The sequence below is a fragment of the Streptomyces sp. NPDC058401 genome (genome assembly GCF_042722885.1).
Lineage (GTDB): Bacteria > Actinomycetota > Actinomycetes > Streptomycetales > Streptomycetaceae > Streptomyces.
Window position 1 is genome coordinate 1 of the sequence record NZ_JBHXKA010000057.1, and the last position, 52,193, is coordinate 52,193.

Annotated in this window: 51 protein-coding genes, 1 tRNA gene and 1 pseudogene; 23 read left to right on the plus strand and 30 right to left on the minus strand. The window is 72.9% G+C overall.

Features of this window, described 5'->3' with window-relative positions:
- Positions 1-122: 122 nt before the first annotated feature.
- A complete protein-coding gene (locus ACFWNV_RS21455; RefSeq protein WP_383949297.1) occupies positions 123-2,342 on the minus strand; it encodes an NADP-dependent isocitrate dehydrogenase in 2,220 nt (739 codons plus the stop codon).
- A 224-nt stretch (positions 2,343-2,566) separates the two neighbouring features.
- A complete protein-coding gene (locus ACFWNV_RS21460; protein WP_383949300.1) occupies positions 2,567-2,920 on the minus strand; it encodes a DUF805 domain-containing protein in 354 nt (117 codons plus the stop codon).
- A gap of 272 nt (positions 2,921-3,192) precedes the next feature.
- Here ACFWNV_RS21460 and ACFWNV_RS21465 point away from each other — a divergent pair, with 272 nt between their 5' ends.
- Entirely contained in the window at positions 3,193-4,218 is a 1,026-nt protein-coding gene (locus ACFWNV_RS21465; protein ID WP_383949303.1) for an NAD-dependent epimerase/dehydratase family protein, read from the plus strand.
- A gap of 169 nt (positions 4,219-4,387) precedes the next feature.
- Here the strand turns inward: ACFWNV_RS21465 and ACFWNV_RS21470 are convergent, their stop codons facing one another.
- On the minus strand, positions 4,388-5,548 hold the full coding sequence (locus ACFWNV_RS21470; RefSeq protein ID WP_383949306.1) for a sensor histidine kinase: 1,161 nt from the start codon (positions 5,546-5,548) through the stop codon (positions 4,388-4,390).
- A complete protein-coding gene (locus ACFWNV_RS21475; protein ID WP_383949308.1) occupies positions 5,545-6,369 on the minus strand; it encodes a response regulator in 825 nt (274 codons plus the stop codon). Before ACFWNV_RS21475 ends, ACFWNV_RS21470 begins: the two co-directional genes overlap by 4 nt.
- 124 nt (positions 6,370-6,493) lie before the next feature.
- Here ACFWNV_RS21475 and ACFWNV_RS21480 point away from each other — a divergent pair, with 124 nt between their 5' ends.
- The 3 genes from ACFWNV_RS21480 to ACFWNV_RS21490 are packed head-to-tail and all read left to right on the plus strand — an operon-like array spanning position 6,494 to position 8,579.
- Complete coding sequence (locus ACFWNV_RS21480) at positions 6,494-7,246, plus strand: glycosyltransferase family 2 protein (protein ID WP_383949311.1); 753 nt, start codon at positions 6,494-6,496, stop codon at positions 7,244-7,246.
- Positions 7,243-7,878, plus strand: coding sequence for a DUF2064 domain-containing protein (locus ACFWNV_RS21485; RefSeq protein WP_383949314.1), 636 nt, complete (start codon positions 7,243-7,245; stop codon positions 7,876-7,878). The genes ACFWNV_RS21480 and ACFWNV_RS21485 overlap by 4 nt, the downstream gene beginning before the upstream one ends.
- A complete protein-coding gene (locus ACFWNV_RS21490) occupies positions 7,875-8,579 on the plus strand; it encodes a class I SAM-dependent methyltransferase (protein WP_383949316.1) in 705 nt (234 codons plus the stop codon). The genes ACFWNV_RS21485 and ACFWNV_RS21490 overlap by 4 nt, the downstream gene beginning before the upstream one ends.
- A 39-nt stretch (positions 8,580-8,618) precedes the next feature.
- Here the strand turns inward: ACFWNV_RS21490 and ACFWNV_RS21495 are convergent, their stop codons facing one another.
- Positions 8,619-9,734 carry a serine hydrolase domain-containing protein gene (locus tag ACFWNV_RS21495; RefSeq protein WP_383949319.1) on the minus strand — a complete coding sequence of 372 codons (1,116 nt, stop codon included), beginning with the start codon at positions 9,732-9,734 and terminating at the stop codon, positions 8,619-8,621.
- Positions 9,735-9,820: 86 nt separating this feature from the next.
- Here ACFWNV_RS21495 and ACFWNV_RS21500 point away from each other — a divergent pair, with 86 nt between their 5' ends.
- Positions 9,821-10,693 carry a GyrI-like domain-containing protein gene (locus ACFWNV_RS21500; protein ID WP_383949322.1) on the plus strand — a complete coding sequence of 291 codons (873 nt, stop codon included), beginning with the start codon at positions 9,821-9,823 and terminating at the stop codon, positions 10,691-10,693.
- Here the strand turns inward: ACFWNV_RS21500 and ACFWNV_RS21505 are convergent.
- Entirely contained in the window at positions 10,690-11,106 is a 417-nt protein-coding gene (locus tag ACFWNV_RS21505; protein WP_383949325.1) for a hypothetical protein, read from the minus strand. The genes ACFWNV_RS21500 and ACFWNV_RS21505 overlap by 4 nt on opposite strands.
- Entirely contained in the window at positions 11,103-12,338 is a 1,236-nt protein-coding gene (locus ACFWNV_RS21510; RefSeq protein WP_383949328.1) for a molybdopterin-dependent oxidoreductase, read from the minus strand. The genes ACFWNV_RS21505 and ACFWNV_RS21510 overlap by 4 nt, the downstream gene beginning before the upstream one ends.
- Positions 12,339-12,452: 114 nt before the next feature.
- Between ACFWNV_RS21510 and ACFWNV_RS21515 the strand changes: the two genes are divergently transcribed.
- Positions 12,453-13,880: a glycosyltransferase 87 family protein gene (locus ACFWNV_RS21515; protein WP_383949330.1), complete on the plus strand. Its 1,428-nt coding sequence runs from the start codon at positions 12,453-12,455 to the stop codon at positions 13,878-13,880.
- Here ACFWNV_RS21515 and ACFWNV_RS21520 read toward each other — a convergent pair.
- Positions 13,853-14,698 (minus strand): chitosanase, encoded by an 846-nt coding sequence (locus tag ACFWNV_RS21520; RefSeq protein WP_383949333.1) that lies wholly within the window; start codon positions 14,696-14,698, stop codon positions 13,853-13,855. The genes ACFWNV_RS21515 and ACFWNV_RS21520 overlap by 28 nt on opposite strands.
- A 271-nt stretch (positions 14,699-14,969) precedes the next feature.
- Between ACFWNV_RS21520 and ACFWNV_RS21525 the strand changes: the two genes are divergently transcribed.
- Positions 14,970-15,956: a class I SAM-dependent methyltransferase gene (locus ACFWNV_RS21525; protein WP_383949336.1), complete on the plus strand. Its 987-nt coding sequence runs from the start codon at positions 14,970-14,972 to the stop codon at positions 15,954-15,956.
- A gap of 66 nt (positions 15,957-16,022) precedes the next feature.
- Here ACFWNV_RS21525 and corA read toward each other — a convergent pair whose 3' ends face one another.
- The 3 genes from corA to ACFWNV_RS21540 form a co-directional block, all read right to left on the minus strand.
- Positions 16,023-17,111, minus strand: coding sequence for a magnesium/cobalt transporter CorA (gene corA / locus ACFWNV_RS21530; protein WP_383949423.1), 1,089 nt, complete (start codon positions 17,109-17,111; stop codon positions 16,023-16,025).
- A gap of 77 nt (positions 17,112-17,188) precedes the next feature.
- Complete coding sequence (locus ACFWNV_RS21535; RefSeq protein WP_383949339.1) at positions 17,189-17,581, minus strand: molybdopterin-binding protein; 393 nt, start codon at positions 17,579-17,581, stop codon at positions 17,189-17,191.
- Between the two features lie 121 nt (positions 17,582-17,702).
- Entirely contained in the window at positions 17,703-18,599 is an 897-nt protein-coding gene (locus tag ACFWNV_RS21540; RefSeq protein ID WP_383949341.1) for a LysR family transcriptional regulator ArgP, read from the minus strand.
- A 70-nt stretch (positions 18,600-18,669) separates the two neighbouring features.
- On the opposite strand from ACFWNV_RS21540, the gene ACFWNV_RS21545 reads away from it, so the two are divergent.
- Together ACFWNV_RS21545 and ACFWNV_RS21550 are read left to right on the plus strand one after the other, a co-directional pair.
- A complete protein-coding gene (locus tag ACFWNV_RS21545) occupies positions 18,670-19,305 on the plus strand; it encodes a LysE/ArgO family amino acid transporter (RefSeq protein ID WP_383949344.1) in 636 nt (211 codons plus the stop codon).
- A 191-nt stretch (positions 19,306-19,496) separates the two neighbouring features.
- Positions 19,497-20,603 carry an NUDIX domain-containing protein gene (locus ACFWNV_RS21550; RefSeq protein WP_383949347.1) on the plus strand — a complete coding sequence of 369 codons (1,107 nt, stop codon included), beginning with the start codon at positions 19,497-19,499 and terminating at the stop codon, positions 20,601-20,603.
- On the opposite strand, the gene ACFWNV_RS21555 is transcribed toward ACFWNV_RS21550, so the two are convergent.
- Positions 20,600-22,090 (minus strand): exonuclease domain-containing protein, encoded by a 1,491-nt coding sequence (locus ACFWNV_RS21555; RefSeq protein WP_383949350.1) that lies wholly within the window; start codon positions 22,088-22,090, stop codon positions 20,600-20,602. The two genes, ACFWNV_RS21550 and ACFWNV_RS21555, sit on opposite strands and share 4 nt — an antisense overlap.
- Before the next feature lie 387 nt (positions 22,091-22,477).
- Here ACFWNV_RS21555 and ACFWNV_RS21560 point away from each other — a divergent pair, with 387 nt between their 5' ends.
- Together ACFWNV_RS21560 and ACFWNV_RS21565 are read left to right on the plus strand one after the other, a co-directional pair.
- The gene (locus ACFWNV_RS21560) at positions 22,478-24,373 is read left to right on the plus strand and encodes an ATP-binding cassette domain-containing protein (protein ID WP_383949426.1); all 1,896 of its coding nucleotides are present in this window, start codon (positions 22,478-22,480) and stop codon (positions 24,371-24,373) included.
- Complete coding sequence (locus ACFWNV_RS21565; RefSeq protein WP_383949353.1) at positions 24,370-25,038, plus strand: class I SAM-dependent methyltransferase; 669 nt, start codon at positions 24,370-24,372, stop codon at positions 25,036-25,038. Before ACFWNV_RS21560 ends, ACFWNV_RS21565 begins: the two co-directional genes overlap by 4 nt.
- Positions 25,039-25,061: 23 nt before the next feature.
- On the opposite strand, the gene ACFWNV_RS21570 is transcribed toward ACFWNV_RS21565, so the two are convergent.
- The 3 genes from ACFWNV_RS21570 to ACFWNV_RS21580 form a co-directional block, all read right to left on the minus strand.
- Positions 25,062-25,454, minus strand: coding sequence for a VOC family protein (locus tag ACFWNV_RS21570; RefSeq protein WP_383949356.1), 393 nt, complete (start codon positions 25,452-25,454; stop codon positions 25,062-25,064).
- Positions 25,451-25,753 (minus strand): ArsR/SmtB family transcription factor, encoded by a 303-nt coding sequence (locus tag ACFWNV_RS21575; protein WP_383949359.1) that lies wholly within the window; start codon positions 25,751-25,753, stop codon positions 25,451-25,453. The genes ACFWNV_RS21570 and ACFWNV_RS21575 overlap by 4 nt, the downstream gene beginning before the upstream one ends.
- A gap of 141 nt (positions 25,754-25,894) precedes the next feature.
- Positions 25,895-27,271: an FAD-binding oxidoreductase gene (locus ACFWNV_RS21580; protein WP_383949362.1), complete on the minus strand. Its 1,377-nt coding sequence runs from the start codon at positions 27,269-27,271 to the stop codon at positions 25,895-25,897.
- A gap of 408 nt (positions 27,272-27,679) precedes the next feature.
- On the opposite strand from ACFWNV_RS21580, the gene ACFWNV_RS21585 reads away from it, so the two are divergent.
- The 3 genes from ACFWNV_RS21585 to ACFWNV_RS21595 all read left to right on the plus strand — a co-directional run bounded on the left by ACFWNV_RS21585 (position 27,680) and on the right by ACFWNV_RS21595 (position 29,987).
- The gene (locus tag ACFWNV_RS21585; protein WP_383949365.1) at positions 27,680-28,354 is read left to right on the plus strand and encodes a pyridoxal 5'-phosphate synthase; all 675 of its coding nucleotides are present in this window, start codon (positions 27,680-27,682) and stop codon (positions 28,352-28,354) included.
- A gap of 89 nt (positions 28,355-28,443) precedes the next feature.
- The gene (locus ACFWNV_RS21590) at positions 28,444-29,220 is read left to right on the plus strand and encodes a class I SAM-dependent methyltransferase (protein WP_383949368.1); all 777 of its coding nucleotides are present in this window, start codon (positions 28,444-28,446) and stop codon (positions 29,218-29,220) included.
- An 80-nt stretch (positions 29,221-29,300) separates the two neighbouring features.
- Entirely contained in the window at positions 29,301-29,987 is a 687-nt protein-coding gene (locus tag ACFWNV_RS21595) for a M24 family metallopeptidase (RefSeq protein WP_383949429.1), read from the plus strand.
- Positions 29,988-30,115: 128 nt separating this feature from the next.
- Here the strand turns inward: ACFWNV_RS21595 and ACFWNV_RS21600 are convergent, their stop codons facing one another.
- The gene (locus ACFWNV_RS21600) at positions 30,116-31,246 is read right to left on the minus strand and encodes an NADH:flavin oxidoreductase (RefSeq protein WP_383949371.1); all 1,131 of its coding nucleotides are present in this window, start codon (positions 31,244-31,246) and stop codon (positions 30,116-30,118) included.
- Positions 31,247-31,408: 162 nt separating this feature from the next.
- Here ACFWNV_RS21600 and ACFWNV_RS21605 point away from each other — a divergent pair, with 162 nt between their 5' ends.
- Positions 31,409-31,837 carry a MarR family winged helix-turn-helix transcriptional regulator gene (locus ACFWNV_RS21605; RefSeq protein ID WP_383949432.1) on the plus strand — a complete coding sequence of 143 codons (429 nt, stop codon included), beginning with the start codon at positions 31,409-31,411 and terminating at the stop codon, positions 31,835-31,837.
- Here ACFWNV_RS21605 and ACFWNV_RS21610 read toward each other — a convergent pair.
- Together ACFWNV_RS21610 and ACFWNV_RS21615 are read right to left on the minus strand one after the other, a co-directional pair.
- On the minus strand, positions 31,834-32,514 hold the full coding sequence (locus ACFWNV_RS21610) for a molybdopterin-dependent oxidoreductase (RefSeq protein WP_383949435.1): 681 nt from the start codon (positions 32,512-32,514) through the stop codon (positions 31,834-31,836). The genes ACFWNV_RS21605 and ACFWNV_RS21610 overlap by 4 nt on opposite strands.
- A 56-nt stretch (positions 32,515-32,570) precedes the next feature.
- Complete coding sequence (locus tag ACFWNV_RS21615) at positions 32,571-32,987, minus strand: molybdopterin-binding protein (protein WP_383949374.1); 417 nt, start codon at positions 32,985-32,987, stop codon at positions 32,571-32,573.
- Positions 32,988-33,271: 284 nt separating this feature from the next.
- Between ACFWNV_RS21615 and ACFWNV_RS21620 the strand changes: the two genes are divergently transcribed.
- Positions 33,272-34,999 carry an ABC transporter permease gene (locus ACFWNV_RS21620; RefSeq protein WP_383949377.1) on the plus strand — a complete coding sequence of 576 codons (1,728 nt, stop codon included), beginning with the start codon at positions 33,272-33,274 and terminating at the stop codon, positions 34,997-34,999.
- 15 nt (positions 35,000-35,014) lie between these two features.
- Positions 35,015-35,182 (plus strand): annotated as a pseudogene (locus ACFWNV_RS21625) (TOBE domain-containing protein); the annotation flags it as partial.
- Positions 35,183-35,507: 325 nt separating this feature from the next.
- Here the strand turns inward: ACFWNV_RS21625 and ACFWNV_RS21630 are convergent.
- Positions 35,508-35,581, minus strand: a tRNA-Pro gene (locus ACFWNV_RS21630).
- A gap of 190 nt (positions 35,582-35,771) precedes the next feature.
- Between ACFWNV_RS21630 and ACFWNV_RS21635 the strand changes: the two genes are divergently transcribed.
- On the plus strand, positions 35,772-36,476 hold the full coding sequence (locus ACFWNV_RS21635; RefSeq protein ID WP_383949380.1) for a transketolase: 705 nt from the start codon (positions 35,772-35,774) through the stop codon (positions 36,474-36,476).
- A 63-nt stretch (positions 36,477-36,539) separates the two neighbouring features.
- Positions 36,540-37,439, plus strand: coding sequence for a transketolase family protein (locus ACFWNV_RS21640; protein ID WP_383949382.1), 900 nt, complete (start codon positions 36,540-36,542; stop codon positions 37,437-37,439).
- Here the strand turns inward: ACFWNV_RS21640 and ACFWNV_RS21645 are convergent.
- The 8 genes from ACFWNV_RS21645 to ACFWNV_RS21680 all read right to left on the minus strand — a co-directional run bounded on the left by ACFWNV_RS21645 (position 37,426) and on the right by ACFWNV_RS21680 (position 44,385).
- On the minus strand, positions 37,426-37,857 hold the full coding sequence (locus tag ACFWNV_RS21645; RefSeq protein WP_383949385.1) for an MmcQ/YjbR family DNA-binding protein: 432 nt from the start codon (positions 37,855-37,857) through the stop codon (positions 37,426-37,428). The genes ACFWNV_RS21640 and ACFWNV_RS21645 overlap by 14 nt on opposite strands.
- An 88-nt stretch (positions 37,858-37,945) precedes the next feature.
- Positions 37,946-38,497: a GAF domain-containing protein gene (locus ACFWNV_RS21650; protein ID WP_383949388.1), complete on the minus strand. Its 552-nt coding sequence runs from the start codon at positions 38,495-38,497 to the stop codon at positions 37,946-37,948.
- 105 nt (positions 38,498-38,602) lie between these two features.
- Complete coding sequence (locus ACFWNV_RS21655; RefSeq protein ID WP_383949391.1) at positions 38,603-39,187, minus strand: ATP/GTP-binding protein; 585 nt, start codon at positions 39,185-39,187, stop codon at positions 38,603-38,605.
- Positions 39,165-39,584 carry a DUF742 domain-containing protein gene (locus tag ACFWNV_RS21660; RefSeq protein WP_383949394.1) on the minus strand — a complete coding sequence of 140 codons (420 nt, stop codon included), beginning with the start codon at positions 39,582-39,584 and terminating at the stop codon, positions 39,165-39,167. Before ACFWNV_RS21660 ends, ACFWNV_RS21655 begins: the two co-directional genes overlap by 23 nt.
- Positions 39,581-40,012 (minus strand): roadblock/LC7 domain-containing protein, encoded by a 432-nt coding sequence (locus tag ACFWNV_RS21665; RefSeq protein WP_274550476.1) that lies wholly within the window; start codon positions 40,010-40,012, stop codon positions 39,581-39,583. Before ACFWNV_RS21665 ends, ACFWNV_RS21660 begins: the two co-directional genes overlap by 4 nt.
- A 38-nt stretch (positions 40,013-40,050) precedes the next feature.
- Positions 40,051-41,676: a sensor histidine kinase gene (locus ACFWNV_RS21670; protein WP_383949398.1), complete on the minus strand. Its 1,626-nt coding sequence runs from the start codon at positions 41,674-41,676 to the stop codon at positions 40,051-40,053.
- A gap of 442 nt (positions 41,677-42,118) precedes the next feature.
- Positions 42,119-43,318, minus strand: coding sequence for an MBL fold metallo-hydrolase (locus tag ACFWNV_RS21675; RefSeq protein WP_383949400.1), 1,200 nt, complete (start codon positions 43,316-43,318; stop codon positions 42,119-42,121).
- Positions 43,319-43,500: 182 nt separating this feature from the next.
- Entirely contained in the window at positions 43,501-44,385 is an 885-nt protein-coding gene (locus ACFWNV_RS21680; RefSeq protein WP_383949403.1) for an SGNH/GDSL hydrolase family protein, read from the minus strand.
- Between the two features lie 129 nt (positions 44,386-44,514).
- On the opposite strand from ACFWNV_RS21680, the gene ACFWNV_RS21685 reads away from it, so the two are divergent.
- Complete coding sequence (locus ACFWNV_RS21685; protein ID WP_383949406.1) at positions 44,515-46,578, plus strand: SpoIIE family protein phosphatase; 2,064 nt, start codon at positions 44,515-44,517, stop codon at positions 46,576-46,578.
- Positions 46,579-46,748: 170 nt separating this feature from the next.
- The gene (locus tag ACFWNV_RS21690; RefSeq protein WP_383949408.1) at positions 46,749-47,198 is read left to right on the plus strand and encodes a DUF2199 domain-containing protein; all 450 of its coding nucleotides are present in this window, start codon (positions 46,749-46,751) and stop codon (positions 47,196-47,198) included.
- A 321-nt stretch (positions 47,199-47,519) separates the two neighbouring features.
- Here the strand turns inward: ACFWNV_RS21690 and ACFWNV_RS21695 are convergent, their stop codons facing one another.
- Together ACFWNV_RS21695 and abc-f are read right to left on the minus strand one after the other, a co-directional pair.
- Complete coding sequence (locus ACFWNV_RS21695; RefSeq protein ID WP_383949411.1) at positions 47,520-47,780, minus strand: hypothetical protein; 261 nt, start codon at positions 47,778-47,780, stop codon at positions 47,520-47,522.
- A gap of 106 nt (positions 47,781-47,886) precedes the next feature.
- Complete coding sequence (gene abc-f / locus ACFWNV_RS21700) at positions 47,887-49,533, minus strand: ribosomal protection-like ABC-F family protein (protein ID WP_383949414.1); 1,647 nt, start codon at positions 49,531-49,533, stop codon at positions 47,887-47,889.
- 420 nt (positions 49,534-49,953) lie between these two features.
- On the opposite strand from abc-f, the gene ACFWNV_RS21705 reads away from it, so the two are divergent.
- Positions 49,954-50,988 (plus strand): hypothetical protein, encoded by a 1,035-nt coding sequence (locus ACFWNV_RS21705; RefSeq protein ID WP_383949416.1) that lies wholly within the window; start codon positions 49,954-49,956, stop codon positions 50,986-50,988.
- Between the two features lie 31 nt (positions 50,989-51,019).
- On the opposite strand, the gene ACFWNV_RS21710 is transcribed toward ACFWNV_RS21705, so the two are convergent.
- A complete protein-coding gene (locus ACFWNV_RS21710) occupies positions 51,020-51,355 on the minus strand; it encodes a hypothetical protein (protein WP_383949418.1) in 336 nt (111 codons plus the stop codon).
- A 185-nt stretch (positions 51,356-51,540) separates the two neighbouring features.
- On the opposite strand from ACFWNV_RS21710, the gene ACFWNV_RS21715 reads away from it, so the two are divergent.
- The gene (locus ACFWNV_RS21715; RefSeq protein WP_383949420.1) at positions 51,541-52,146 is read left to right on the plus strand and encodes a hypothetical protein; all 606 of its coding nucleotides are present in this window, start codon (positions 51,541-51,543) and stop codon (positions 52,144-52,146) included.
- Positions 52,147-52,193 lie beyond the last annotated feature (47 nt).

The window sequence follows — 52,193 nt, forward strand, 5'->3', positions numbered from 1 at the left end:
GCCGCCCCCGACCCGCTGGCCTTCTCGCCGCACCCGGTGCAACGGCACTCCCCGGCCCGGCGGACGGGACCTCCCCCCCCGGCGACTGCCGACCGGGGCGGACCCGTCTGTAGCGGTGGGCCTCAGCCCAGGAGCGCGAGCGCCTCGTTCAGCGTCGCGGACGGCCGCATGATCGCCGAGGCCTTGGCGGCGTCGGGCTGGTAGTAGCCGCCGATCTCCACCGGGGCGCCCTGCACGGCGATGAGCTCGCCGACGATCTTCTCCTCGGACTCGGCCAGCGACTTGGCCAGCGGGTCGAAGGCCGCGGCCAGCTTCGGGTCATCGGTCTGGCGCGACAGCTCCTGCGCCCAGTACAGGGCCAGGTAGAAGTGGCTGCCGCGGTTGTCGATGCCGCCCAGCTTGCGGCTCGGCGACTTGTCCTCGTTGAGGAAGGTGCCGGTCGCCCGGTCCAGGGTGTCGGCCAGCACCTGGGCGCGGGCGTTGCCGGTGGTGGTGGCGAGGTGCTCGAAGGAGACGGCCAGCGCGAGGAACTCACCGAGGGAGTCCCAGCGCAGGTAGTTCTCCTTGACGAGCTGCTGGACGTGCTTCGGGGCGGAGCCGCCGGCGCCGGTCTCGAAGAGGCCGCCGCCGTTCATGAGCGGGACGACCGACAGCATCTTGGCGCTGGTGCCCAGCTCCAGGATCGGGAACAGGTCGGTCAGGTAGTCGCGCAGCACGTTGCCGGTCACCGAGATGGTGTCCTCGCCGCGGCGGATGCGCTCCAGGGAGTACGCGGTGGCCTCGACCGGGGACAGGATCTTGATGGTCAGACCGTCGGTGTCGTGGTCGGCGAGGTACGTCTTGACCTTGGTGATCAGCTGCGCGTCGTGCGCGCGGCCCTCGTCGAGCCAGAAGACGGCCGGGACGCCGGTGGCGCGGGCGCGGGTGACGGCGAGCTTGACCCAGTCCTGGATCGGCGCGTCCTTGGTCTGGCAGGCGCGGAAGATGTCGCCGGCGGCGACCTCCTGCTCGATGACCGTGGCGCCCGAGGCGTCGACGAGGCGGACGGTGCCGGCGGCGGCCAGCTCGAAGGTCTTGTCGTGGCTGCCGTACTCCTCGGCCTTCTGGGCCATGAGGCCGACGTTCGGCACCGAGCCCATCGTGGACGGGTCGTACGCGCCGTGCGTGCGGCAGTCGTCGATGACGACCTGGTAGACACCGGCGTAGCTGCTGTCCGGGAGGACGGCGAGCGTGTCGGCCTCGGCGCCGTCCGGGCCCCACATGTGGCCGGAGGTGCGGATCATGGCCGGCATCGAGGCGTCGACGATGACGTCGGACGGGACGTGCAGGTTGGTGATGCCCTTGTCGGAGTCCACCATCGCGAGGGCCGGGCCCTCGGCGATCTCGGCGTCGAAGGAGGCCTTGATCGCGTCGGCGTCGGGCAGCGCGCCGAGGCCGTTCAGGATGGTGCCGAGGCCGTCGTTCGGGGACAGGCCGGCGGCCGCCAGGGTCTCGCCGTAGCGGGCGAAGGTCTTCGGGAAGAAGGCGCGGACCACGTGGCCGAAGATGATCGGGTCGGAGACCTTCATCATCGTGGCCTTGAGGTGCACGGAGAACAGGACGTCCTCGGCCTTGGCGCGCTCGATCTGGTCGTTGAGGAAGGTGCGCAGCGCGTCGACGTGCAGGACGGACGCGTCCACGACCTCGCCGGCGAGCACCGGTACGGAGTCGCGCAGCACCGTGACGGCGCCGTCGGCGTCGACGTGCTCGATGCGCAGCGTGCCGGCCTCGGCGATCACGGCGGACTTTTCGGTGGAGCGGAAGTCGTTCTCGCCCATGGTGGCGACGTTCGTCTTCGACCCGGTGGTCCAGGCGCCCATGCGGTGCGGGTGCGCCTTGGCGTAGTTCTTGACCGAGGCGGGGGCGCGGCGGTCGGAGTTGCCCTCGCGCAGGACCGGGTTGACGGCGCTGCCCTTGATCTTGTCGTAACGGGCGCGGTTCTCGCGCTCCTCGTCGCTCTTCGGGTCGTCCGGGTAGTCCGGAAGCGCGTAGCCCTGGCCCTGGAGCTCGGCGACCGCGGCCTTGAGCTGCGGGATCGACGCCGAGACGTTGGGCAGCTTGATGATGTTGGCCTCGGGCGTCTTCGCCAGTTCGCCGAGCTCGGCGAGGGCGTCCGCGATCCGCTGGCCCTCTTCCAGGTACTCGGGGAAGCTGGCGATGATCCGACCTGCCAGGGAGATGTCACGGGTCTCGACATTCACACCGGCCGTCGACGCGTACGCCTGGATCACAGGCAGGAAGGAATACGTCGCGAGGGCCGGGGCCTCGTCAGTGTGCGTGTAGATGATGGTCGAGTCAGTCACCGGATGCTCCGCTCCACAGTCTGCGTCTCTCGTCTGCAACATTGCTCGACATCAAGATATCTCGTGATCGGGCCGGTCTGGACAGCCCCCCGACCCAAGCCCGGGCGAGACGCGCGTCACTCTCGGTGGCCGGGAGGGCCCGACCCGCCCGGAAACGGCGGAACGCCGCCACCGGCTGTTTCCAGCCAGGGGCGGCGCTCCGGGTGCTACGACTGCCGGCCTGCTCAGGCGTGGACGGCCTTGGGGCTCGGGCCGTACTGGTTCGGGTTCGGCTGACCCTCGGTGGCGGTCAGGACCAGCAGCCAGATGCCGCCGACGAGCGGGACCAGACCGATGAGCAGCCACCAGCCGGACTTGCCGAGGTCGTGCAGGCGACGGATGGCGAGGCCCAGACCCGGAAGGAAGGTGGCCACCGCGTAGAGCAGGTAGATCCACGGAGAGGTGCCGAGGACACCATCGATGATGGCGGCGATGATCAGCGCGGCGATGTCGAAGAGCACGAACATCCAGTACTCCTGGCGGCGCGCGCGGCCGGAGAAGACGGCGTACTTCTTCAGAACGTCGGTGTAGTAGTGCATGGGTCCCCCCAAGAGACGGTGTGTCGGCCGGTCCCCGATGGAGCGAGCCGGGGCAGAACTTATGCCCCGCTTACGTCGCGGTCAAGCCAGTTGGCAAGGCACCAAAAGGGTTACTTTTCGCCGCTCTACGCCGCAAACACACTGGTACCGGGCGCAACTTAGGACCCCCTGCCCCCAACCACTCACCCCGCGTGACGAAATGAGCTGACGGAAGTCTTACGGCAAGGCGTGGGACACCCCGCGGACCCCCGGAATTCCGTAGCGTCCCCGCCATGCGCGTACTCATCACCGGTGGATCCGGGTTCATCGGCTCCCACATCGTTACCACTCTGCGTCTTCGCGGGCACGATCCCGTCGTCCTGGACCTCGTCCCGCCTTCGGAAGAGGGCGAGTTCGTACGGGCGGACGTGCGCGATCCCGAGGCCGTACGGGCCGCTCTGGCCGACGGGGTGGACGCCGTTTGCCACCAGGCCGCGATGGTCGGTCTCGGCAAGGACTTCGCGGACGCCCCGGCGTACGTCTCCCACAACGACCTGGGCACGGCGGTGCTGCTGGCCGCGATGGCGGAGGGCGGGGTCCGCGACCTGGTCCTGGCCGGCTCGATGGTGGTCTACGGGGAGGGCCGGTACGAATGCCCGCGCCACGGGGTCGTGCGCCCGGGGCCGCGCCGCGCGGCGGACCTGACCGCCGGCCGCTTCGAACCGCACTGCCCCCTCTGCGGCTCCGAACTGGCGCCGGGACTGGTGGCCGAGGACGCCCCGACGGATCCGCGCAACGTGTACGCGACCACGAAGCTGGCCCAGGAACACCTGGCGGCCTCCTGGGCCCGGTGCGTGGACGGCCGGGCGGTGTCGCTGCGCTACCACAACGTGTACGGGCCGGGAATGCCGCGCGACACCCCGTACGCGGGCGTGGCCTCCTTCTTCCGCTCCTCACTGGCGCGGGGCGAGGCACCGCAGGTGTACGAGGACGGCGGCCAGCGGCGGGACTTCGTCCACGTCACGGACGTCGCGGAGGCCAACGCCCTGGCCCTGGAGGCCTCGACGCCGCCCGGCGTGTGCACCGCCTACAACACCGGCAGCGGAACCCCGCACACGGTCGGCGAGATGGCCACCGCCCTGGCCACCGCCCACGGCGGCCCCGCCCCCGTGGTCACCGGCGAGTTCCGCCTCGGCGACGTCCGCCACATCACGGCCGACTCCCACCGCCTGCGCACGGACCTGGGCTGGCACCCCCGCACCACCTTCACCGAGGGCATGACGGCCTTCGCGCACGCCGCACAACGCCCGGCCTCCTGACCGAGCGCCGGCCAAATCCAGCCCCGCCGGCGTTTGAGGCGCGGGGGTCCGGGGGCTGGCCCCCTGCAACGGCGCCGCGCCCACCCCACCCACCGGGCTCGGCCCGAATCCAGCCCCGCCGGCGTTTGAGGCGCGGGGTCGGGGGCGGCGCCCCCGGCCCCGGCCGGGCTCAGGCCGGCACCGGCAGGGTCACCTCGAACCGGCACCCTCCGGGAACGTTCCGCACCGCCGCCCGCCCCGCGTGCGCCTCCACGATGCCCCGTACGATCGCCAGCCCCAGCCCGGCCCCCGCCGGAGGCGCCGGTACCGAGGCCACCCCCGCCGAGGCCACCCCCGCCGGAGGCGTCCGCGCCGGAGTGCCCCGCCAGCCCGTGTCGAAGACCCGCGGCAGGTCCTCCGCGGGGATCCCGCCGCAGCCGTCCGTCACGGAGACGACCACCGCTCCCCCATCCGCCCGTACGGAGGCCGCGATCGCCACGGTCCCGTCGGCCGGCGTGTGCCGGATCGCGTTGATCAGCAGGTTGGCCAGGACCCGGGTCATCTCCTTGCCGTCGACCTCCACCGGCACCCGGTCCACCGCTCCGCCGTCGAGCCGCACCCCGCGCTCCCGCGCCAGCGGATGCACCCCGGACAGCGCGTCGCCGACCAGGTCGTACACCGACATCCGGCTCGGGCTCAGCGCCAGCGCCCCCGCGTGGATGCGGGACAGTTCGAAGAGGTCACCGACCATGGAGTTCAGCCGGTCCACCTCGGTGCGGATCTGCCGGTGGTACCGCGCCGGATCCTCCGCCATGCCGTCCTCCAGCGCCTCGGACATCGCCCGCAGACCCGCCAGCGGGGTCCGCAGATCGTGCGAGATCCAGGCCACCAGCTCCCGCCGCGAGGTCTCCAGCGCCCGCTCCCGTTCCCGGGACACCGCCAGCTTCCCGCTGGTCGCCGCCAGCTCCCGCGACAGCGAGGCCAGTTCCGCCGTCGCCTGGCCGGGCGGCGCCGCGAAACTGCCGCCGTCGCCGAAGTCCCGTGCGGCCAGGGAGAGTTCCCGGCTTCGGGCCACCACCCAGCGCCCCAGCAGCAGCGCCACGGCCAGCGAGACCACCGCCGCCATCGCCACGACCAGGGTGACCACCCCGAGGTCGTGCCGGGAGAGGAACATCGCCTGGGCCACGGCGAGCGTCCCGGCCAGCATCGCGGTGACCGTCACGGCGGCGATCACCGTCAGGGACACCGCCACCGACCGGTGCCGCACCAGCCTCAGCACGAGCGCGCCGAAGGCCCCCGCGCACACGGCCCCGCCGAACGCGAACAGCGCGATGAGCAGTATGTCCTTCACGCCGCGGCCGCCTCTCCCGGTTCGAAGCGGTAGCCGACGCCCCACACCGTCTGGATCAGCTTCGGCCGGCCCGGGTCCTCCTCGACCTTGGCGCGCAGGCGGCGTACGTGCACCGTCACCGTCGACAGGTCGCCGAAGTCCCAGCCCCACACCTCGCGCATCAGCTCCTCCCGCCCGTGCGCCTGTCCGGGATGCCGCAGGAAATGGGCGAGCAGATCGAACTCCCGTACGGTGAGGGCCAGTTCGCGGCCGTCCTGCGCGGCGCGGTGGGTGGTCGGATCGAGGGTGATCCCGGCTGCCGTGAGCCGCGGCGCCGCTGCGCCGCCCTGCCCCGGGGCCGACGCGGCTCCTGCCGCCGCCGCGCGGCGCAGGACGGAGGAGACCCGCAGGACCAGCTCGCGCGGGCTGAACGGTTTGGTGACGTAGTCGTCGGCGCCCCGTTCAAGTCCCGCGATCCGGTCGTCCTCGTCGCCCCGGGCGGTCAGCATGATCACGGGCACCGGGCCGGCCGCACGGAGCCTGCGGCACACCTCCAGCCCGTCCAGACCCGGCAGCATGAGGTCCAGTACGACCAGGTCCGGCCGGAACGCGGCGGCGCGGGCGAGCGCCGCCGGGCCGTCCGCGACGCTCTCCACCGCGTAGCCGGCGCGCCGCAGGTAGCCGGTGACGACCTCCGCCACCGTCGGGTCGTCGTCGACGACCAGGATCCGGGCGGGCACCGGTTCCGCACCGGCCGTGCCTGCACTCGTGCCCGTACTCGTGCCCGTACTCGTGCCTGCGCCCGCGTCACCGCTGCTGCTGCTCACGCCGTCACCGCTCATACCGTCCAGCCTCCCACCCGCGGGCGCCGGCCCGGCCCCCCGAACGCGTCCACAGGGGGCGACGTCCGCGTTTCGTAAGGAGTCCACGGCCCTTTTGCGGGACCCCGGTTCCTACGGTGAGACCGTGAGCGAAACCGTGACGGTAGACGTCGTACTTCCCTGTCTCAACGAGGCCGGGGCCCTGCCCTGGGTCCTCGCCCGCATCCCGGCAGGCTGGCGGGCCCTGGTCGTGGACAACGGTTCCACCGACGGCTCCGCCGAGCTCGCGCGGTCCCTCGGCGCGACCGTGGTCACCGAGTCCCGGCGCGGTTTCGGCGCCGCCTGCCACGCCGGGCTGCTCGCCGCCGAGGCGGACGTGGTCTGCTTCTGCGACTGCGACGCCTCGCTGGACCCCGGGCTGCTGACCGGCTTCGTGGCGGCCGTCGCCGCGGGCGGGGCCGACCTGGTGCTCGGCCGTCGCCGCCCGCAGGGCCGCGGCGCCTGGCCCGCGCACGCCCGGGCCGGGAACCTGGCGCTGGCCAGGCTGCTGCGCCGCCGGACCGGCCTGCGGCTGCGCGATCTGGGCCCGATGCGGGCCGCGCGCCGGGAGGACCTGCTCGCGCTGGACCTCTCGGACCGGCGCTCCGGCTACCCGCTGCAGATGGTGGTCCGGGCCGCGGACGCCGGCTGGCGGATCCGGGAGGTGGACGTGCCGTACCTGCCGCGCTCGGGGAAATCGAAGGTGACGGGCACCTGGCGGGGCACCTGGCAGGCGGTGCGCGACATGAGCCGGGTCCTGGCCGAGCCGGCCGACGGCCCGGCTGTCGACCCGGCAGTCGACGGCCGGACCGCCGTCCGGGCCGCTTCGGGCGCCTCCTCCGGCGGTGGTGCGCGATGAGCTCCACCACCCTGCTGGTGATCGCGAAGGAGCCGGTCCCGGGCCGGGTCAAGACCCGGCTGACCCCGCCGTTCGCCCCGGCCGAGGCGGCCGCGCTCGCCGAGGCCGCGCTCGCCGACACCCTCGCCGCCGTGGCCGCGGCACCCGCGCGGCGCCGGGTCCTGGTCCTGGAGGGCCGGCCCGGCCCGTGGCTGCCGCCCGGCTTCGAGGTGGTCCCGCAGTGCGCCGGGAGCCTGGACCTGCGGCTCGCCGCCGCGTTCGCGGCGTGCAGCGGGCCCGCGCTGCTGATCGGCATGGACACCCCGCAGGTCACCCCGGAGCTGCTGGACGTCGACTGGTCGCAGTACGGTGCCTGGTTCGGGCCCGCCGTCGACGGCGGGTTCTGGGCGCTCGGACTGGCCGTCCCGGACCCGGCGCTGCTGCGCGGGGTACCGATGTCGGTCCCCGAGACGGGCGCGGTCCAGTACGAACGGCTGCGCGCGGCCGGGCTGCGCACCGGCCGGCTGCCCGTCCTGCGGGACGTCGACACCGCCGAGGACGCCCGCCTGGTGGCCGCCGAGGCCCCGGCGGGCGCCTTCGCCGCGCGGCTGGCGGACCTCACCCGCCACCTCACCCGGCCGGTCCTGCGATGAGGACCCTCACCTCGGGCGGGGCCCGGTCCGGTGGTCCGGTCACCGCCTGGTCGGCCGATCCGTACACGGTGGCCCTGCGCCGCGGCCGGGGGCCGCTCTACCTGCGGCGGGGCGACGGGTGGCTGCTCCCGCTGGACGTGGAGCGCTGGTGCGAGGCTCCGGACGGCGCCGACCGGACGGTGCTGGGCCGATGCCGGGGCGCCGTCCTCGACATCGGCTGCGGCCCCGGCCGGCTGGTCTGCGCACTCGCCGCCCGCGGACACCGGGCCCTGGGCATCGACGTCAGCCGGGAGGCGGTGGCCCGGACCGCCCGCTCGGGCGCCGCCGCCCTGCACCGGTCGGTCTTCGACACCCTTCCCGGCGAAGGCCGTTGGGACACGGCGCTGCTCATCGACGGGAACATCGGCATCGGCGGCGACCCCGCCGCGCTGCTGCGCCGGACGGCGGAGGTGCTCGCGGCGACCGGCTCGCTGATCGTGGAGTGCGCGCAGGCGGAGGCCGGGGCCGACGTGGACGAACGCTGCGAGGTCCGGGTGGCCGACGGCCGCGGCGGCCTCGGCGCCCCGTTCCCCTGGGCCCGCGTCGGCCCGGCGGCCCTGGCCCGGCACGCGGCGGCGGCGGGCTGGACCCCGGCCGGCCACTGGACGGCGGCGAGCCGCGCCTTCACCGTGCTGAGCCGCGGGGCGGCCGGCCCGCCGTAGCCCGGTCCGTCGGTGCGCTCCGGTCCCGACCGGACCGGGTCAGCCCACTGCCCCGTACGCGGCCATGACGATCTCCATGCCGCGGTCGTCCTGCTGCCGTTCCCGGGCGGCCATCCGGTTCATCACGTAGGCCACCGTCATCCGTGCGTCGGGATCGCTCACGACGAGCGAGCCGCCCCAGCCGCCCCAGCCGAAGGCGTTGCCGAACTTCCCGAAGCCCGCCGTCCAGGACATCGGTGTCCCCAGCACCCGGTCCGGGCCGCTGAACACCTCCTGCCGGGCGGGCTCGCATCCGCGGGGGGACAGCAGCCGCACCCCGCCGGCCGTTCCGCGGTTCGCCAGGACCGACTGGACCAGGGCCACGGAGCGGGCGTTGCCGTAGCCGTTCACCGCGGGGATCTGCGCCCGGCGCCAGGCCGGTGCGTTGACGTCCCGGACCCGGACGGCGAGGCCGGTGTGCTCCGTGGGTGCGCCGTCCGGGCCGGGCGGCGGGACCGCGGCGTACTCGTCGGTCAGGGACGGCGGCGGGATCAGCGGTGCGAGGCGGTGGTCGTGTTCCGCGGGGAGCCCGATGTGGAAGTCCGCGCCCAGCGGCCCGGCCACCTCCTGCGCGAAGAACGCGCCGATGCCGAGGCCGGTGACGCGGCGGACGAGTTCGCCGATGAGGAACCCGAAGGTGAGCGCGTGATAGCCGGCGGCCGTGCCCGGTTCCCAGGCGGGCGCCCGGGCGGCCAGCCCGGCCGTCACGCCCTCCCAGTCGTACAGTTCCTCCACCGCCCGCAGCCCGGGCAGGTCCGGCAGCCCCGCGGTGTGCGACAGGACGTGCCGGACCAGTACGCCCTCCTTGCCGGCCGCGGCGAACTCGGGCCAGTAGGCGGCGACCGGCGCGTCCAGGTCGAGCAGGCCCCGGTCGGCCAGGATCAGCGCGCACAGGGCCGTCATGTTCTTGGTCGTCGAGTTCACACAGGCGAGGGTGGAGTGTTCCCAGGCGGTGGCACGGTCCGCGTCGGCGTACCCGCCCCAGAGGTCGGCCACCGGCTCGCCGTCGATCCAGACGGCCGCCGAGGCGCCCACGTCCTGCCGCGCGAGCAGGCCTGCGAGTGCCTCGCGGACCGCGCCGAACCGCGGTTCGCAATATCCCTTAATGTCGTTCATGGACGTAAGCCTCGGGCAGCGCCACGACCGGCGGCCCGACAATTCCCGCACGGGATGTGTCGGGTGGGAGCGGAAGGACGGACAGCGTGCTGGAGCGGCTGAACCAGGCGTTGGACCACCTGGAGTCCCGCCTCGACCAGGAGATCGACATGGCCGAGGTGGCCCGGATCGCCGCGGTGTCGGAGTACCACTTCCGCCGGCTGTTCTCCGCGCTCGCCGGGATGCCGCTCCCGGTCTACGTGCGGCGCCGGCGGATGACGCTCGCCGGGTCCGAGGTGCTGGCCGGGGAGCTGACGCTGCTCGACGTGGCGGTGCGGTACGGGTACGGCTCGGGCGAGGCCTTCGCCCGGGCGTTCCGGTCGGTGCACGGCATCGGGCCGGGCGAAGCCCGGCGCACGGGCGCGGTGCTGACGGCTCAGCCCCGCATGTCCTTCCGTGTGGTCGTCGAGGGCAGCACGACCATGCGGTACCGGATCGTGGAGAAGGAGCCGTTCCGGGTCCTCGGCCGCAAGGCCCGGGTCCCGCTCGTGCACGAGGGGCCCAACGCGGCCGCCACCGCCCATGTGCAGAGCCTGGACGAGCGGACGGTCCTGCGGATGAAGTCACTGCCCGGCCTGGAGCCGGCGGGTGTCCTGTCCGCGGTGGTCTACCTGAGCGACCGCCGGGAGGAGGGCGTCGAGGCGGACTACTGGATCGGCGTGGTGACCGTCCCCGGAACGACCGCCGGGGAGCTCGACGCCCTCGACGTGCCGGCCGGGACCTGGGCGGTCTTCGACAACCACGGGCCCTATCCGAGCGCCCTCCAGGACCTGTGGCGCGACGTGTTCACCCAGTGGTTCCCCTCGAACCCGTACACGAGCCGGCCGGGCCCCGAGCTGCTGCTCACGAGCCCGGTGGAGATCGGCGCGGAGACCGGCTCCCAGCTGTGGGTTCCGGTCGAGCGGGGCGGCGGCCGCTAGGCCGTCCCCTTCGGATCCTGCCGAGCCCGGGCTCGCCGCCACCGGCCTCCCGCCACCACGGCCGCGGCGGCCACCGCCACCGCGGCGAGCACCAGGAGCAGGTTCCGGCCGTACGGCAGCGGCAGGGCCGACGGGTTCGGCGGCGCACCCGGCCGCAGCAGCAGGGGCAGGGTGACCAGTACGAGCACGCCCGCCGTCAGCAGGGCTCCCCGTACGGGACCGCGCGCGGGCACGGCGGCGACCGCGAGGCCGGCCGCCAGCACGAGGGGGGCGATGAACCCGTCGTACAGGACGAGCGCCCCGCCCATCCACACCAGGACGTCGAAGGGGTCGGGCAGGTCCGCCAGCAGCCGGCCGCCGATGGCGATCAGCAGCAGCCCGGCCCCGCCCAGGAGCAGGCGCAGGCCTTTCACAGCACCTCCAGCAGGGTGACCCACTTGGTCTGCAGGACTCCGGGCCGGTTCGGTGCGATGACGCGCGCCGGGTAGCCGTGGTCGGCGGTCAGGACCTGTCCGTTCAGTTCCAGCGCGAGCAGGGTCAGCGGGTCCTCGGCGTAGTCCCGGCCCATGGTCATCACCCGGTACGCGCCGCCCGTTTCCAGTGAGGTGACCCGCAGCCCTGCTCCGGCCGGGGCGCCGGCCCGGGCCATCAGGTCGCGGATCCGGACGCCGCTCCAGCGCGCTTCCACGCTCCAGCCCTCCACGCACGCGATCGGGAGCCGCGCCTGTGACCGGGGCAGGGTGCGGAGTTGATCGAGCGTCAGGGTGTAGGGGGTGGGGCCCCGTACCTCCAGCCGCCAGTCCCGTACCGCCTGCCCGGTGACGCCGGCCGCCGCGGCGGTGCGGTTGACCGGGAGCCCCTGCGGTCCGTGGTCGGGGTGCCGGGGTGCGAGCAGGTCGAGCCGCTTCAGCGGGGTGAAGGTCTGCCCGACGGTGGTGAGGGTGACGGCTCCGACGGCCGCGCCGACACCGAGCATCAGGGAGCGCCGGTCCGGGCCGTCCCGGGCGGGGAGTTGGAGCGTTCCGGGCGACCGGCAGCTCCAATGGGCCCTGATCTCGGGAGCTTTGATGGCGAGGTGCAGGAGCAGGGAGCCGGTCACCACCCAGGCCAGGGCGAAGTGGGTCTGGATGAAGCCGAACGGCCACGGGTACCACTCGGCGATGTTGAGGAGTCCGGTGAAGACCTGGAGGACGGCGGAGGCCACGAGCACCGCCACCGACAGCCGCTCCAGCCCGTGCCGGACACCGCGCACGGGGGGCCGGACGAACAGCCTCGGGTACACGGTCCACAGTTTCGCGAGCAGCAGCACGATCGCCGCGAGCCCGGTGGCGATGTGCAGGCCCTGGCTGAGCCGGTAGCCCCGGACCGGGCGGCTGGGCAGCGAGTCCGCGGCCCAGCCCGGCGGGTGCTGGAGGTAGTGGCTGATCAGGCCGGTCAGGAAGCAGACGGCGAAGGCCGCGCCGAGCCAGCGGCCGAGGGAGGTGGCGGTCCGGGCGTCGTGCAGGCGGCCGGCGAAGGAGGGCGGCCGGAAGGGGAAGCGGGAGGCCGGTTCCGGCGGCGCGGGAGGCGGCGGCGGTGGCGGAGTCGGCGGCGCGGGGGGCGGCGCCGGTGGGGTCGGCGGAGTCGGCGGTACGGGCGGAGTCATGCCCTCCATGAGAGCGCCGCCGGGCCCCGCGCGGGCGGCCCGACACCTTACGAAACGCGGACGCCGGGCCGGGTCGCCAGCCCGGCGGCCCCCCGCGCTGCCAGGCTGGCCCGTATGGACCACCCCCGCGCCCGGACCCTCCCGACCGTGCTGCTGCTCGCCGCGCTGACCGCCGTGCTCGTGCCCGCCGTCCGCGAGGAGGGCTACTTCGCCGACCCGGCGCGGCTCACCTGGTGGTACGCGGCCGCCTGGACCCTGTTCGGCGCGGCCGCCTGGTCGCTGCGGCGGGTGCCGGAGCGGTACGTGGTCCCGCTCGTGCTGGCGGGTGCGCTGGCCGTCTGCGCGGCCGGGCTCGCCGGGCCGCCGCTGACCAGCACCGATTCCTTCCGCTACGCCTGGGACGGGCGGGTGCAGGCCGCCGGGATCTCCCCGTACGACCACGCCCCCGCCGATCCGGCGCTGCGCGCCCTGCGCGACGACTGGCTGTTCCCGCGCGGCGCGGCCGCCTGCGCCGGGCCCGACCGGGTGGGCATCGAGCCGGGGGTGTGCACCCGCATCAACCGGCCCGCCGTCCACACCATCTACCCGCCCGTCGCGGAGGGGTGGTTCTGGCTGGTCCACGTCTTGTCCCCGCCGGGTGTGCGGCACAAGGCCCTGCAGACCGGAGGGGCCCTGCTGGCGCTGGCCGTCACCGGGGCGCTGCTGCTGATCCAGCGCCGCCGGGGCGCGCGGCTGCGTACCGCCGCCTACTGGGCCTGGTGTCCGGCGGTGGCGGTGGAGGCGGTGAACAACGCGCACGTCGACGTGCTCGCCGTCCTGCTGTCGGTGGCGGCGCTGGGAGTGGTGGTGCGCCGACGCGCCCTCGGCGGCGCCCTGTTCGGGCTGGCGATCGCGGCGAAGCTGCTGCCCGCCGTACTGCTGCCGGGCGCGCTGGCCGGCGTACGGCGGTGGCGGGACGCGGCGGCGCTGCTGCTGCCCGCGGCCGCGGTGGTGGGCCTGGCGTACCTGCCGTACGTGCTGGTCTCCCGCGCGTCGGTCTTCGGCTACCTGGGCGGCTACGCCGAGGAGGAGGGGTACGAGGACCCGGGCGCGGGCGGCCGCTACGCGCTGCTGCGCCTGGTGCTCCCGGACTCCTGGTCGGTGCCCGCGGTCGCGGCCGGGATGCTGGCGGTGACGGCGTACGTCTGGCGGCGCGGGGATCCGCGGCAGCCGTGGAGCGCGGCGCTGCTGGTGACGGGCACGGCGTTCCTGCTGATGACCCCGGGGTACTCCTGGTACGCCCTGCTGCTGATCGCGCTGGTGGCGCTGGACGGCCGCGCCGAGTGGCTGGGGGTGGCGGCCGCGGGGGCGGCGGCCTACGTCTCGGTGCGCGCGCTGGGCGGGGCGACGATCCCGGTGGCGTACGGGCTGGCGGGCGCGGCCGTGCTCGTGGGGTGGGCGCTGCGGCGGCGGGCGGCGGCCCGGGGAGGGAGGGGAGTGCGCCCCGGACCGCCGCCTCGTGCTCCGCGGAGCGGTCAGCCGATGTGGAACGGGTCCCCGTAGACCTTCCAGTCCAGGGGGGTGTTGAGGTTGAGGTTGCCCTTCTTGAGCCACACCCGCTGGGCCGTGTCGACGCGGCTGGTGTCGCTGTGCGCCTCCTCCTGCTTCATCGCCCAGACCCGGGCGTCGAGGAAGGCGTTGAGCCAGGTGGTCTCGTTGCCGCCCTGGGCCGGGGGCTTGGCCTTGGTGAGGGCGCGCTTGCGGATGTTGCGGAAGCTGGTGGAGTCGCTGCCGTCGCCGTGCATGACGATGGCGTCGTAGTAGGTGAACTGGCCGAGCACGCCGACCCCGTCGGCCTTGCCCTGGTTCACGGCCGGGTTGAAGTAGACCCGGTCGCGCTCGTGGTCCTGGGCCTTCTTGAAGTCGGAGTCGGAGGCCGCCTTCACCCAGTCCTTGGTGAAGTTGGGGTCGAGGCCGGCGTGCGAATCGCTGCCGTCGACGTTGCGCAGGGCGGGCAGGTACTTGGCGAGCACGTTGCCCGGCTTGATCTGCGTGTAGTACTCGACGAGTTCGAGCATGTCGTGGGTGCCGGAACAGAAGCCGATGATGCCGGCGGTGTAGCCGCGGCCGTCGTCTATGTCCTCGATGTACTTGTACTGCGCCTTCCAGTTCAGCGAGGAGTTCTCGGCGCTGGAGACGATCTGCATGGCGATGTCCTTCTTCACCGGGTCGTCGAGTCCGACGGCGGCGGCCGACACCTGCGCGGAGACCGGTGCCGCAGTGGGGGCGGCGGCGGTCGCGTGGGCGGTGACGGGCACGGCGAGAAGGGCGGCGCCGAGCAGGGTACTTACGGCCAGTCGCTTGCGGTGGGGGGTGAACACAGTGCCTCCATAAGGGAGTTGATGCTCGGGCGACTTCGTTAGGAAACTTTACTACCAGAAGTCCCAGCACCTCAAGGCCCTGGCACGCCCCACTCCGGCCGGACGGGGTCCGACCTTCCACGCCTCTGGCATATGAGAGGGTTCCCGGGGCATGCTTACGCAGATGCGGCTGAATTCGGCCGCTGGAAGCTCATATGCGAGATCACGGGCAAGCGCGGATCGGCCGCACGGCACCAGGAACGCGAGCACCACGCACGAAAGGGAGGCGCCGATGGCCGTCCTCGTCATCGGAGACGCACCCACCGCCGCCATCGAGGCGGCCGGGCTGCGCATCCACCCGTGCCGGCCCGAGGCCGACGAGCCCCTGCCCGCCACCCTCGCCGGGATCGACGCGCTGATCCTCTCCCCCGGCGCCACGCCCGCCGCCCTCCCCCTCGTCGGGCCGGCGCTGGCCGCCGAGGTGCCCGTACTCGCCCTGGGCGAGGGAGCCCGGCTGCTCACGGAGGCGGCGGGCACGGACGGCACCGGAGGCGGCAGCACCGACCCGCTGCTCGGTGGCGGCTCCGCGCCGCACGGGTTCCGCGTGGGCGCCAGCGCCTGGGGGCTGCCCGTCCCCGACGAGGCCGACTGCGAACTGCTGCGCCGCTTCGCCGAGCTCGTCGCCGGGCGGGCCGAAACCACCGCCACCCGCGCCTTCTTCACGCCCCGGGCCGCCGCCTGGGAGGAGCGGTTCGCCTACCAGACCCCGGCGTACGAGGCCGCCGTCGCCCGGATGCGGCTGCGCCCCGGGCAGATCGCGCTCGACCTGGGCTGCGGCAGCGGTCGCGCCCTGCCCGCGCTGCGGGCCCTGGTCGGGACCACAGGCACCGTGATCGGGGTCGACGTCACGCACGCCATGCTCACGGCCGCCGCCCGCGCGGGCCACGGCGGGCCGGCGCGGCTGCTGCTCGCCGACTGCGGGCGGCTCCCGCTGCCGGCGGGCGCCGTCCACGGCATCTTCGCCGCCGGGCTGGTGGACCACCTGCCGCACCAGGCCGCCGCCCTGCGCGAGTGGGCCCGCGTCACCGCACCCGGCGGGGAGCTGCTGCTCTTCCACCCCTCCGGCCGGGCCGAGCGCGCGGCCCGCCACGGGCGCGCCGTCAGCCCCGACGACCCCCTGGCCGAGCCGAACCTCCGCCCGGCCCTCGAAGCGGCGGGCTGGCACGTGGCCACGTACGAGGACGCCCCCGGCCACTTCCTGACCCGCGCCACGCGCTGACCGGGCGGGGCCGCTCCGGGCGGGGGCTCCCTCGCGAGGGTCACCCCTCGTAGCGGCCGGGCCCGGTCAGAGCCAGCCGTTGCGCCGGAAGCCCCGGTGGATGACGAAGCACGCGACGGCCATCACCCCGAGCACGAGGGGGTACCCGTAGGTCCAGTGCAGTTCGGGCATGTGCTCGAAGTTCATGCCGTAGACCCCGCAGACCATCGTCGGAACGGCGATGATGGCCGCCCACGCCGTGATCTTGCGCATGTCCTCGTTCTGGGCGACGGTCACCTGCGCGAGATGGGCCTGCAGTATCGAGTCCAGGAGGGCGTCGTACGCGGCGATCTGGTCGGTGGCACGGGTCAGGTGGTCGGCGACGTCCCGGAAGTAGGTGCGCATCTCCGGCGGGATGACCGGTATCGGCTGCGTGCTCAGCTGCTGGAGCGGGCGGCTCAGCGGGGCCACCGCCCTGCGCAGTTCCAGCAGTTCGCGCTTGAGCTGGTAGATCCGGCCCGCGTCCCCGCGGCCGCCGTGCTCGCTGAAGACCATGGTCTCGACGTCGTCTATGTCGTTCTGCACCGCGTCCGTGACGGCCACGTACTCGTCGACCACGTGGTCGGCCAGGGCGTGCAGGACGGCGACCGGCCCCTTGGCCACCAGCTCGGGGAGCGCCTCAAGCTCCTCGCGGACCGCTCCGAGGGTGCCCCGGCCGCCGTGCCGGATGGTGATGACGAAGTCGCTGCCGGCGAAGGCCATGAGCTCGCCGGTCTCCACCACCTCGCTGGTCGCGGTCAGTTCCTCGTGCTCCACGTACCGCACCGTCTTGAACACGGCGAAGAGGGTCTCGTCGTAGCGCTCGATCTTGGGCCTCTGGTGGGCCCGGACCGCGTCCCCGACGGCGAGCGGGTGCAGGCCGAGCAGCTCGGCGAGCCCGGCGAACTCCTCCTGCGAGGGCTCGTGCAGTCCGACCCAGACGAAGCCCTCGCCCGTCTTGCGGACCCGGCGCAGCGCCTCGCCCACATCGGCGTGGCCGTGGTTGTCCTGGCGGACGCCGTCCCGGTAGACGATGCAGTTGACGACGGCGCTGCCGAGCGGGGAGCGGGCCGGGTGGCTGAGGTCGACGGCCCGCCGGTAGCTGCGGCGCACGGCCCGGCGCAGGTTGCTGAGCATGGACAACGGACGTACTCCCCTTCGGCGGATCAGCGGCCAGTGTGCCACCGGCACGCAGGCCCCCCGACCACCTGCCCTCAGGCCCGGTCGATGAACACGCTCGTGGACTTCACCCGTGCCGTCGCCCGTGCTCCCACCTCCAGGCCGAGTTCCTCCACGGCCTCCCGGGTCAGCAGCGACACGACGCGGTGCGGTCCGGCCTGGATCTCCACCTGGGCGTCGACCGTGCCCAGTTTCACGCCCGTCACGATGCCGGGGAAGGCGTTGCGCGCCGAGGTGTACGGGGCCCCCTCGCCGTCGCCGCCCTCCTGCGCGACCTCCACGCAGAACGCGGCGAGGTCCGGCCCGTCGACCATCCGCCGGGTACCGTCCCGACGCGTCGGGAACCTCTCCGCATCGGCCCACCGCCGGGCCGTGTCCACGCTGACGCCGAGCATGCGCGCAGCCTGGCCGATCGTGTAGGACTCCATGCCCGCAGCCTAAGCCCTCGCCCGACCGGTCCTCGCAGGCCAAGGGGCCCGGCACCGGACCCCGCGGGCCGGGCCCACGGTGCCGGGCGGTGCGGGCCCGGCAAGCTCCGGAAGGGCCGGCCTAGTCGAGCGCCCCCGCGGCCGCCCGCGCGACCGCTTCGGCGACCAGCGACAGTGCGGGCGAGTCCAGCTTCCACTGCTGCCAGTACAGCGGGACGTCCAGGGTCCGTCCCGGCGCGATCACCACCAGCTCACCCGCTTCCAGCAGGGGGCCGGCCTGCACCATCGGCAGCATCGCCCAGCCCAGCCCGGCGACCGCCGCGTCGCAGAACCCCTCCGAGGTCGGCACGTGATGGCGCACGGCGGACGCCCTGGCCGCCGCGTCCTGCGTCACCATCCGCACGAACTCGTCCTGGAGCAGGTCCAGCCGGTCGAAGACGACGACCGGCGCGACCCGCAGGTCCCGCTCCACCGTGTCCCGCAGGTGCCGCGCCGCGAACTCCGGGCTCGCCACCGGCAGGTACCGCACGAGCCCCAGCCGGCGCACCGTGCACCCCGCCACGGCCACCGGCTGCGAGGTGACCGCCGCCATCACGCGCCCGTCCCGCAGCAGTTCGGTCGCGTGCCCCTCGTCCTCCCGGTGCAGTTCGAAGCAGACCGGCGGGTCCTGCGGCACCCCGGTCAGCGCGGGCAGGAACCAGGTGGCCAGCGAGTCCGCGTTGACCGCGATCGGCAGCCGGACCGGGCCCAGGCCCTCGGCCATGCCCAGCTCGGCCCGCGCGTCGCGCTCCAGCCGGACGAGCTGCCGCGCGAAGCGGACCAGGACCTCCCCCGACTCGGTGGCCCGCACGGGCTTGGTCCGCATCAGCAGCACCCGCCCGGTCCGCTGCTCCAGCGCCTTGACCCGCTGGCTGACGGCGGACGGGGTCACGTGCAGGGCGGCGGCCGCCGCGTCGAAGGTGCCCTCGTCGATCACCGAGAGGAGGGTCCGCACCTGGTCCACAGGCAGCTCATCCATCACAGCGGCTAATGGTAGGTAAGAATCTTTAGCTGTACTCCGCGCCGCGCCGCTGCCTACCGTCGAAGACATGACACACGGCATCATCCCGGCGGCCCTCGCGGGCTTCGGCACCGGGCTTTCCCTCATCGTCGCCATCGGCGCCCAGAACGCCTTCGTCCTGCGCCAGGGCGTGCGCCGCCAGTCGGTCCTCGCCGTAGTCGCCATCTGCGCCCTCTCGGACGCGGCCCTGATCGCCCTCGGCGTGGCCGGCGTCGGCGCGTTCGTCACCGCCTGGCCGCCCGCCCTCACCCTCGTCGGACTCGTCGGCGGCACCTTCCTGATCGGCTACGGGGCCCTGGCCGCCCGCCGGGTGCTGCGCCCCGACCCGGGCGCCGCCCTCACCGCGGACGCCACCGGCCGGGCCGCCGGCTCCGCCGCCACCCGGCGCGCCGTACTGACCTGCCTGGCCATGACCTGGCTCAACCCGCACGTGTACCTCGACACCGTGCTGCTGCTCGGATCCGTCGCCGCCGGCCGCGGCGACCTGCGCTGGGCCTTCGGCGCGGGGGCCGTCCTGGCGAGCCTCGTCTGGTTCGGCGCGCTCGGCTACGGGGCCCGGCTGCTCAGCGGCCCGCTCGGCCGGCCCGCCGCCTGGCGGGCACTGGACGGGCTCGTCGCCGCGACCATGGTCACGATGGGTGGTCTGCTGCTGGCCCGGGCCTGAACCCCGCTCCCGCGAAGCCCGCCCGCCGAAGGCCTCCCCGAAGGCCCGGTCGAGGGTCGCGGCGGCCTCCGCCTCCCACACCGCCTCCCGAGGTCCACCCCATGGACACGTCCCGAGTGGGTACGGATCACCGTGCCCGCAGCCTCGTACGCCCACTCGTACCGCCTTGCCCCGCACCTCCAGGAGCCTCCGTGCCGGATCAGCCCCCGACCCCCCACCCGACGCCCCACCCGATGGCGCCCCCGCCGCCCTCCGCGTCCCCGTACACCGATTCGGTCCGGGCCTACTACGCCGCCCAGCCCTCGCCCCTGGTCGCCGCCACCGGGATCGTGCTGGACCAGCGCGGGCGGGTCCTCGTCCTGACCACCTCGTACAAGGCGGAGCCGGAGCTCCCGGGCGGGGGCGTGGAGGACACCGAGACCCCGGAGGAGGGGCTGGCCCGGGAACTGAAGGAGGAGCTGGACCTGAGCGTGCCGGTCGGGCGGCTGCTCGCCGTGGACTCCCGCCCGCCGGGGCCCCTCGGCCGCTCCCTCGTCGTGCACGTCCACCTCGTCGGCCCGCTCACGCCCGAGGAGGCCTCCGCGCTCTCGTTCCCGGACGGGGAGATCACCGAGGCCCGCTGGCTCACCCCCGAGGAGGCCTACGCGGCCCTGGAAACCCGGAGGGGATCCCGACTGCGCGCCGGCCTGGCCGCCCTGCACGCGGGCTCCTTCGCACACCTCGTCGACGGGGTACCGCAGCCCGGCTCCCCGGCCGGCTTCGACCCCGTGCGCCGGGCGGAACTGGAACACCTGGGCGCCTACGACACCGCGGGCCACCGCGCCGCCCGCCCCAAGGCCCTGACCGCGGCGAGCGTGCTGTTCACCGACTCCGCGGGCGGGGTCCTGCTGGTGCGGCCCGCGTACGGCGACCCGGACCACTGGAACCTGCCCGGCGGCGGCATCGACAGCGACCTCGGCGAGATCCCGCGCGCCGCGGCCCGCCGGGAGGTCCTCGAAGAGCTCGGCCTCGACCTCGCCCCGGGCCCGCTCCTCGCCGTCAACTGGTCCCACCGGTCCGGCTATCCGGCCCGGGTCCGCTTCCTCTACGACGGCGGCACCCTCGACGCCGCCACCCTGGCCCGTATCCGCCTGCCCGGTACGGAACTCCTCGCCTGGCGCGCGGTCCCCCCGGCCGAACTGCGCCGATTCGCCAAACCGGCACTCCGCCGCCAGATCGAGGCCTGCCTCGCGGCCCGCACCACGCCGGGCGGCCCCATCGAACTGCACGCCGGCCGGCCGGTGGAAGAGACCGCCTAGAGCTCGGCGGCGAGCTTCCGGGCACGCGCCAGGACGCCCGCCCGGGCGAAGTAGCCGAGCCCTTCCGCGCGCAGGGACTTCGCCACCTCGCGCTTGGCGAACCCCCGGGCCAGCATGACCGCCGCCTTCCGGGCCAGGGCTTCCCGGGCCCGCTCCCGCTCCGTGGGCTGCTGCCCCCACGGCCGGGGGTCGGGCTGCGGCGGGGCGGTGCGGGGGCTGGGCTGCGGCGGGGCCGTGCGGGCCTCGACGTGCCGGGCCGCGCGGGGCTCCGCCTGCCGGGCGGCCGGGACCCGGCCCTGGCCCCGGCCCCGGCCCCGGCGCCACACGTCCGCGACGTCGGCGCCCGGAATCACCAGGGAGGTGGTGGCGGGCAGGCGCGGCCGGGTCGCTGCGGGCGGGGCCGCGTGGCGGCCGATCAGGTCGCGGAGCGCGGCCTCGGCCTCGGCGGGTGCCAGGACGGGGATGTCCGTGTGCCGCAAGGAGGGCGGGGCGGCCGCTCCCGCCGGGAGGATCACCATCCGGGTGGTCTTGGAGGGACGCACGCCCAGCACCGCACCGTGCCGTTCGGCGAGTTCGGCCACGGCCAGCGTCTGCGGGTCCGCCCCCAGGGGCACAATGCGTACGCCCTTCAGCTCCGTACCGGTCGCGGGCAGCCGCTCGGCGAGTTCCGGAACGGCCAGGAGCCCGGCGAGTACGGCCAGCGCGCGGAGTTCCCGGGCCGGCGGCCGCTCCCCCGCCGCGGCCCGGCGGGCCTCCCAGACCTCCACGTGCGCGGCGCGCAGGCTCTCCCGGCCGTGGCCCGCGGCCGAGGCGAGGTCGGCGAGCGCCTCCGCGTCCCGCCCGAGCACCCGGCCGGTGGCCGCGATCTCGGCCAGGGCGGCGGAGTACGCGGCGGCCCCGGCCGGGTCGGGGGTCGTGCGCGCCCGCATCGGAAGGGCCCGGTGCAGGTGGGCCAGCCAGCCGGCCTCGCCCTTGCGCAGCCCGCAGACGCGCGGACGGACCCGTACGGCATCCGGTCCCGCCTGCGGCTGCGCTCCGGCGCCGGGTCCGGCGGCCGGGCCGGCGGTCAGGGTGAGGGGGACGGGAGCCGTGCCGATCAGGGTCGTCAGGATGCGGGCGGTCTGCCGGGCGTCCTCCAGGGCCGCGTGCGAGGACAGGGGCCACGAGCCCGAGAGGCTCTTCACGATCCCGCTGAGCTTGTAGCCGATCATCTCCGTGTGGGCCCGGTACTCCTTGAGCGTGCACAGGCCGGCCGCTTGCGGCGGCTCGATGCCCGCGCGGCGGAACTCGGCGGCCAGGAACTTCGCTTCGAAGTCCAGATGGTGGGCCACCACGACCGCCCCGTGCATGATCCGGATCAGGGTGCCGGCCAGTTCCTCGAAGCGGGGGGCGCGCGCCGCTTCCGCGTTGCCGATGCCGTGGTACTCCTGGTTCTCCGGTGCCATCCGGCGCTGTGGGTTCACCACGCTGGCGAACTCCCCTACCATCCCATTACCGTTGGTGCCGAAATGTCCGCCGAAGGTCCCACCGTCGTGGACCAAAGCCCCCCGGCGTTTCGGCCATTCCGCCTCGACTCCACCTCGACTCAAATACGTGCCTTCGACGGTGCGGCCGCCGTCGTTGACCCCGGTGAACCGGATCCGTCGAGGGGGGCCACGGCCATGGGGGAAACGACCGACGACAAGGACCGACCGGACGAGGACGTCCCACCGGGGGTCTCACCGGGGGTCTCACCGGAGGTCCCACCGGAGGTCCCATTGGAGGTCTCACCCGACGTCTCGGACTCGGAACGGCTGCTGTTCGGCGGCGAGCTCGCCTACGACATCGGCTGGGAACGCCACGAAGGGGCCTGGCTGAAGCTCGGGCTGTGGACCATGGCCAAGGAACTGCCGCGCATGGTCGCCATGGGCGTGCGCCTCGCGCACCTCGCCGACGCCCGCGCGCTCCGGGTGGTCCTCGGCGCCGAGCTCGGCCGCGGCATCACCCAGGCCGTCGGCCTGATCGCGGTCAACGGCGTCCTGGGCCACATCCTGTCCACCGGATCGACCAACGAGCGCCTGGCCCGGGCCGTGCCCGCCCTCGCGGCGGTCGCGGTCACCGCACTGCTCGGGTCGCTGCTGCGCTCCGCTTCGACCGCGTCGACCGGCACCCTGGAACCGAAGGTCCAGCGGGTGGCGACCGAGCGCTACCTCGGGCTGGTCCACCAGGTGGAGCTGTCCGCGATCGAGGACGACGAGTTCCACCGCCTGCTCGATGCCGCCCGGTACGGTGCGGACTCCGCGCGCCGCATGATCCGGTACTGCACGAACACGCTGAACTCCCTGATCTCGCTGATCGCCGCGGCGGGCGTGCTCACCGTGCTGCACGTCGGGCTCCTGCCGCTCCTGGTCATGATGACGCTGCCCAGTGCGTGGAGTTCGCTCACGATCTCCAAACAGCGCTACGTCTCCTTCCACACCTTCGTCCAGCACGCCCGTGCCGGACACCTGCTGGGGCAGCTGCTGACCCAGCAGGAGGCGGCGGCCGAGGTCCGGGTGCACGGGATCGGACCGTTCCTGCTCGGCCATTTCCGCGGCATGGCGGAGACCAGCGAGCGCGAGCAGACCCGCCTGGCCCGCAATGCCGCCCGGATCGGCCTGCTGGCCGACGGCGCCGGCGGCCTGGCGACGCTCCTCACCTATGGGGCGCTCGGACTGCTGTTGTGGAGCGGGGCGATGGACCTCGCGGTCGCCGGTACGGCCGTCCTGGCGATCCGTACCGGCGCGTCGAGCCTGGACAGCCTCGTGCTGCAGACGGCCGATCTGCACCAGGAGTCCTTGCACGTAGCCGACTACGAACGGCTCTGCGCGGAGGCCGTGGACCGGGCGATTCCCGCCACGGGCGAGGCGCTGCCGGAGGAGCTGCGGGAGGTCCGCTTCGAGAAGGTGACCTTCACCTATCCGGCGAGCGCCGGTGAGACTCCCGAACCGACCCTGCGCGAGGTCTCCCTGTCCTTCCCCATCGGCAAGGTCATCGCGATCGTCGGGGAGAACGGCTCGGGGAAGTCCACCCTGATCAAGCTCCTGGCCGGCCTGTACCTGCCCGACGAGGGCGGGGGCACGATCTGGTGGGACCACGTCGATGCCGCCCGGGCCGACCGGCGGCAGATCTTCGCCCGGGTCGCGCTCATGTCCCAGTCCTTCTACCAGTGGCCCTTCACCTTCCGCGTCAACGTGGGGATCGGCCGCCCCGACCGCCCCATCGACGACGGGGCGGTCGGGGCCGCGGCGGCCTTCTCGGGCGCCGACGAGTTCCTCGCCGGTCTGCCCCACGGCCTCGACACCCTCCTCGCGCGCGGCTACAAGCGCGGCCGACAGGCCTCCGGGGGCGAGTGGCAGAAGGTCGGCATCGCCCGGGCCTGGTACCGGCACGGCCAGATCATGGTGGTGGACGAGCCCACCAGCGCCCTGGACGCGGTCGCCGAGCAGCGGTTCTTCGACCGTCTGCGGAGCCTCGCGGCGACCGGGCAGACGGTGGTCCTGATCACCCACCGGCTGCACTCCGTACGCCACGCCGACGTCATCCACGTCCTCAAGGGCGGTCAGGTCGCCGAGTCGGGCACCTTCACCGAGCTCATGGACCCGGACGGTGCCACGGGCGCGACGGGCGCCACGGGCGAGTTCCGCAACGCCTACCTGGTGCAGGCCTCCGCGTTCGCGGAATCCCTCCCCTCCCAGCGCGCCCACCCGCCCGGCACCACGTCCGGGACGAAGACCGGAGACCCCTCATGAGCCGTACCGCCGACGAACAGGGCAGGACACCCGTGAGGCCCGCTCCGACCGCACGGGACTGGCACGAGCACTACGCCGCCGGACGGGACTTCCGTCCCCTGTCCGGCACGGAGGAGGCCGTCCTCCACGAGCACCTGGCCCTACCGGAAGGCTCAGGGGGCGCCCGGGCCCTGGAGGTGGCCTGCGGGACCGGGCAGCTGGCCCGCCTCCTCGCCGGTCTCGGCTACCGGGTCGACGCGGTGGACTTCGCCGAGGCCGCCCTCGACCGCGCGGCCGCCACCCCGACGGCCGGGATCACCTACCACTGCCTCGACGTCACCGCCGGGGAACTCACGGCGCTCGCGGCCCGCACCGGCGGACCGTACGACCTGATCACCATCCGCCGGACGCTGGCCCACCTCCCCGACCGCGCCCGGACCGTCGCGGAACTCGCCGCCCTGCTCGCCCCCGGCGGGACGCTGTGCGTGATCACCCCTCATGCCGCCCGGCAGCCCGACGGTCTGCGCGGCATCAGCCTGGACGAGGGGGAGATCTCCCGGCTCGCCGAGGGCTGGGAGCACACGATCCGCAGGGAGGCGGGCGGCTCCACGGTCCTCCTGCTCCGAGGCCGGAAGGCCGCCGGGGGCCCCGGGCGCGATGGGGGCGATGGGGCCGATGCGAAGTAACGAGTGGGGCGCCTCCCGGCCGGCTACTTCGGTTCGGTCGCGAGCTGGATCAGGTTGCCGCAGGTGTCGTCGAAGACGGCGGTGGTGACGGGACCCATCTCCAGCGGCTCCTGGGTGAAGCGGACACCGAGGGCGAGCAGACGCTCGTACTCCGCCCGGACGTCGTCGACGGCGAACTGGGCGAGCGGGATGCCGTCCTCGACGAGCGCGTCCCGGTAAGTCTTGGCGGCCGGGTGGCCGGCGGGCTCCAGGAGGAGTTCGGTACCGCCGGGCTCGCTGGCCGAGACCACGGTCAGCCACCGGTCCTCCCCGCCCATCGGGACGTCGTGCTTCTTCACGAACCCGAGGATCTCGGTGTAGAAGCGCAGGGCCTTGGCCTGGTCGTCGACGAAGACGCTGGTCAGGTGGATCTTCATGCGGTGCTCTCTTCCGGTCCGGACGGTTCGGGCATGCGCCAACGCTCGGCGATCTGCCGCAGCGGGGCCGTGTTCAGGTCGTGGAACTTGTACCGGCCTTCCCGCCTGGTCTCGACGAGTCCGGCGGCCTCCAGCACGGCGAGGTGCTGGGAGACGCCCTGGCGCGAGATCCCGAGCTGGTGCTTCATGGTCAGCCGCGAGCAGATCTCGAACAGTGTCTGCCCGGACTTCTCCGCGAGCTCGTCGAGGATGGTGCGGCGGGTGGGGTCGGCCAAGGCTCTGAAGAGTTCGTCGGCCACCCCCACAGGATAGGCAAGCATCCACTTGCCTATCAACCCCGCAGGTTCGCTGACCATCCTCTACCGGCCTCTACCGGAAGACCCTGAAGCAGCCCGCACGATCCACGGCGCCCGAACCCGACTTCGCCGGCAGGTCAGCCGCTAAGGCCTGATGTTCTGGTTCAGGTGGAAGAGGTTGCCCGGGTCGTAGGCGGCCTTGACCTCGACCAAGCGGTCGTAGTTTCCCCGGTAGTTGGCGCGGATGCGGTCCTGGTCGTCGTCCGCCATGAAGTTGACGTAGCCGCCCTCCTCGGAGTGCGGGGCGGTCGCCTCGTAGTAGTCGCGGACCCAGGCGGTGTTGGCCTCGTTGTCGGCGGGGTCCGGCCACATGCCCGCGATGACGGTGGCGAAGGAGGCGTCCCGGTAGGCGAAGGCCGTCGCATCGGGGGCGACGCGGTGGCAGGCGCCGTTGATCGGGTAGATGTGGACCGTCGAGTTCACGGCGGGCACCCGGGGCCCGTGCACGAGGTGCGCCTCGATCGCTTCGTCACTCAGCTCCGTCACGAAGTTGGCCTTCCAGTAGTGCTGGAGACCGGGCGGCACCAGCGCGTCGAAGGCGCTGTTCAGGGCGGGGTACGGCATGACGCCGACGTGCTCCGCGACCACCGGGGCGAACTCGTGGAAGGGCTGGAGGGCGCGCTCGCCCTCCTCCGTCGGGCCCGCCCAGCACGACACGATCAGGAGGAAGGTGTCGCCGTGCCGGTCCTGCGGGATGAACGGCAGCGGCGGGGCGATCTGGAAGGCCGGGAACGCGCCGAGCTGTTCCGGCGCATCGGCGATGAAGTCCCGGTAGGCGCGCAGCACGGTGCCGGCGTCGTCCAGCTCGAAGAGCATCGGCCCGCCGTAGACGTCCTTGACGGGGCTGAGGCGGAATTCGAGGGAGGTCACCGCGCCGAAGTTGCCGCCGCCGCCGCGCAGCGCCCAGAAGAGGTCCTCGTGCTCCTGTTCGCTCGCCACGACGAGCTGTCCGTCCGCCGTCACCACATCGGCCGAGATCAGGTTGTCGCAGCTCAGGCCCAGTCCGCGGTCGAGGTAGCCGATGCCGCCGCCCAGGGTGAGGCCGCCGACGCCGGTGGTGGAGATGATCCCGCCGGTCGTCGCCAGGCCGAAGGGGTAGGTGGCCGCGTTGAAGTCGCCCCAGGTCGCGCCGCCCTCGGCGCGTGCCGTCCGGCGTACGGGGTCCACCCGGACGCCGCGCATCGCGGAGAGGTCGGCGACCACCCCGTCGTCGCAGGTGCCGAAGCCGGGCACGCTGTGCCCGCCGCCCCGGACCGCCAGGTCGAGCCCGTTCTCCCGGGCGAAGTCGACGGCCGCCATGGCGTCTCCGGCGTTGGCGCACCGCACGACGACGGCCGGCCGTCGGTCGATCATGGCGTTGTAGACCGTGCGGGCTTCGTCGTAGTCCTCGTCCCCCGGCGTGACGACGGTGCCGCGCACCCGTTCTCTCAGCTGGTCCACAGTGAGGTTGCCCATGGCCATCGCTCCTCTTGCCCCGGCTCGGGACGGCGTGACCTCCATCGGGCCCGGGGCTGTCCGCCAGTGGATAGACCCCCAATTCACGCTACGCCGAATGGGTGGGGCGGCAATCCGAACCCCAGCCGTCGCCCAGTGGGCCCAGGTGGCGACGAGCCGGTAGCAGTCGGTCAGGAAGCGGCCGACGATCAGGGTCCGGGCGGCCCGTTCCGGGACGGGGGCCCGCCCGGGGCGCGGGACCGGCTGCGGCACCGGCGAGACCACCCGCGACGGGGCACGCATCACCCAAAACCGCACCTAGGAGCCCACTGGTCGAATCAACAAGCATTTGCTAGTTGATTTACTAACACACCCTTGCGGATGCAAGATGTCATTGAGAGGTTGCCGGGGTCGGATGAGCTGAGGGAGCCGGGGATGACAGCGGGCTCGGAGCACGTGGGCGGCGCGCGCCAGTGGCTGCGCGGCCTGGAGGTCTTCGCCGGACCTCTGCCGGGGTTCGATCCGGAGCAGGCACCTGACGATCCGGTGCGGCTCTTCCTCTCCTGGCTGGTGGAGGCCGTGGCGGACGGGGTGCGCGATCCCCACGCGATGACCCTGTCCACGGTGGACTCCGCCGGCGACCCGGACGCGCGCGTGCTGATCCTCAAGGGCGTGGGACCCGCGGGGTGGCAGTTCGCCGGGCACGCCTTCAGCCCCAAGGGCGGGCAGCTCGTCTGCCACCCGAGGGCGGCACTGACCTTCTACTGGCCGGAGCACGGCCGCCAGGTCAGGATCCGCGGGCCCGTGACGCCCGGCTCCGCCGAGGACAACGCGGCCGACTTCCTCGCCCGCTCCCCCGCGGCCAGGGCGGAGTCCCTGCTGGGCCGCCAGAGCCAGTACCTGATGGACCCCGCGGAGCGCGCCCACGCCCTGGAGAAGACCCTGGCGCTGATCGAGCGCGAGCCGTCGCTCGTGGACTCCGCCTGGACCCTCTACACCCTGGCCCCCGCCGAAGTGGAGTTCTGGCAGGCCGCGAAGAGCCGCCTCCACACCCGGCTGCGCTACGAACGCGCCGCCGCCGGCTGGGAACGGTTCCGGCTCTGGTCGTAGCGGCACCCCACCCGCCCCCGCACGCCGGTACCCCCGGCGGAAGGCGGGCGCATCCCCCTGTTCCTGCTCACAAGGCGAGGTAAGGACCCATGACCACACGGACCCACGACGGCAGCGCCGGCGACGTCGACTACGGCACCATCGGAGCCGGATACGCCTCCTACCGCCAACCCGACACGCGCATCGCCCGGTTCATCGCCGAGGCCCTCGACGGTGCGCGGGACGTGCTCAACGTCGGCGCCGGCGCCGGGTCCTACGAGAGTGCCGCCCGTTCCGTGACGGCCGTCGAACCGTCCGAGGCCATGCGCGCCCAGCGCCCCGCCCGGCTCGCGCGCGCCGTCGACGCCGTCGCGGAGCACCTGCCCTTCGCCGACGGGGAGTTCGACGCGGCGATGACGCTGTTCAGCGTGCACCAGTGGAGCGACGTCACGGCCGGCCTGCGCGAGATGCGGCGCGTCACCCGCGGCCCGGTCGTCGTCCTGACCTGCGACCCGAAGCTCGTACGCGACTTCTGGCTGTACGAGTACGCCCCCGAGGTCCTCGACACCGAAGCCCGCCGCTTCCCGCCCATCGAGGACATGGCCGCCGCGCTCGGCGGCACCGGCACCATCCAGACGGTCCCGATCCCCCTGGACTGCACCGACGGCTTCAACGAGGCCTACTACGGCCGCCCCGAGATGCTCCTCGATCCCGCCGTCCGCCAGGCCTGCTCGGCGTGGAGCTTCATCGACGACGGGGTCCGCGAACGCTTCGACGAACGGCTCCGCCGCGATCTCGAGTCCGGGGCGTGGGACGAACGCTTCGGCGGCCTGCGCTCGCAGCCCACGTACGAGGGTTCGCTCGTCATCGTGCGCGCGAATCCGTGACGACGAACGACAACGAGAACACGAACGCGAACACGAGCACGAACAGCGACAGGAACGGCATCATGGGAGCACCCGACCGCATGGACGAACAGCTGCGCGCGCTCGGCCTCGTCGAGGCGCAGCGCAAGGCCGAGCGCCTCTTCGCCGAGGTCGAGGCCCGGGGGCTGGTCGCGCCCGGGGCCGGTGAGCGGGAGGTCAGCGACCGGATCCGGGACCTCGCGAACGAGCTGTTCGGGACGACGAAGCACTGGCACAAGCGGATCGTCCGCTCCGGCCCGCACACGCTGTTCCCGTACCAGGAGAACCCGCCGGACCGGATCATCGGCGAGGACGACATCGCCTTCGCCGACTTCGGCCCCATCTTCGAGGAGTACGAGGCGGACTTCGGCCGCACCTTCGTCTTCGGCGGCGACCCGGCCAAGCACCGGCTCCGCGCGGACCTCGCCACCGTGTTCGCCGCCGGGCGGAGCGCCTTCCGCGCGGACCCGCGGATCACCGGACGGCAGCTGTACGCCGAGGTGGAGCAGCACGCGCTCAAGGCGGGCTGGAGCCTGGGCGGTTGGCACGCGGGGCACCTCGTCGGCGAGTTCCCCCACGAGAGCATCGACGGAGCGAAGGCCGAGTCCTACATCACCCCGGACAACGACCACCCGATCCGGCGCACCGACCGGGCGGGGTGGCGCTGCCACTGGATCCTGGAGGTCCATCTCGTCGACGAGGCGCGGGGCTTCGGCGGCTTCCACGAACAACTGCTGGACCTGGCATAGCGGCTACGCCCCGCGCCTCGGCTGACCGAGGTCACGGGGCGTTCGCGGAAGGGCCGTTCGGACGGCGTCCGGCTGCGCGCCGGGAGCCAACGGCCCCCGGCCGCCAGCTCCCTCCTACCAGCGACCGGCTACCGGCTGAGCGACTTGAGCGCCGCCGCGTCGTACGGCTTCAGCTCGTCGAAGCGGTTGCCGAGGACCTTCGCCGCCCACTGCGGGTCCTGCAGCAGCGCCCGGCCGACGGCGACCATGTCGAACTCCTCGCGCTCCATGCGGTCCAGGAGGTTGTCGATGTCGCCGAGCGCCGCGCCCTCGCCGGCGAAGGCGCGGAGGAAGTCGCCGTCGAGGCCGACCGAGCCGACGGTGATGGTGGGCCGGCCGGTGAGCTTCTTGGTCCAGCCCGCCAGGTTCAGGTCCGAGCCCTCGAACTCCGGGATCCAGTAGCGCCGGGTGGAGGCGTGGAACGCGTCGACGCCGGCCGCCGCCAGCGGCGCCAGGATGGCCTCCAGCTCCTCCGGGGTCTGTGCGAGCCGCCCGTCGTAGGCCTCCTGCTTCCACTGGGAGTAGCGGAAGATCACCGGGAAGTCGGCCGCGACGCGCTCGCGGACCGCGGCCACGATCTCGGTGGCGAACTTCGTACGGGCCACCGCGTCGCCGCCGTAGGCGTCGGTGCGGCGGTTGGTCCGCTCCCACAGGAACTGGTCGATCAGGTAGCCGTGGGCACCGTGCAGTTCGACGCCGTCGAAGCCGATCCGCTCGGCCTCCGCCGCGGCGTCGGCGAACGCGCCGATGACCTCGTCGAGATCGGCGCGGGTCATCGCCTTGCCGGTCCCCTCGGTGCCGTCGACGCGGATGCCGGAGGGCCCCACGGCGGGGGCCTCGGCGTACGGTGCCTCGCCCTGGTTGCGCACCATGCCTATGTGCCACAGCTGGGGCACGATCGTGCCGCCCGACTCGTGCACGGCCGCGGCGACCTTCGCCCACCCGGCCAGCTGGTCCTCGCCGTGGAACCGCGGCACCCGGTCGCTCTGCCCGGCGGAGTCGTGACCGACGTAAGTGCCCTCCGTGACGATCAGGCCCACACCTGCGGCGGCCCGGGAGGCGTAGTACGCCTGCACGTCCTCGCCGGGCACGCCGTCGGGGGAGAACATCCGCGTCATCGGCGCCATCGCGATGCGGTTGGGGACGGTCAGGCCGTTCAGCTTGACGGGCCGGGACAGGATCTCGGCGGCACGGGAGGCGGTGGACGTGGTGACGGTCATGCGGGTCCTCCGGGTTGAGCTGCGGCTCGTCGGGTGGCGACGAGAAGTGCATCCTACACACGTTATGTATCATGCATACTGCAGCGTCGGCGACAATGGGACGCCGGAAGGGGCCGGAAGGATCGGGGAGGCGCGGTGCTGGAGAAACTGGAGCGGGAGCTGATGCTCCTCGCGCGACACCAGGTGCTGGCCCGGCGCGAGCGCGATCCCGAGCGCCTGGAACGCTCGGCCTACCTGCTGCTCAGCCGGATCGACACACAGGGCCCCATGTCCATCGGGCAGCTGTCGGAGGCCTTCGGGCTCGACACCTCGACCGTGAACCGCCAGACGGCCGCGCTGCTGCGCTGCCGACTGGCCGAGCGCGTCCCGGACCCGGAGGGCGGCATGGCCCGCAAGCTGCGCATCACGGAGGAGGGCGGGCGCCGGCTCGCCGAGGACCGCGAGGTCAACCAGTCCTGCCTGGCCCGGGTGGTCGCCGACTGGTCCCCCGAGGAGGTACGGCAGCTGGAGGACGCCCTGATCCGCCTCAACCGCAGCGCCGAGGCCATCGAAGGACGGTACTGGCCGCGCACGGAGTGCCCGCCGGCCTAGTCCTCCTGGTAGGAGTGGCGCTGCCCCTTCCACGGGTCGCCGATGGTGTGGAAGCCCCGCTCCTCCCAGAAGCCGCGGCGGTCCTGCGTCATGTACTCGATGGCGCGCAGCCACTTGGGGCCCTTGTAGCCGTACAGGTGCGGGACGACGAGGCGCAGCGGGAACCCGTGCTCGACGGTGAGCGGTTCCCCGTTGTGGTGGGTGGCCAGCAGGGTGCGTTCGGAGACGAAGTCGGCGAGCCGGAGGTTGGCGCTGTAGCCGTACTCCGCCCAGGCCATCACGTGCGTCACCTGCGGGGCGGGCGGCGCCAGCTCCAGCAGAGCGGCGGCCGGTACGCCGAAGAACTCGTGACCGGTGGAGCTCGGGCCCGAGGCGCAGTGCATGTCCGTCTCGATCGTGATGCCGGACAGGGCGGACACCTCGTCGAAGGTCCAGCTGTACTTCTCGCCGCTCGCGGTGGCACCGAACACCTGAAGGTTCCAGCGCTCCGGCCGGAACTTGGGGACCGGGCCGTAATGCGAGACGGGCCAGCCCTTCACCAGCTTCTGGCCGGGAGGAAGTTGTCCCGTTCCCACGATGTGTCCCCCGCTCTCCCGCCGACCGGCACGCTGACGGCCCGTGCCGCCTCGCGATCGAAGTCTGCCAGCTCTACCCGCGCGGGACCGGTCGGGGCACATGCCCGAGGGCCCCGCACCAGCCGGTGCGGGGCCCTCGGGCGTCATGCGGGGGGGGATCAGACGGAGAGGGAGATCTCGGTCGACTTGATCAGGGCGACGACGGAGGAGCCGGCGGCGAGGCCGAGGGCCTCGACGGCGTCCTTGGTGATCGCGGCGGTCAGCTCGCCACCCTCGACGGAGACCTTGACGGAGCCCATGGCACCACCGGTCGCGACGTCGGTGACGGTGCCCGCGATCTGGTTGCGGATGGAGATGCCCTCGACCGGACCGGTCGCGAGGGAGACCTCGGTGGACTTCACGAGCGCCTTGACGGCGGTGCCCTCGGCGAAGCCGAGGTCCTTGACGGCGTCGGTGGTGATCGCGGCGGTGATGTCCTGACCGCCGACCAGACGGACCTTCACCGTGGACATGGCCTCGCCGGCCGTCACGGAGGTGATGGTGCCGGGGATCTGGTTGCGGATGCTCAGGCTCATGGAGTAACGCCTCGCTCTGAATCGGTGGGGTTGGCAGCCTGTCGGCCACCACATCGATCACGCTAGCCGCACTCATCCCATGCCGCTCGGCGCCCATCTCATCCGCTAGGCGAATGACCCTTGTCGCCTGGCACTTTCACCCGGGCATTCTCCTCGCCCCTTCTCATCTGCTTTTGATATGCCGGGGTCAGGCCGAATTGGATATGTCTGATTTTCTGGCCCAGTGATGCTGCATTTGCGGCCTCACTCCGGGGATTCCGTCGGGAAAGGGGACTGGAGGGGACATGTTCCGTGGCCGCCGCATATCCGGTACCCGCCCCTCGCTCGCCCTGACGCTGCCCGCGCTGCTGGCCGTCGCGTTCCTGCTGCTGCCGCTCATCGGCATCCTGGTCCGCACCCAGTGGGGAGAGCTGGGCACCCACCTGACCAGCCCCGGCGTGGTCGAGGCCCTGAAGCTGTCGCTGCTGGTCAGCTTCGCGGCGCTGGGCCTCGCCCTGATCCTCGGGGTGCCGCTGGCCTGGCTGCTGGCCCGGGTCGAGTTTCCGGGCAAGACGTTCGTACGGTCCCTCGTGCTGCCGCCGACCGTGGGCGGTGTCGCGCTCCTGCTCGGGTTCGGGCGGCGCGGTCTGCTCGGCCCGTGGCTGGAGGACACCTTCGGGATCGTCTTCCCCTTCCACACCTCCGGCGCAGTCCTCGCGGCGACCTTCGTCGCGATGCCCTTCCTGATCATCAGCCTGGAAGGCACCCTAGCGGGCCTGAAACCCTCCTACGAGGAAACCGCCTCCTCGCTCGGCGCCTCCCCGGTCCGGGTGTTCTTCACCGTCACCCTCCCGATGGTCGCCCCCGGCCTGGCCGCGGGAGCCGCGCTCGCCTGGGCCCGCGCGCTGGGCGAGTTCGGCGCCACGATCACCTTCGCGGGAAACCTCCCGGGCTCCACGCAAACCCTGCCCCTCCAGGTCTACCTCCTCCTCCAGGACTCCCCGGAGGCAGCCACGTCCGTCTCGCTGCTGTTGCTGGCCATCGCCATGGCCGTCCTGGTCGGCCTGCGCGGCAGGTGGACCGGCTCCGTCGGCCGTCCCCGTACCGGCTCCTCCAAGCCGGAGCCGGCCGCCGCGGTCCTGGCCACCACCGAACCGCCCGTCCCGCTCCCCAAGACCGAGCCCTGGCCGCTGCACGCCGAGGTCACCGGCTTCAACGAGCTCACCCTCGACGCCGAACCCGGCACCACCATCGCCGTCGTCGGCGAGAACGGCGCAGGCAAGACCACCCTCCTACGGGCCCTGCTCGGCCTCACCCCGCGCGCCCACGCCGCACTGAAGCTGGGCGACCTCGACGTCACCACACTGCCCCCGCACAAACGCAAGGTCGCCTGGGTCCCCCAAGACGGCGCGCTCTTCCCCCACCTCAACGCCCTCGCCAACACCGCCTACGGGCTCCGCGCCCACGGCATGCCGAAGGCCGCAGCCCGCGCCGAAGCTCACCGCTGGCTGGACCAGCTCGGCGTCGGACACCTCGCCCACCGCAAACCCGGCGAACTCTCCGGCGGCCAGGCCCAGCGCGTCGCCCTGGCCCGTGCGCTCGCCGCCCGGCCCCGCCTGCTGCTCCTCGACGAGCCGCTCGCCGCCCTCGACCAGACCACCCGTGCGCATGTACGGCACACCCTGCGCCGCCACCTGGCCGGCTTCGGCGGGGTCTGCCTCATCGTCACCCACGACCCCGTCGAGGCGGTGTCGCTGGCCGACCGGGTCCTGGTCCTCTCCGAGGGCCGCACCCTTCAGGACGCGACCCCGTCCGAGGTCACCCGGCATCCCCGCTCCCCGTGGGTGGCCCGGATGCTCGGCCGCAACGCCTGGCCCTGCACCGCCACCCGCGAAGGCCTCACCCTGGCCACCGGCGGCATCCTCATCGCCGCCGACCCGATCCCCGAGGGCGCTCAAGCCCTCGCGATCATCGCGCCGGAGTCGGTCTCCCTGCACCGGGAGGAGCCGACTGGCAGCCCACGCAACGTGTGACAGGGCGTCGTACGCGAGATCACCGTCGTCGGCAGTCGCCTGCGCATCCTGATCACCTCGGAGCGGACCCCCGACCTGATCGCCGAGATCACCCCGCAGGCCGCCGCCGACCTGGCTCTGGCCGACGGCACCGAGATCTGGGCCAGCCTCAAGGCCACCGAGATCACCCTCGTCGAACTCTGACCGCAGGGGCGGGGAACGCAGGCGGGGGCCAGGCAGGCAACCACTGCCCGCCCAGCCCCCGCCGGAAGCCTGGCACGCCCCAAGACCCGCAGTAGCCGAGGGCGTGTGGGGCCAGGGGATCGCCCCGGCCGCAGCGAACGTAACACCCGGGCACGGTCCCGTTTCAGTGGTCGATCACCCAGAAGATGCGGACCGTGGGACTCCGGATCCCGGTCGGTCATCCAGGGCGCGGAGGCGGCCACATGGCGACCGGTGCGGCCCCGAACGCACGAAAGGCCGCCTTCCCATTTCTGAGAAGACGACCTCCGACCTGCATGAAGCAAAGTCGGGACGACAGGATTTGAACCTGCGACCCCTTGACCCCCAGTCAAGTGCGCTACCAAGCTGCGCCACGTCCCGATGCGCGTTGACCTGGGGTTTCCCCTGGTTGAACGCGCAGGAGAACGATACCGCACTTCCGGAGGTGCTCGCGCGCACCTTTGATGCGAGGGCGGGGCGAGGGCGGGGGCGGGGGCGGGGGCGGGGGCGGTGCGAAGGTCCGTCCGGTGGTGGTTGACCTCAAGTGGGCTTGAGGTTGCACGATCGATCCATGACACGGACAGCAGCCGCGGAAGCCGGGTTCCGCCACGAAGACCTGGGCGGGCTCATGGCCCTGATGACCGGGGCCGAGAAGCACGGTCCCGCCGCCACCTCCACGCTCGACGCGCTGTGGGTGCTCTACGACCGGGTGCTGCGGGTCGGGCCCGGCAGCGCCGGGGATCCGGGGCGGGACCGGTTCCTGCTGTCGAAGGGGCACGGGCCGATGGCGTACTACGCCGTCCTCGCCGCCAAGGGGTTCTTCCCCGTCGACTGGCTCAGCGGGTTCGGCGCGTACGACTCGCCCCTCGGGCACCACCCGGACCGCACCCTGATCCCCGGAGTGGAGATCGGCAGCGGCTCGCTCGGGCACGGGCTGCCGCTCGCCGTCGGGAGCGCCCTCGGACTGCGGGCCCAGGGGCTCACCGACCCGGCGGTGTGGGTGCTCATCGGGGACGCCGAGCTGGACGAGGGAAGCAACCACGAGGCGATCGCGTACGCCGGCTCGGCCGGTCTGGAGCGCTTGCACACGATCGTGATCGACAACGACTCCGCGACCCACGGCTGGCGGGGCGGCATCGGCTCCCGGTTCGAGGCCGCCGGCTGGTCGGCGGTCACCGTGGACGGCCGGGACCACGCGGCGCTGCACACGGCGTACACCGCACCTCATCCGGGCCGGCCGCACGCCGTGGTCGCCCGGGTCGAGAAGAAGCACTGAAGAAGCAGCGAAGAAGTACCGAAGAAGCAGCGGCCGAGCACCAACCGCCTCCGAGGGGGAGACATGGACACCATGCGCGAACGATTCATTTCCGTCACATCGCGTGCACTCGACGAGGATCCCCGGCTGGCCGTCGTGCTGGCCGAGATCACCATGGACGGCTTCCGGCCCGCCCAGGACCGCCATCCGGACCGGGTGATCAACGTGGGCATCCGCGAGCAGCTGCTGATCGGCGTGGGCGGCGGTCTGGCCCTCACGGGGCTGCGCCCGGTGGTGCACACCTTCGCCAGTTTCCTCGTGGAGCGGCCCTTCGAGCAGGTCAAGCTCGACTTCGGGCACCAGGGCACGGGCGGGGTGCTCGTCAGCGCGAGCGCGAGCTACGACTGGCCGGCCGGCGGGTTCACCCACATGGCGCCGGGGGACGTGGCCCTGCTGGACACCCTGGACGGCTGGACCGTGCACGTCCCCGGCCACCCCGACGAGGCCGAGGCGCTGCTGCGCCACGCCTACGCCGCCGGGGACGACAAGGTCTACGTCCGGCTCTCCGCCCAGTCGAACAGCACGGCCCGTCCCGTCCCGGGCCTGGGCTTCCAGACCGTACGGGAGGGCCGCGCGGGCGTCGTCGTCGCCGTCGGGCCGCTGCTCGACAACGTCCTCGCCGCGACCGAGGGCATGGAGGTGAGCGTGCTGTACGCGCCGACCGTGCGGCCCTTCGACGACGCGGCGCTGCGCGCCGCCGTCGGGTACGGCCCGGCCGACGTGGTGCTGGTCGAGCCCTACCTCGCCGGAACCTCCACGGCCGCCGCGAACCAGGCACTCGAAGCGGTCCCGCACCGGGTGCTCGGCCTCGGCGTCGGCCGGGCCGAGCTGCGCCGCTACGGCACGGCCGACGAGCACACCGCGGCCCACGGACTCGACCCGGCCGCGCTGCGCGCCCGGATCGCGGCCTTCACTCCGCGGTGACGGGCCCCCGCGGCCCTCGGCGGTCCAGTTCCGGATGGGCCGCCGCCAGGCGTTTGGGGGCCGCCTGGAGCCAGGAGTCGGTCAGGATCGAGCGCAGCTCCGCCGCGTCCTCCACCGCCGCCAGCCGGACCCGGATCCAGGCGTAGTTGTCGTCGTGGCCCGGCCGTATGAAGAACTTCTCCGGCTCCGCCGCGATCAGCTCCTCGCGGTCCTCACGGGGGCACTTCACCCCGATCGAGGTGTCGTCGTCGGCGAGCGCCGCGAAGATCTTCCCGGTCTTCCCGGTCTTCGCGCTCTGCCCCGAATTCCCGTTCGCTCCGCCGCCCACCCTGAAGGTGGGCATGCCCCAGGCGGGCTTCTCGCTGCTGTCCGGGAGCGACAGCGCGATGTTCCGGACGTCCTCCGCCGTCGTGGCCATCCCCCGACTCCTCTCCGGTCCGCTCCGGGCCGGTCCGGTCCGTTCCGGTGCCGTCCTCGTCTCCGACCGTAGACCCGGGCACTGACATTCACCCCCGGGCCGCGCGGTCCTCCCGGTCGTGCACCAGCTCCACCAGCTCCGCCGCCAGCGCCTTCACCGTCGCGAGCCCCGTCAGCCCCCAGCGCCTCGGCACCACGTCCACCGCGCACACCGTCCCCAGGACGATCCCGCGCCGGTCGGTCAGCGGTGCGCCCGCGTAGGACCGCACCCCGCTCTCGTCCACGACGGCGTTGCCCGCGAAGCGCGCGAAGTCCCGTACGTCCTCCAGCACCAGCGCGCGCCGCCGGACCACCACGTGGGGGCAGTAGCCGTGGTCCCGGGGCAGGGCCCGCGCCGGATAGCCGCTCGCCGGTGCGTCGGGCGTGTGGTGCAGGCCGGCGAAGAACTGCCGTTCCTCGCTGATGAAGTTGATGCCCGCGTACGGAGTCGCGAGCTCGTCCGCGACCCGCCGGGCGAAGGCGTCCAGCTCACCGTCCGCCCGCTCCCCCAGACCCAGTTCACGCAGTCGCAGCACGCGTGCGGGTGCCTCCCGGTCCACCGGTGTGAGCAGCAGGTGTCCGGTCGATTCGTAGTAGGTCATGGTGTCTCCCCCACATCACGTCGCTCCGCGCGCCGCGCGGACCTCATGGACTGCATGGACTGCATAGACTTGATGGCTGCATGGACTTCATGGACTTAATGGACGTCATGGACTCCACGGATGGAGCAGGTGCTGGACCAGCGTTGCCAGCACCCCCGTTCCGGAGCTCGGCAGGCGTGCGTCGCAGCGAACGACGGGCACCTCCGGGCCGAGCCCCATGGCGTCCCGTACCTCGTCGGGGGCGTAGCGGTGCCCGCCGGCGAACTCGTTGACGGCGACGACGAAGCCGATCCCCCGCCGCTCGAAGAAGTCCACGGCGGGGAAGCAGTCGGCGAGGCGGCGGGTGTCGGCGAGCACCACCGCCCCCAGCGCGCCCGCGCACAGCTCCTCCCACAGGAACCAGAAGCGCTGCTGGCCGGGGGTGCCGAAGAGGTAGAGCACGTGGCGCTCGTCCAGGGTGATCCGGCCGAAGTCCAGCGCCACGGTCGTGGTCGTCTTCGTCTCGACCCCGTCGAGCGGATCGGCGGCCTCGCTCAGCCCGCTCAGCAGTTCCTCCGTGCTCAGCGGCTCGATCTCGCTCACCGCGCCCACGAAGGTGGTCTTGCCCGCCCCGAACCCGCCCGCGACCAGGACCTTCAGGGTCGCGGAGGATCCGCGGGCGGGCCGCTCAGAGCCGTTTGCGCAGGCCATCGAGCACCGCCCGGAGCAGGGACTGGTCGTCGTCGGCGAAGGAGCCGCCGGTCGGGAAGCACGGCGCCCGTACCGTGACGGCCCCGTGTTCCATCAGGTCGCCGAGGACGACCTTGACCACGACGGCCGGCAGCCCCAGGTGTCCCGCCACCTCGGCGACGGTGACCGCCGCCGAGCCCGCGCACAGCCGCAGCGCGAGGGCGTGCTCGGCGCCGAGCGGCGCCCGCGGGCGCACTCCGGTCGCCGTCACCAGTGACAGCAGGTCGAGGGCGACGGACGACCGGGTCCGCCCGCCGCTCGCGGTGTACGGGCGGATGACCCGGCCCGCCGAATCGTCCAGCCACGGCGCATCGCGCGCTCCCCCCGGTGCCGTTGCCCCCCTCGCGCGGGCCCTCATCGCTCCACGTCGGCGGCGGGCCGCCTCGGCGGGGCCGCCAGGTACGGGCGGACGCTCTTGACCAGCATGGCCATCTCGTAGCCGAGCACGCCCGCGTCGGCCTCCCGGTCGGCCAGTACGGCCAGGCAGGTGCCGGATCCGGCCGCCGAGACGAAGACCAGGGCGCTGTCGAGCTCGACCACCACCTGCCGGACCTCGGCGCCCTCCGCGAACCGGGACCCGGCGCTGCGGCCCAGCGCGTACAGCCCGGAGGCGAGGGCCGCCAGGTGGTCGGCGCTGTCGGCGTCGAGCCCGTGCACGCAGGTGACGAGCCCGTCGGCGGTCAGCAGGACCGCGCTGCGCGTGTACGGCACGCGCTGGACCAGGCCGCTGAGCAGCCAGTCGAGGTCCGAGAGCCGACTGGTCGTGGTCGCCACTTCGCCGCCCATGGGGGTGCGCTCCTTCGCTGTCGGGTGAGAGGCCGGGGTCACGTCTGGTGCTCCGACTGGGCGAGGCCGAAGCCCCGTTGGAAGGCGGCCATCAGGCCGGGGTCGTGTACGGGCCGCTCCGCGCCCTCGGCGCCGACCGGGCGGGGTACGGGCGCCTCGCGCAGCTGGGGCGCGAGGTGTTCCTGGGCCCGCCGGCGGGGCAGCGGGGGCCGATCCCCGCCGTCCCGGGCGGCCGGTACGGCGGAGAGCGTCGGCGCGGCCGGCGCCGCCGGCGCCATCCCGGTCCGCACCGGTGGCGGGGCCGCGGGTGCCATGACCGTGGACGCCATGACCACCGGCGGGGCCGCGGCGGGCTCCGGCCCGGGCAGGGGCATCCGTACCGGCTCCAGCCGCGGCGCGGCCGTCCCCTCGCCGGTCCCCCAGGCGGTGGCCCGGGAGCCGCCGAGGGCGTCGGCCGCGCTCGGCGCCTCGGCCCCCAGCAGCTCCTGGGGCAGGACCAGTACGGCGAGCACCCCGCCGTAGATGTTCGACTTGAGTTCGACGGCGATCCCGTGCCTGCGGGCCAGGGCCGAGACGACGAACAGGCCGATGCGCCCGTCCGCCAGCAGGTTCCGGACGCTGATCTGGTCGGGGTCGCCGAGCAGGGCGTTCATCCGGTGCGCTTCCTCGGGCGGCATGCCGAGGCCCCGGTCCTCCACCTCGACCGCGATCCCGGCCGTGACCCGCTCCGCGCGCACCACGACATCGGTGTCGGGGGCGGAGAACACGGTGGCGTTCTCGACGAGTTCGGCCAGCAGGTGCACGACGTCGGCGACGGCGTGGCCGCGTACGGAACCGCCCGCGGGGGGCACCACCTTGACCCGGGTGTACTGCTCGACCTCCGCGACCGAGGAGCGCAGTACCTCGCTCAGGTCGACGGGCCGGGTCCACTGGCGGCGCGAGGCGGCTCCGCCGAGCACCGCGAGGTTCTCCGCGTGGCGCCGGATCCGGGTGGCGAGGTGGTCGACGTGGAAGAGCTCCTTGAGCAGGTCGGGGTCCTCGACCGTGTCCTCCAGGTCGTCCAGCAGCGAGATCTCGCGGTGTACGAGGGACTGGAGGCGGCGTGCGAGGTTGACGAAGACCTCGACCTTGCGGTCGCTGTCGGAGGGCGCGACGGGGCCGCCGAGGCGGACCAGGGTGGCGTGGGCCTGTTCGCGGGCGCCGCGCAGTTCCTGGGCGAGCAGCCAGAACTCGTCGACTCCCGCCGTCTCGGGGCCGAAGGACGGCCCGGCCGGCCCGCCGCGCACCGGGCGGGCGGGCAGCTCTCCGCGTTCCAGCCGGTCGGCGGTGGTGTGCAGCTCCTGGCGTCCGCGGACGCTGGAGCGGCGCAGCGCCTCGCAGCGGTCGCGCACGGTCTTGGCCGCGCGCTGGGCCCCGAGCAGGGCGGCCGCGAGCGCGCCCGCGAAGAGCAGGGCGCAGCCGCTGAGCACCGGCCACAGGCGGGGGTCGCGGTCGCCCGCGCCGCCGCCGAGCTGGAGCGCGAAGAGCACCGCGGCGGCCCCGCTGAGCCCGGCGGCGAGCGTGGGCAGCAGGGCGGCGCGGATCAGCTGGGGCCGTATCTGCCGAGCGGGACCGGTGACGGCATGTCTCGACGGGGAGTGGCGGGCGGCGCGGAGTCCGGACATCGTCGTCCTCGGTAGGTGGGGCCCGGCCCCAGGGCTTCCCGGGATCCGGTGTTGATCACCGGATACCCACGCTAGACCGCACGCTCGGCCCCAGGACGGCCAGTTGGGGAACTTCGCCCGGGTGCTTCCCGCTCCCGATGGAGCGCTCGTACGACAGCCCGAATGCGCCGGGAGCGCGCACGCCCCGGCTCTCCACGGGCACGCGCCTCCTCCCGGAGCCCCCGCCCGCACCTCGGTCCCCGCCTGCCCCACCGGCTGCCCACCGGGGGCGGTTCACCCTCCTCGGGCGGCTGCACCGAGGGGTGGGCGCCGTGCCTGGATGGGTGCGGCACGGACGCACGCGGTGGTTCCCGGGCCGCGGCCGGAAATGCCGCGGAGCGGATCTTCCCGGTACGGGGAGGATCCGCTCCGCGTGGTTTCCGGCCGTCGGCCGGACGGGCTCCTAGGAGCCGACCGCCTCCGGCTCCTCGCGGGTCACGGCGGCCGGCCGGGCGGCCGTGACGGGCCGGGCCGGTGCGGGCGGCAGGGGCGAGCCCGCGGCCACGAAGGGCCGCCACCACGGCGCGCTCGGCGCGTCCGCCGCACCCGGCTCGAACGGCTGCCCCGGCACCGGCAGGGCGATCGCCGCGCCGGCCCCCTCGGCCGCGGTGACCGTGCCTTCCCCCGGCTCGTCCCACGGGTGCGGGGCCAGGTTGAAGGTGCCCCAGTGGATCGGCAGCATCGTGCCGCGCGCGGCGCCGCCCTGGAGGTCGAGGTGGGCGCGCACGCCCTCCTCGGGCGTCATGTGGATGTCGGTCCAGAACTCCGAGTACGCACCGATCTGGATCATCGTGGCGTCGAAGGGCCCGTGCGCCGCACCGATCTCCTGGAAGCCGGGGAAGTAGCCGGTGTCCCCGCTGTGGTAGACCCGGTGCTCTTCGCCCGCGACGACCCACGAGGCCCACAGGGTGAACTGCTGGTTGCGCAGGCCGCGCCCGCAGAAGTGCTGGGCCGGGGTGGCGGTGAGCGAGAGTCCGGCGACCTCGGTGCTCTCGTTCCAGTCGAGCTCGCGCAGCCGGCCGGCCGGGACTCCCCAGCGCTCCAGGTGCGCGCCGACGCCCAGCGGGACGGCGAAGACCGTGTCCGTACCGGCCAGGGCCTTGATCGTCGGCAGGTCGAGGTGGTCGTAGTGGTCGTGCGAGATCACCACCACGTCCACCTGGCCCAGCGCCGCCAGCGGTACGGGTACCGGGTGCAGGCGCTTGGGCCCGGCGAAGGGGAAGGGGGAGCAGCGCTCGCCCCAGACCGGGTCGAAGAGCACCCGGCGGCCGTCGATCTCGGCGAGCACGCTGGAATGGCCCATCCAGGTCAGCCGCAGACCGCTGATCGGGGGCTTCGCGAGCTCCGCGAGGGTCGTCGGGTAGACCGGGATGGGGGCGCCGGGGCTACGCCGGAGCCGCTGCTCCTTGTGGAAGTAGATCTTGGCGAACTCGGCCATGGACCCGGAGGGTCTGGTCCGGGTGCCGGCCGGGTTCTGGAAGATCCCTTCGGCGAAGTTCGGCGAACGCAGGATCCGCTCCAGCCGGGCACCGGACGGGTCCGCGCCAAAGGCTTCGGGCCGCAGTGCGCGCAGCCGTGGACGCAAGGGACGGGAGCCGGTCAAGGCGCCTCCAGTGTGGGGGGTGCGGGCAGTGCGTTCTCATGGTTACCACCATCCCAACGCGTGACACCCCCCAAGGATTCCGTTCGGCGCCTCCGAACGCGCCCCGGCCGCTCCCCGCGCCGCCCCGCGCCACCTGCGCAGGGCCTGCGCAGGGCCGCCTGCGCAGGGCCCGCACGCCGCCCCTACAGCGGCAGCAGGTCCGGCCGCTTGGCCTGTACGTGGTCCCCGGAGGACTCCCCGCGCAGCCGGCGGCCGATCCACGGCACGAGGTGCTCGCGGGCCCAGTGGATGTTGTCGCGGGTGGTGTCCACCGACCCGCGCGGCCGCATCGGCGGCCAGGGCTGGTCCGGATCGGCCGGCGTGTCGAGGCCGAGCACCTGGGCGGCGCGCAGGGCCACCCGGGTGTGCCCTTCGGGCGAGAGGTGGAGCCGGTCTCCGTCCCAGGCCCGCCGGTCCTGGATGGATTTCAGCGACCAGAGGTCGAGCACGGGGCACTCGTACCGGTCGGCGATGGACCGGACGTGCGCGCTGAACGTCGCGATCTTGCCCCGCATGTGCTTGAGGACGGGCACGTCGCGCGTGTCGAAGCCAGTGGTGATCACCACCAGGCCGACGGATCCGGTGAGGTCGCGCACGGCCGCCTCGTACCGTTCGGCCACGGCGTCCGGGTCGCTGCCGGGCCGGATGATGTCGTTGCCGCCCGCGCAGAAGGTCACCAGGTCCGGAGCGAGCTCCTTGGCCCGGGGGACCTGCTCGGCCACGATCTGGTCCAGCAGCCGGCCCCGTACGGCCAGGTTCGCGTAGCGGAACCCTCCGGAAGCGGCGGACTCTCGCTGTTCCGCGTACGGCTGCTCATGCTGGCGCTCGTGCCGGTGCTCGTGCTGCTCCTCGCGCCGGTCGGCCAGGAGGACGGCCAGCCGGTCCGCCCAGCCGAGGAAGGTGTCCCCCGGTCCCGGGTCCCCCACGCCCTCGGTGAAGCTGTCCCCGAGCGCCGCGTACGAGCCAATGGTCTTGGTCTTGGAAGTCGTCGTCGCTGCCACGGGAGCCCATACTTCACCGCGGATCATGACCTACGCGACCGTAGCCAGGGCCTTACGGACCGTGATCTTCACCACCCCCCGCCCGGGGAATAACGCGGGTGCCTTCGTGAGGGGGCCCGCATACTGGAGGCAACGGCGGGTGGAAGGGGACGTCTCGTGCCATCGGCTCTGCCGGGGGGCGAGGAGACGCACGGCCCGTTCTGGTCCGAGCCGGGGGCGATGCTGGAGCACGTGCCCGTGGCCGTCTTCGGCATGGACGAGGCCGACCTCGTCTGCCACTGGGGCCCTGGTGCGCGGGATCTCTTCGGGTACGAATCCGCCGCGGTCCTGTCGAGGCCCGGCGCCCTCCTCTTCGCCGACGGGCCCCGGAGCGCCTCCGATGCCTGCGCCCGGCTCGCGGAGCGGGGCCGGACCCTCGGGTACTGGAGGGGCCGGCTGACGGCGCGGCATCGTGACGGCAGGGACTTCGAGTGCGGTTTCCGGGCCTTCTCCATGAGGGGGGCCGGAGGGCGTTCGGTGGTGATGGTCCTGGCGAGCCGCAGCGACGAGCTCGACCGGGTCAAGACCAACCTCGCCTTCCTCGACGCCCTCTTCGAGACCTGCCCCATCGGTCTGGTCATGCTCGACCCGGACCTCCGGTACGTCCACCTGAACCAGGCGCTCGCCGATATGGACGGCCTCCCGATCGCCTCGCACCTCGGGCGGCCCGTGGACGAGATCATGATCATGTCCGACGGCGGCGAGTTCCGCGGGATGCTCCGGGCCGTCGCCCTGGGCGGGCCGCCGGTCGTGGGGATGCTGGTGGGCATGCGCCCGCGGGGGCATCCGGACCGCGACCAAGTGCGGTCGGTGAGCTTCTTCCCGCTGAGCCGGGCGGCCGGTTCGCGCCCCGGAGTGGGTGGGCTGCTGGTGGACGTGACCGACCGGGAGCAGGCCATCCTGGAAGCCACCGCCAGCCGCCGGCGGCTCTCCCTGCTCGACGGGGCCTCCACGCGCATCGGGACCACCCTGGACGTGAACCTCACGGCCCGGGAGCTGGTCGACGCGTCGATGCCGGACTTCTGCGACGGCGCCGTGGTCGAAGTCGTGGAGTGGATGGACGAGTCGGCGGAGTTTGATCCGGCGCTGCCGCTGATCACCCGCCGGATCGCCTCCGGGACGATCCTGCCTCCGCCGGCCACCGAGCTCGTGAGCGGGGTGGAGACGGTGCGGTATCCGCCCGGCTCCGTCATCCACGACATGCTGCGGAGCGGCCGGGCCGTCTCCGCCGTGGTGAACGAGCAGTTCCTGGCCCGGACCGTCCTCATCGAGTCGCGCGCGCGGCTCCTGGCCGAGAGCGGGCTCGCCTGCGTCCTCGTCGCCCCGCTCATCGCCAGGGGCACCGTCCAGGGCATCGCCATGTTCGGCCGGTCCGCCGACCGGCCGGCCTTCACCGAGGACGACGTCAGCCTCGCCGGCGAGCTCGCCTCGCGCGCGGCGATCTGCCTGGACAACGCCCGGCTGTACAGCCGCGTCCAGAACATCGCGCTCACCCTCCAACGGGCCTTGCTGCCCAGCGCGTTGGCGACGAGCCCCTACGTGGAGGTGGCCCACCGGTACATACCCGGCAGCCGCATCACCGAGGTCGGCGGCGACTGGTACGACGTGATCGGCCTGCCCGACGGCCGGGTCGCCCTCGTGGTGGGCGACGTGATGGGGCACGGCGTATCGGCCGCCGCCGCGATGGGCCGCCTCCGCATCACCACCAAGGCCCTGGCCGGGCACGACGGCGATCCCGCCGACCTGCTCGCCGAACTCGACGCGTGCGCCCAGGAGACGGGCATCGAGCTGGCGACGTGCCTGTACCTCGTCTACGACCCGAAGAGCGGCCGCGCCCGCATGGCCAGCGCCGGCCATCCCCCGCCCCTGCTGCTCCGGCCGGACGGCACGGTGGAGACGCTCGACGAAGTCCTGGGAGTCCCCCTCGGCGTCGGCGGCTTCCCCTTCCGGACGGCCGAGACCGAACTCCCCGCGAACGCGACCCTCGCCCTTTACACCGACGGCCTCATCGAGGCACGCGGCCGGGACATCGACACCGGCCTGGAAGCCCTGCGCGTCGAACTACGCCGCTCCCCGGGCCCGTTGGAACCGATGGCCGACCACATCCTCACCACCCTGCTGCCCACCCCACCCACCGACGACACGGTCCTCGTCCTGGCCCGCGTCCACCGCGCCCCGTAGCCACACCAGGCCCAACACCGGCGCCGGCCGGGCCGATGGCGGCAGCGTGCCACCAGTGACTGTTGCACGGCCCGGGGTATTCACGTGCCGGTGGTCGCTAGGCTCGCGCCATGTCTAACGATCTCGGTTTCACGTGCTCATGCTGCGGCGACCACCACGCAGAGCTCCCCATGAGCTACTCGATCACGGCCCCGGACGTCTGGGAGCCCAGCTTCGAGGGCGATCCGGACAGCATGCTGTCGCCCGACCAGTGCGTGGTCAAGGGCCAGCACTTCTTCATCAAGGGCCTGATCGAGATACCTGTCATCGGCGGCCAGGACGTCTTCTCCTGGGGCGTCTGGGTCTCTCTGAGCAGGGACGATTTCGCCCGCGCCCTAGAGGTGCGGAACGCGGAGCACCGCGATGCCGAGAAGCCGTACTTCGGCTGGCTCAGCACCGAGCTCGCCCTCTATTCGGAGGGCACCACCAACCTCAAGACCAACGCCCACACGCGACCGGTCGGCAAAAGGCCCTTGATCGAGCTGGAGCCCACAGACCACCCGCTCGCCGTCGAACAGCGCACCGGGATCACGCGGGACCGCGTGCGTGAGATCGCCATGGCTGTACTGCACCCGGCCTGACTGGTGCCGTCGATCGAACTTCACCAAGACGGGCCGAACTTCGACGAGACAGGACACAGGCCACGGCGGCACGGCTCGTAGGGGTTTCCAGCTCAGGCCTCTTGGAAGGGGTCCAGGAGGGAGTGGGGGTGGGGGCGGGGGCGGGGCGGAGTTCTGCCGCCGCAGGTTCACTGCCCTTTCCAGTGGAGCCGAGAGAGGCGAGCACGCCGATGGCGAGGACGCCGCCGGTCACGCCGAACGCGATCTTGCCCGCCTTGCCGTTCTTCGGGGGCTCTTCGGCTGGTGTGGCGCCGGCGTTCCGCTGCCAGGCATTCGGATCGGTCAGCCGACCAGGCGGCTCTTGACCAGGTAATCGGCCTGTTCGGACAGCTCCGCGCGTCGGGTGTGCTCGCGGGCGGCTTCGATTTCGCGGCGCAGCGCGAGTTCCGTACGCAGGACCGTCGTTCTCGGGACCGGTACCCGCTGGCCGGGCTTTTCGGTGAAGGGCTGCAGCTCACCCGCGAGCTCGTGCGCATCCTCGGATGTGCCGCGGCGGAGCGAGAGGAACACGCGGGCGAGCCAGTCGGCGGAGATCTGCACCATGAAATCGGTCATGTAGGTGCAACGACGCCGGCGCTCGGCTGTGGCGCGCAATCGCCCGGCCGGCCGAGTGCCGCAGGGCCGCGAACCACCAACGGCCGTATCCAGGTCAGCGCACCCGGCCGTCGTGGAGCTCCAGCCGCACCCCGCGGAAGCGTTCGCCGAAGTCGCGGTCGTGAGAGACCGCGACCACCGCTCCCGGATAGGACGCGAGTGCTTCCTCCAGGTCCCCGATCAGGTCGAGTGCGATGTGGTTCGTCGGCTCGTCGAGGACGAGGAGGTCCGCGGGACGGGTCACCAGGTTCGCGATCTGCAGACGCCGCTGCTGGCCGGCCGACAGCGCCGCGACCGGGACGTGCAGGTCCTCCTCGCGGAACAGGCCCAGCGCGAGCAGAGGTGCGGCGTACTCCTGCGGCAGCCCGGGCCGCCCGGCCGCGAAGGCGGCGAGCAGCGGAAGCCGCGTACAGCGTGCCGGCAGCTCCTGCGGCAGGTATCCGATCCGCGCGGGGCGGCGTACCGCGCCCGCATCCGGTTCCAGGTCACCGGCCAGGACGCGCAGCAGTGTCGTCTTGCCCGCCCCGTTCTCCCCCGTGACCAGCAGCCGCTGCCCGGGCGCGATCGCCAGCGAGCCGTCCAGACGCAGCCGATCGCCGACGACCACGCCGTCGAGCTCCGCGAGCGGACGGTCCGACGCACTCCCGCCGCCGGCGGTGGCCGGCGACGCGGTGAAGCGCAGCGGCTCGGGCGGTGCGGCCACGGGGTGGCGCCGCAGGTGTGCCAGCCGCTCCCGGACGGACCGGACCTGCCCGCCGAGCTTCGCCTCGTGCGAGCGGCGGTGCTTGCCGAAGCCCTGACCGGGATCCCTGCCGGTGCCGGCCAGGCGCCTGCCTGCGGCTTCGAGCAGCTCCTCGGTACGGGCCACCTCCTGAAGCCAGTCGCCGTACTCCTGCTCCGCGCGGCGCCGGGCTGCGGCCTTCGCGGCGCGGTAGCCGGCCCAGCCGTCGCCGTACCGGTGCACCGTGCGCGCATCGCGGTCGACTTCGAGGATCGTGGTGGCGATGCGCTCCAGGAAACCGCGGTCGTGGGTGACCGCGAAGACCGTGCCGCGGTGCGCGCGCAGGCGCTCCTCCAGCCACCGCACCGCGGCCGCGTCGAGATGGTTCGTCGGCTCGTCGAGGAGCAGCAGCTCGGGAGCGGCGGCCAGCACGCAGGCGAGCGCGAGCCGCGACCGTTCGCCTCCCGAGAGCGAGCCGAGCACCCGGGCGCGGCCGATCCCGGCGAGCCCCAGGCCGTGCAGGGAGGCGTCCACTCGGGCATCGGCCTCGTATCCGCCGCGCTCCTCGTACGCGATCAGCAGTTCGCCGTACGCCGCGAGTTCTTCCTCCGAGGCATCGCCGAGGTGCTCCTCGGCCGTGCGCAGCCGGCGTTCCATGTCGCGCAGTTCGGCCAGCGCGCGATCGACGGCGTCCTGCACGGTGCGGTCCGCGTCGAGGTCGAGCGTCTGGGCGAGGTGACCGGTGCCGCCGGGGAAGCTGACGGTGATCTCCCCGGCGTCCGGCGCCTCGGCCGCGGCGAGCAGCCGCAGCAGGGTGGACTTGCCCGAGCCGTTCTCGCCGATGACGGCCGCCTTCTCGCCCGGGCGGACGGTGAAGGAGACCTGGTCGAGAACGGTCCGGGTGGCATAGGCCTTGGTGACCTCCTTGACGGACAGCTGCGCCACGGCAGCGGGTCGAGGGGTACGGGCGCGGTCGCGCATGTGACTTTCCCTGGGCGTGCGAAGTGTCTACGGGCAGCAGAAGCGGCGGTGTCGGCCGTGCCCGGACTCAGAGGAAGAAGTAGAAAGCCATGCGGCCACCATAGCAAGACGGAGCGTATCGTCTCAACCGATATATGACGGCCTCGGTGATCTCGTCCGCGCGAACTTCTCGTACCCACACCTGGGTTCGCCCGTCCGTGAACCGTGTACGGCGTGTTCCACAGCGGCTTGTAGACGACTCCGCCGGCCTGCCGGGCAGCGAACTCCCGCGCCTCGGAAGGGTCGTTGCCAATCGGAGTCCGACGAGCCCTCGTAGGGGCTGGCGCTCGTGGAGTTGCTGGTGTCCGGAGTCTCCGCATCCCGGTACTACGGGCCGTCGGCGTGAGTACGGTTACCGGAGTGCAGCGAAGGAGGTACTCCATGAATCCGGTCCAGGGCTTCACGATGCTTCGTTTTCTGGATTGGCTGTCGCGCCACCATCCGGAGATCCGGTCGATCGAAGATGAGTCGATCGATCATCTCCTCGCACTGGTCGATGAATTCGAAGGAGGTGCGCTTCGCGGGAATCGCGAGCTCTCACGGAAGTGGAGAGAGGGATTCCGTGTCCTCCTGAAGACGGACTCCGACTGGCAGGGGTACGGGCAGGCGCGGAGCCGCTGGAAAAACCTCTCCCTCCCCCTTCGCCCCCGACGGCGGCCCGACAACAGGCGCCGGGATCAGGTCCATCGCTACCGCCACGTGCCCTTGCACGCAATTTTTCTGTACTCGAGCGAAGACCCGGTGCTGGCGTCGTACATCACGGACAACTGGAGCGCCCTGGATCGGCTGTCGGCCGATCTCTGCGATATCCACCCGAGCCTGGACCAGTTGGCCGGGCAGGAGGACGCGTACGTCGCGGTCGGTCTGCTGTCGGACATCATTGGGTACATCAGATCGTCAGAGCTTCCGGGCATGGCGTTCTGGGACAACGACGGGCAGGTTGCCTACATCCCCTTCCACGGATGGGATGCCGATTCCGTCAGGGACGGCCTCAGGTTCATCTTTGAGTCCATCCGGACGGATCCGTCCATACCCTCGGTACTGTCCGCCCAAAAGGCGGTGCGCGCATTCGTGAGCGAGCGCAACGCCGCAGAGTCACATCCGGTCTTCAACCAGAACGTCTACGGCGGAACGGCCGGGCAGGCCATGCACCTCACGCAGCGCGACCTCGAACCGGGGGATCCGGACAGTCTGCTGTGGCAGTTGGTCACCCATGCGGATCAGCTGCCACCAGCGGTACGGAGAGACTTCTTGTCCGACATCGGCTTCTTCAGGGACTCCGGCCTGGCTCTGCAGTACCGGCTCAGTGCCGGGCTGCGGATCACGGCTTCGCTCTCCAGTGCCGGCAACCAGGCCGCCGCGCGGGCCGTCACGGCCGAGTTGGAGAAGCTCGTCGGCCCGACCGTCGAGGACTGAACCGACCCGGCCCGGAGGGACGCCGCGAGGTTCACCCTCCGAGCGCTCCGATCACCTGACCCAGCGTCTCGACGGCTGCCTGCGCGGCGGGGGCCGCGTTCAGGGCGAGCATGATCCGCTGCCCGGCGCTCAGCCGCGCCCGCGGGGCCTGCTCGGTGTCCTCGAGCACCTCCACGTCGACCAGGAACTCCTCCTGGTCGGCCTGCGGAAGCGTCGGCGCCAGACCGCGCAGCTGCCGCACGAGGTCGGCCAGTTGATCGGCCTGCACCCCGATGTTCTGGGTCACGTTCACGCCCTGTGCGGCCGTGCCGCCGTAGACGTTCTGGGTGAAACTCGGGCCCGCGGCGGCGGGAGTCTGCTCGCTCACGTACTGGTTCGCCTTCTGTCGGACGTCGCACGGGGACTGCCCGTCCATCGTCGCGAAGACCCCGAGCCGCGTGCAAGACCACGACGACTGAGCCTGTGGAACTTCCACTCCGGGCACACGTACCGGTTCCGTACAATCATCGACCTGGAGACATCCTGTTCTTCACCTGGAAGAAGGACAACGGTGTGTACAACCACGCAGCGGTCGTGACCGGCAACAATCAGGGCGTCGTCAGCAATGCCCAGCACGGCTTCTCGATGAGGCCGGGACCGGCCTGGCGGGTCGTGGCCTTCTCGGCGATGGCCATCGGCCTGCTGACCGCCTGCTCCTCGGCGCACGATGCCGAAGACGTGGCGTACGCCGGTGACTACGGCGGCCACCCGCCGCTGGCCGTGGTCGGCTACCCGTCCACGGGGTCCTTGGGCATCACCCAGCAGGTGGTGTGGCGCATCGCCGACGGCAAGGTCGGCGAGCTGGCTTCGCTGGTGGCCGACAAAGAGGACAGGGGCGTCCCCGAGAAGACCGCGGAAAACTGGATCGCGGCCTTCGGCAAGGGAGCCCGGGGCAAGGTGACCGCGGAGTTCTACGACGAGGGCTCGCTCCGGCAGGAGGTCGTGCTCTATCTGCACGAGACCGGCCAGATCAAGCAGATCCAGGTCCGGGCCACGAGCGTGGACGGCAAGGCCGTCTGGCGCGTGACCATGGACGAGCCCTCCCCCGAGGAGGCCACCGCCGTGCACCCGTGGGTACCGAAGAAGCCCGGCGAACGCGGGTCGAAGACCACACGCTGAGCCGGTCCGGGCACGCCCGGGCAAGACGTCGCCCGCGCGGGAAACCG

What these genes read in the sequence shown, in the direction of transcription:
- ACFWNV_RS21460 (WP_383949300.1), bottom strand. Translation starts at nt 2,920, where the DNA reads ATGCACTACTACACCGACGTTCTGAAGAAGTACGCCGTCTTCTCCGGC.
- ACFWNV_RS21465 (WP_383949303.1), top strand. Translation starts at nt 3,193, where the DNA reads ATGCGCGTACTCATCACCGGTGGATCCGGGTTCATCGGCTCCCACATC.
- ACFWNV_RS21475 (WP_383949308.1), bottom strand. Translation starts at nt 6,369, where the DNA reads ATGAGCGGTGACGGCGTGAGCAGCAGCAGCGGTGACGCGGGCGCAGGC.
- ACFWNV_RS21485 (WP_383949314.1), top strand. Translation starts at nt 7,243, where the DNA reads ATGAGCTCCACCACCCTGCTGGTGATCGCGAAGGAGCCGGTCCCGGGC.
- ACFWNV_RS21490 (WP_383949316.1), top strand. Translation starts at nt 7,875, where the DNA reads ATGAGGACCCTCACCTCGGGCGGGGCCCGGTCCGGTGGTCCGGTCACC.
- ACFWNV_RS21495 (WP_383949319.1), bottom strand. Translation starts at nt 9,734, where the DNA reads ATGAACGACATTAAGGGATATTGCGAACCGCGGTTCGGCGCGGTCCGC.
- ACFWNV_RS21510 (WP_383949328.1), bottom strand. Translation starts at nt 12,338, where the DNA reads ATGACTCCGCCCGTACCGCCGACTCCGCCGACCCCACCGGCGCCGCCC.
- ACFWNV_RS21515 (WP_383949330.1), top strand. Translation starts at nt 12,453, where the DNA reads ATGGACCACCCCCGCGCCCGGACCCTCCCGACCGTGCTGCTGCTCGCC.
- ACFWNV_RS21525 (WP_383949336.1), top strand. Translation starts at nt 14,970, where the DNA reads ATGGCCGTCCTCGTCATCGGAGACGCACCCACCGCCGCCATCGAGGCG.
- corA (WP_383949423.1), bottom strand. Translation starts at nt 17,111, where the DNA reads ATGCTCAGCAACCTGCGCCGGGCCGTGCGCCGCAGCTACCGGCGGGCC.
- ACFWNV_RS21535 (WP_383949339.1), bottom strand. Translation starts at nt 17,581, where the DNA reads ATGGAGTCCTACACGATCGGCCAGGCTGCGCGCATGCTCGGCGTCAGC.
- ACFWNV_RS21540 (WP_383949341.1), bottom strand. Translation starts at nt 18,599, where the DNA reads ATGGATGAGCTGCCTGTGGACCAGGTGCGGACCCTCCTCTCGGTGATC.
- ACFWNV_RS21545 (WP_383949344.1), top strand. Translation starts at nt 18,670, where the DNA reads ATGACACACGGCATCATCCCGGCGGCCCTCGCGGGCTTCGGCACCGGG.
- ACFWNV_RS21555 (WP_383949350.1), bottom strand. Translation starts at nt 22,090, where the DNA reads ATGGTAGGGGAGTTCGCCAGCGTGGTGAACCCACAGCGCCGGATGGCA.
- ACFWNV_RS21560 (WP_383949426.1), top strand. Translation starts at nt 22,478, where the DNA reads ATGGCCAAGGAACTGCCGCGCATGGTCGCCATGGGCGTGCGCCTCGCG.
- ACFWNV_RS21565 (WP_383949353.1), top strand. Translation starts at nt 24,370, where the DNA reads ATGAGCCGTACCGCCGACGAACAGGGCAGGACACCCGTGAGGCCCGCT.
- ACFWNV_RS21570 (WP_383949356.1), bottom strand. Translation starts at nt 25,454, where the DNA reads ATGAAGATCCACCTGACCAGCGTCTTCGTCGACGACCAGGCCAAGGCC.
- ACFWNV_RS21580 (WP_383949362.1), bottom strand. Translation starts at nt 27,271, where the DNA reads ATGGCCATGGGCAACCTCACTGTGGACCAGCTGAGAGAACGGGTGCGC.
- ACFWNV_RS21585 (WP_383949365.1), top strand. Translation starts at nt 27,680, where the DNA reads ATGACAGCGGGCTCGGAGCACGTGGGCGGCGCGCGCCAGTGGCTGCGC.
- ACFWNV_RS21590 (WP_383949368.1), top strand. Translation starts at nt 28,444, where the DNA reads ATGACCACACGGACCCACGACGGCAGCGCCGGCGACGTCGACTACGGC.
- ACFWNV_RS21595 (WP_383949429.1), top strand. Translation starts at nt 29,301, where the DNA reads ATGGACGAACAGCTGCGCGCGCTCGGCCTCGTCGAGGCGCAGCGCAAG.
- ACFWNV_RS21600 (WP_383949371.1), bottom strand. Translation starts at nt 31,246, where the DNA reads ATGACCGTCACCACGTCCACCGCCTCCCGTGCCGCCGAGATCCTGTCC.
- ACFWNV_RS21605 (WP_383949432.1), top strand. Translation starts at nt 31,409, where the DNA reads ATGCTCCTCGCGCGACACCAGGTGCTGGCCCGGCGCGAGCGCGATCCC.
- ACFWNV_RS21610 (WP_383949435.1), bottom strand. Translation starts at nt 32,514, where the DNA reads ATGTGCCCCGACCGGTCCCGCGCGGGTAGAGCTGGCAGACTTCGATCG.
- ACFWNV_RS21615 (WP_383949374.1), bottom strand. Translation starts at nt 32,987, where the DNA reads ATGAGCCTGAGCATCCGCAACCAGATCCCCGGCACCATCACCTCCGTG.
- ACFWNV_RS21620 (WP_383949377.1), top strand. Translation starts at nt 33,272, where the DNA reads ATGTTCCGTGGCCGCCGCATATCCGGTACCCGCCCCTCGCTCGCCCTG.
- ACFWNV_RS21635 (WP_383949380.1), top strand. Translation starts at nt 35,772, where the DNA reads ATGACACGGACAGCAGCCGCGGAAGCCGGGTTCCGCCACGAAGACCTG.
- ACFWNV_RS21640 (WP_383949382.1), top strand. Translation starts at nt 36,540, where the DNA reads ATGGACACCATGCGCGAACGATTCATTTCCGTCACATCGCGTGCACTC.
- ACFWNV_RS21645 (WP_383949385.1), bottom strand. Translation starts at nt 37,857, where the DNA reads ATGGCCACGACGGCGGAGGACGTCCGGAACATCGCGCTGTCGCTCCCG.
- ACFWNV_RS21650 (WP_383949388.1), bottom strand. Translation starts at nt 38,497, where the DNA reads ATGACCTACTACGAATCGACCGGACACCTGCTGCTCACACCGGTGGAC.
- ACFWNV_RS21655 (WP_383949391.1), bottom strand. Translation starts at nt 39,187, where the DNA reads ATGGCCTGCGCAAACGGCTCTGAGCGGCCCGCCCGCGGATCCTCCGCG.
- ACFWNV_RS21660 (WP_383949394.1), bottom strand. Translation starts at nt 39,584, where the DNA reads ATGAGGGCCCGCGCGAGGGGGGCAACGGCACCGGGGGGAGCGCGCGAT.
- ACFWNV_RS21665 (WP_274550476.1), bottom strand. Translation starts at nt 40,012, where the DNA reads ATGGGCGGCGAAGTGGCGACCACGACCAGTCGGCTCTCGGACCTCGAC.
- ACFWNV_RS21670 (WP_383949398.1), bottom strand. Translation starts at nt 41,676, where the DNA reads ATGTCCGGACTCCGCGCCGCCCGCCACTCCCCGTCGAGACATGCCGTC.
- ACFWNV_RS21680 (WP_383949403.1), bottom strand. Translation starts at nt 44,385, where the DNA reads ATGATCCGCGGTGAAGTATGGGCTCCCGTGGCAGCGACGACGACTTCC.
- ACFWNV_RS21690 (WP_383949408.1), top strand. Translation starts at nt 46,749, where the DNA reads ATGAGCTACTCGATCACGGCCCCGGACGTCTGGGAGCCCAGCTTCGAG.
- ACFWNV_RS21695 (WP_383949411.1), bottom strand. Translation starts at nt 47,780, where the DNA reads ATGGTGCAGATCTCCGCCGACTGGCTCGCCCGCGTGTTCCTCTCGCTC.
- abc-f (WP_383949414.1), bottom strand. Translation starts at nt 49,533, where the DNA reads ATGCGCGACCGCGCCCGTACCCCTCGACCCGCTGCCGTGGCGCAGCTG.
- ACFWNV_RS21705 (WP_383949416.1), top strand. Translation starts at nt 49,954, where the DNA reads ATGAATCCGGTCCAGGGCTTCACGATGCTTCGTTTTCTGGATTGGCTG.